This is a genomic window from Mesorhizobium sp., from assembly GCF_041661565.1.
Taxonomy (GTDB): Bacteria; Pseudomonadota; Alphaproteobacteria; order Rhizobiales; family Rhizobiaceae; genus Mesorhizobium.
Genome location: NZ_JBAZUD010000016.1, coordinates 1 through 49,163, shown reverse-complemented (window position 1 = coordinate 49,163; position 49,163 = coordinate 1). Strand labels below are relative to the sequence as shown.

At 62.7% G+C, this 49,163-nt stretch carries 47 protein-coding genes and 1 pseudogene; 30 read left to right on the top strand and 18 right to left on the bottom strand.

Translation table 11 applies throughout. From position 1 onward, the window contains the following. Positions 1–69 precede the first annotated feature (69 nt). The 5 genes from WC739_RS05115 to WC739_RS05095 all read left to right on the top strand — a co-directional run bounded on the left by WC739_RS05115 (position 70) and on the right by WC739_RS05095 (position 5,562). Positions 70–1,143 (top strand): hemolysin family protein, encoded by a 1,074-nt coding sequence (locus WC739_RS05115; protein ID WP_372951933.1) that lies wholly within the window; start codon positions 70–72, stop codon positions 1,141–1,143. Positions 1,144–1,256: 113 nt separating this feature from the next. Next, the gene (gene lnt, locus WC739_RS05110) at positions 1,257–2,846 is read left to right on the top strand and encodes an apolipoprotein N-acyltransferase (RefSeq protein WP_372951932.1); all 1,590 of its coding nucleotides are present in this window, start codon (positions 1,257–1,259) and stop codon (positions 2,844–2,846) included. Between the two features lie 138 nt (positions 2,847–2,984). Continuing rightward, positions 2,985–3,404 carry a helix-turn-helix domain-containing protein gene (locus WC739_RS05105; RefSeq protein ID WP_372951931.1) on the top strand — a complete coding sequence of 140 codons (420 nt, stop codon included), beginning with the start codon at positions 2,985–2,987 and terminating at the stop codon, positions 3,402–3,404. 170 nt (positions 3,405–3,574) lie between these two features. Then, positions 3,575–4,840, top strand: coding sequence for a methionine adenosyltransferase (gene metK / locus WC739_RS05100; RefSeq protein WP_372951930.1), 1,266 nt, complete (start codon positions 3,575–3,577; stop codon positions 4,838–4,840). Positions 4,841–4,860: 20 nt separating this feature from the next. Continuing rightward, a complete protein-coding gene (locus WC739_RS05095) occupies positions 4,861–5,562 on the top strand; it encodes a tRNA (guanosine(46)-N(7))-methyltransferase TrmB (RefSeq protein ID WP_372951929.1) in 702 nt (233 codons plus the stop codon). Between the two features lie 28 nt (positions 5,563–5,590). Here the strand turns inward: WC739_RS05095 and WC739_RS05090 are convergent, their stop codons facing one another. After that, a complete protein-coding gene (locus tag WC739_RS05090) occupies positions 5,591–5,755 on the bottom strand; it encodes a hypothetical protein (protein ID WP_372951928.1) in 165 nt (54 codons plus the stop codon). A gap of 293 nt (positions 5,756–6,048) precedes the next feature. Between WC739_RS05090 and rimP the strand changes: the two genes are divergently transcribed. From rimP to WC739_RS05035, 11 genes are all read left to right on the top strand, one after another. Further along, entirely contained in the window at positions 6,049–6,696 is a 648-nt protein-coding gene (rimP, locus tag WC739_RS05085; RefSeq protein WP_372951927.1) for a ribosome maturation factor RimP, read from the top strand. Between the two features lie 47 nt (positions 6,697–6,743). Beyond that, positions 6,744–8,339 carry a transcription termination factor NusA gene (nusA, locus tag WC739_RS05080; RefSeq protein WP_372951926.1) on the top strand — a complete coding sequence of 532 codons (1,596 nt, stop codon included), beginning with the start codon at positions 6,744–6,746 and terminating at the stop codon, positions 8,337–8,339. A 38-nt stretch (positions 8,340–8,377) separates the two neighbouring features. Beyond that, positions 8,378–9,028: an RNA-binding protein gene (locus WC739_RS05075; protein WP_372951925.1), complete on the top strand. Its 651-nt coding sequence runs from the start codon at positions 8,378–8,380 to the stop codon at positions 9,026–9,028. Next, entirely contained in the window at positions 9,025–11,607 is a 2,583-nt protein-coding gene (gene infB / locus WC739_RS05070) for a translation initiation factor IF-2 (RefSeq protein ID WP_372951924.1), read from the top strand. Before WC739_RS05075 ends, infB begins: the two co-directional genes overlap by 4 nt. A gap of 34 nt (positions 11,608–11,641) precedes the next feature. Next, positions 11,642–12,160 carry a hypothetical protein gene (locus WC739_RS05065; protein WP_372951923.1) on the top strand — a complete coding sequence of 173 codons (519 nt, stop codon included), beginning with the start codon at positions 11,642–11,644 and terminating at the stop codon, positions 12,158–12,160. 81 nt (positions 12,161–12,241) lie between these two features. Beyond that, positions 12,242–12,682 carry a 30S ribosome-binding factor RbfA gene (gene rbfA, locus WC739_RS05060; protein WP_372951922.1) on the top strand — a complete coding sequence of 147 codons (441 nt, stop codon included), beginning with the start codon at positions 12,242–12,244 and terminating at the stop codon, positions 12,680–12,682. Beyond that, on the top strand, positions 12,682–13,659 hold the full coding sequence (gene truB, locus WC739_RS05055; protein WP_372951921.1) for a tRNA pseudouridine(55) synthase TruB: 978 nt from the start codon (positions 12,682–12,684) through the stop codon (positions 13,657–13,659). Before rbfA ends, truB begins: the two co-directional genes overlap by 1 nt. A gap of 44 nt (positions 13,660–13,703) precedes the next feature. Continuing rightward, the gene (gene corA / locus WC739_RS05050; RefSeq protein ID WP_372951920.1) at positions 13,704–14,798 is read left to right on the top strand and encodes a magnesium/cobalt transporter CorA; all 1,095 of its coding nucleotides are present in this window, start codon (positions 13,704–13,706) and stop codon (positions 14,796–14,798) included. An 89-nt stretch (positions 14,799–14,887) separates the two neighbouring features. Continuing rightward, positions 14,888–15,250 (top strand): 30S ribosomal protein S15, encoded by a 363-nt coding sequence (gene rpsO, locus WC739_RS05045; protein ID WP_372951934.1) that lies wholly within the window; start codon positions 14,888–14,890, stop codon positions 15,248–15,250. 279 nt (positions 15,251–15,529) lie between these two features. Beyond that, complete coding sequence (pnp, locus tag WC739_RS05040; protein ID WP_372951919.1) at positions 15,530–17,677, top strand: polyribonucleotide nucleotidyltransferase; 2,148 nt, start codon at positions 15,530–15,532, stop codon at positions 17,675–17,677. A gap of 216 nt (positions 17,678–17,893) precedes the next feature. Beyond that, complete coding sequence (locus WC739_RS05035; protein WP_372951918.1) at positions 17,894–18,910, top strand: class I SAM-dependent methyltransferase; 1,017 nt, start codon at positions 17,894–17,896, stop codon at positions 18,908–18,910. A 39-nt stretch (positions 18,911–18,949) separates the two neighbouring features. Here WC739_RS05035 and WC739_RS05030 read toward each other — a convergent pair whose 3' ends face one another. The 4 genes from WC739_RS05030 to fabA all read right to left on the bottom strand — a co-directional run bounded on the left by WC739_RS05030 (position 18,950) and on the right by fabA (position 23,203). Beyond that, entirely contained in the window at positions 18,950–20,494 is a 1,545-nt protein-coding gene (locus tag WC739_RS05030) for a putative bifunctional diguanylate cyclase/phosphodiesterase (protein ID WP_372951917.1), read from the bottom strand. An 87-nt stretch (positions 20,495–20,581) separates the two neighbouring features. After that, positions 20,582–21,394, bottom strand: coding sequence for an enoyl-ACP reductase FabI (gene fabI, locus WC739_RS05025; RefSeq protein ID WP_372951916.1), 813 nt, complete (start codon positions 21,392–21,394; stop codon positions 20,582–20,584). A 29-nt stretch (positions 21,395–21,423) separates the two neighbouring features. Continuing rightward, positions 21,424–22,644 (bottom strand): beta-ketoacyl-ACP synthase I, encoded by a 1,221-nt coding sequence (gene fabB / locus WC739_RS05020; protein WP_372951915.1) that lies wholly within the window; start codon positions 22,642–22,644, stop codon positions 21,424–21,426. Positions 22,645–22,684: 40 nt separating this feature from the next. Next, positions 22,685–23,203, bottom strand: a complete 519-nt coding sequence (fabA, locus tag WC739_RS05015; protein ID WP_372951914.1) for a 3-hydroxyacyl-[acyl-carrier-protein] dehydratase FabA — start codon at positions 23,201–23,203, stop codon at positions 22,685–22,687. Positions 23,204–23,446: 243 nt separating this feature from the next. Here fabA and irrA point away from each other — a divergent pair, with 243 nt between their 5' ends. Together irrA and WC739_RS05005 are read left to right on the top strand one after the other, a co-directional pair. Further along, positions 23,447–23,878, top strand: a complete 432-nt coding sequence (gene irrA, locus WC739_RS05010; protein ID WP_372951913.1) for an iron response transcriptional regulator IrrA — start codon at positions 23,447–23,449, stop codon at positions 23,876–23,878. A gap of 10 nt (positions 23,879–23,888) precedes the next feature. Further along, positions 23,889–24,248 (top strand): DUF4260 domain-containing protein, encoded by a 360-nt coding sequence (locus WC739_RS05005; RefSeq protein WP_372951912.1) that lies wholly within the window; start codon positions 23,889–23,891, stop codon positions 24,246–24,248. A gap of 55 nt (positions 24,249–24,303) precedes the next feature. On the opposite strand, the gene WC739_RS05000 is transcribed toward WC739_RS05005, so the two are convergent. After that, a complete protein-coding gene (locus WC739_RS05000) occupies positions 24,304–24,864 on the bottom strand; it encodes an SH3 domain-containing protein (protein WP_372951911.1) in 561 nt (186 codons plus the stop codon). A gap of 146 nt (positions 24,865–25,010) precedes the next feature. Here WC739_RS05000 and WC739_RS04995 point away from each other — a divergent pair, with 146 nt between their 5' ends. Further along, positions 25,011–26,012, top strand: coding sequence for a 2-hydroxyacid dehydrogenase (locus tag WC739_RS04995; protein ID WP_372951910.1), 1,002 nt, complete (start codon positions 25,011–25,013; stop codon positions 26,010–26,012). A gap of 67 nt (positions 26,013–26,079) precedes the next feature. On the opposite strand, the gene WC739_RS04990 is transcribed toward WC739_RS04995, so the two are convergent. From WC739_RS04990 to WC739_RS04955, 8 genes are all read right to left on the bottom strand, one after another. Further along, complete coding sequence (locus tag WC739_RS04990) at positions 26,080–26,838, bottom strand: molybdopterin-synthase adenylyltransferase MoeB (RefSeq protein ID WP_372951909.1); 759 nt, start codon at positions 26,836–26,838, stop codon at positions 26,080–26,082. 31 nt (positions 26,839–26,869) lie between these two features. Beyond that, positions 26,870–28,009 (bottom strand): DNA replication/repair protein RecF, encoded by a 1,140-nt coding sequence (recF, locus tag WC739_RS04985; protein ID WP_372951908.1) that lies wholly within the window; start codon positions 28,007–28,009, stop codon positions 26,870–26,872. 76 nt (positions 28,010–28,085) lie between these two features. Then, positions 28,086–29,204 (bottom strand): DNA polymerase III subunit beta, encoded by a 1,119-nt coding sequence (dnaN, locus tag WC739_RS04980; RefSeq protein WP_372951907.1) that lies wholly within the window; start codon positions 29,202–29,204, stop codon positions 28,086–28,088. Between the two features lie 303 nt (positions 29,205–29,507). After that, a complete protein-coding gene (gene dnaA, locus WC739_RS04975) occupies positions 29,508–30,980 on the bottom strand; it encodes a chromosomal replication initiator protein DnaA (RefSeq protein WP_372951906.1) in 1,473 nt (490 codons plus the stop codon). A 919-nt stretch (positions 30,981–31,899) separates the two neighbouring features. Further along, on the bottom strand, positions 31,900–32,166 hold the full coding sequence (rpsT, locus tag WC739_RS04970; protein WP_224665257.1) for a 30S ribosomal protein S20: 267 nt from the start codon (positions 32,164–32,166) through the stop codon (positions 31,900–31,902). A gap of 172 nt (positions 32,167–32,338) precedes the next feature. Continuing rightward, entirely contained in the window at positions 32,339–33,112 is a 774-nt protein-coding gene (locus tag WC739_RS04965; protein ID WP_372951905.1) for an enoyl-CoA hydratase, read from the bottom strand. 32 nt (positions 33,113–33,144) lie between these two features. Then, complete coding sequence (mutM, locus tag WC739_RS04960) at positions 33,145–34,035, bottom strand: bifunctional DNA-formamidopyrimidine glycosylase/DNA-(apurinic or apyrimidinic site) lyase (RefSeq protein WP_372951904.1); 891 nt, start codon at positions 34,033–34,035, stop codon at positions 33,145–33,147. After that, complete coding sequence (locus WC739_RS04955; protein ID WP_372951903.1) at positions 34,028–35,269, bottom strand: phosphopentomutase; 1,242 nt, start codon at positions 35,267–35,269, stop codon at positions 34,028–34,030. The genes mutM and WC739_RS04955 overlap by 8 nt, the downstream gene beginning before the upstream one ends. 640 nt (positions 35,270–35,909) lie before the next feature. Here WC739_RS04955 and WC739_RS04950 point away from each other — a divergent pair. After that, a complete protein-coding gene (locus tag WC739_RS04950) occupies positions 35,910–36,038 on the top strand; it encodes a hypothetical protein (RefSeq protein ID WP_372951902.1) in 129 nt (42 codons plus the stop codon). 6 nt (positions 36,039–36,044) lie between these two features. Here the strand turns inward: WC739_RS04950 and WC739_RS04945 are convergent, their stop codons facing one another. The 3 genes from WC739_RS04945 to WC739_RS04935 form a co-directional block, all read right to left on the bottom strand. Next, the gene (locus WC739_RS04945; protein WP_372951901.1) at positions 36,045–36,656 is read right to left on the bottom strand and encodes a TadE/TadG family type IV pilus assembly protein; all 612 of its coding nucleotides are present in this window, start codon (positions 36,654–36,656) and stop codon (positions 36,045–36,047) included. A gap of 37 nt (positions 36,657–36,693) precedes the next feature. Further along, entirely contained in the window at positions 36,694–37,284 is a 591-nt protein-coding gene (locus tag WC739_RS04940) for a TadE/TadG family type IV pilus assembly protein (protein ID WP_372951900.1), read from the bottom strand. A gap of 138 nt (positions 37,285–37,422) precedes the next feature. Next, positions 37,423–37,845: a pilus assembly protein N-terminal domain-containing protein gene (locus WC739_RS04935; RefSeq protein ID WP_372951899.1), complete on the bottom strand. Its 423-nt coding sequence runs from the start codon at positions 37,843–37,845 to the stop codon at positions 37,423–37,425. Between the two features lie 323 nt (positions 37,846–38,168). On the opposite strand from WC739_RS04935, the gene WC739_RS04930 reads away from it, so the two are divergent. The 9 genes from WC739_RS04930 to WC739_RS04890 all read left to right on the top strand — a co-directional run bounded on the left by WC739_RS04930 (position 38,169) and on the right by WC739_RS04890 (position 47,221). Continuing rightward, complete coding sequence (locus WC739_RS04930) at positions 38,169–38,333, top strand: Flp family type IVb pilin (protein WP_372951898.1); 165 nt, start codon at positions 38,169–38,171, stop codon at positions 38,331–38,333. A 150-nt stretch (positions 38,334–38,483) separates the two neighbouring features. After that, positions 38,484–39,002, top strand: a complete 519-nt coding sequence (locus tag WC739_RS04925; RefSeq protein WP_372951897.1) for a prepilin peptidase — start codon at positions 38,484–38,486, stop codon at positions 39,000–39,002. 214 nt (positions 39,003–39,216) lie between these two features. Next, entirely contained in the window at positions 39,217–40,029 is an 813-nt protein-coding gene (cpaB, locus tag WC739_RS04920) for a Flp pilus assembly protein CpaB (protein WP_372951896.1), read from the top strand. Then, positions 40,026–41,552, top strand: coding sequence for a type II and III secretion system protein family protein (locus WC739_RS04915; protein WP_372951895.1), 1,527 nt, complete (start codon positions 40,026–40,028; stop codon positions 41,550–41,552). Before cpaB ends, WC739_RS04915 begins: the two co-directional genes overlap by 4 nt. Before the next feature lie 14 nt (positions 41,553–41,566). After that, a complete protein-coding gene (locus WC739_RS04910; RefSeq protein ID WP_372951894.1) occupies positions 41,567–42,301 on the top strand; it encodes a CpaD family pilus assembly protein in 735 nt (244 codons plus the stop codon). A gap of 26 nt (positions 42,302–42,327) precedes the next feature. Further along, entirely contained in the window at positions 42,328–43,608 is a 1,281-nt protein-coding gene (locus WC739_RS04905; protein WP_372951893.1) for a CpaE family protein, read from the top strand. A 29-nt stretch (positions 43,609–43,637) separates the two neighbouring features. Beyond that, a complete protein-coding gene (locus WC739_RS04900) occupies positions 43,638–45,143 on the top strand; it encodes an ATPase, T2SS/T4P/T4SS family (protein WP_372951892.1) in 1,506 nt (501 codons plus the stop codon). A gap of 20 nt (positions 45,144–45,163) precedes the next feature. Beyond that, positions 45,164–46,177: a type II secretion system F family protein gene (locus WC739_RS04895; RefSeq protein WP_372951891.1), complete on the top strand. Its 1,014-nt coding sequence runs from the start codon at positions 45,164–45,166 to the stop codon at positions 46,175–46,177. A gap of 18 nt (positions 46,178–46,195) precedes the next feature. Next, positions 46,196–47,221, top strand: coding sequence for a type II secretion system F family protein (locus tag WC739_RS04890; protein ID WP_372951890.1), 1,026 nt, complete (start codon positions 46,196–46,198; stop codon positions 47,219–47,221). An 83-nt stretch (positions 47,222–47,304) separates the two neighbouring features. Here the strand turns inward: WC739_RS04890 and WC739_RS04885 are convergent, their stop codons facing one another. Continuing rightward, positions 47,305–48,126 (bottom strand): tetratricopeptide repeat protein, encoded by an 822-nt coding sequence (locus WC739_RS04885; RefSeq protein WP_372951889.1) that lies wholly within the window; start codon positions 48,124–48,126, stop codon positions 47,305–47,307. 348 nt (positions 48,127–48,474) lie between these two features. On the opposite strand from WC739_RS04885, the pseudogene WC739_RS04880 reads away from it, so the two are divergent. After that, positions 48,475–49,163 (top strand): annotated as a pseudogene (locus WC739_RS04880) (leucyl aminopeptidase family protein); the annotation flags it as partial.

Below are 49,163 nucleotides of genomic sequence, written 5' to 3'. Positions count from 1 at the left end.
GCCGCGCTTGCAAGGCTTGCCATTCCCGATCCCTACGCGTAACTACATCTGACAATTGACCGGACGACGATGAACGACAAACCAGAGACTGCCGCCCGCCCCGACGCCGGCAGTGCGACCAAGGCTTCCGAGACATCGGAAGAGGGATCAAGTCCGAGTACCGTTAACGGCAGCGTTACCAGCGAGCCATCGCCTGCCGGGCCTTCCCTGTTCGACCGCGTGCTCGGCCTGTTCCGGCACCGCAATGGAACCAGCCTTCGCGAGGAAATCGCCGGCGCGCTTGCCGAGACGACGAGCGATGCGGAGTCCTTTTCGCCCGGCGAACGCGCCATGCTCAACAACATCCTGCGCCTGCGCGAGGTGCGCGTCGAGGACGTCATGGTGCCCCGCGCCGACATCGAGGCGGTCGAGATCACGACCACGCTCGGCGACCTGCTGGGTACCTTCGAGCAGTCCGGCCATTCCCGCATGCCGGTTTATGCCGAGACGCTCGACGACCCGCGCGGCATGGTCCACATCCGGGACGTGCTGGCCCACATCACCAAGATCGCGCGCGTCAAGAAGGGCCGCGCATCGAGGAAGATTCCAGTCTCCACTCAACTCGATCTCGCCCAGGTCGACCTCGCGCGCACCATTGGGGACCTCAACCTGATCCGCCCGGTGCTGTTCGTGCCGCCGTCCATGCTTGCCTCCGACCTGATGGGCCGCATGCAGACGACACGCACGCAGATGGCGCTGGTGATCGACGAGTATGGCGGCACAGACGGCCTTGTCTCGCTCGAGGACATCGTCGAGATGGTGGTCGGCGACATCGAGGACGAGCATGATGACGACGAGCCGATGATCACCCAGAGCGGTGACGGCGTCTTCATTGTCGACGGCAAGGCCGAGATCGACGACGTCGCCAAGATGATCGGCGAGGACTTCGCCGCCGGCGAGCATGGCGAATATGTCGATACGATCGGCGGCATGATCTTCAACACGCTCGGTCGCGTGCCGGCCCGGGGCGAGGTCGTGCAGGCCATACCCGGTTTCGAGTTCCATGTGCTCGATGCCGATCCGCGCCGCGTCAAGCGCGTCCGTATCGTGCATAGCCAGAAGGCCGAGCGTCGCCGTCGCGCCGCGCGCACCGAGCAGGCCTAGGCCCCCCGCCACGGCGGCTGCCGGCAGCGTGATGGCCGGCACCCATCCGGCGTTTGGAGCGCGGACCGCGGCCTGTTAAATCTTGCATCCTGATTCGCGACTCGGAAGTATGCATGGAGCGCCTTGCCGGCCGGATAATTCTGCTTTGGGGTTGGCGGCGTGCGCTCGTGGCGTTTCTGGCGGGCGCCCTGGCGGTGCTTGGCCAGGCGCCCTATGACTTCTTCGCCGCCTGTTTCATCTCGTTTCCGGTGCTGGTCTGGCTGATCGACGGCGCGACCGGCGAAGCCTCCGGCAGCCTGTGGCGGCGGCTGCGGCCGGCCTTTGCAGTCGGCTGGTGGTTCGGCTTCGGCTATTTTCTTGCCGGACTCTGGTGGATAGGCTCCGCTCTCCTGGTCGAAGCTGACAGCTTCGCCTGGGCGCTTCCCTTCGCGGTGATCGGCATTCCCTTCGCGCTCGCCTTTTTCTACGGCTTTGCGACGATGGTCGCCCGCACCATGTGGACCAACGACATCGGCCGCATCGCCGCCCTTGCCTTCGGCTTCGCGCTGATGGAATGGCTGCGCGGCTTCCTGTTCACCGGTTTCCCATGGAATGCGATCGGCTACGCGGCGATGCCCGTGCCTCTCTTGATGCAAAGTATATCGGTCACCGGCATGGTCGGCATGAATGCGCTTGCGGTGTTCGTCTTCGCGCTGCCGGCGCTGCTGGCGGCTCGACGGCACCTGCGCCTCGGCGCGGCGCTGTTCGTCGTGCTCATTGCCGCTCATGCCGGCTTCGGCTTCATCAGGCTGTCCGCTCCAGAGACACCGGCGGCGCGCAGCCTGGATGTCCGCATCGTCCAGCCGGCCGTGGACTTGTCGGAAAAGTGGGACGCTTCGGTCCGCGACCGGATCTTCGCCACCTTGATGGGGCTCTCGGCCGACGCCCCCGGGCCAGGCCATCAAAAGCCCCAGCTGATCCTGTGGCCGGAAACCTCGGTGCCGTTTCTGTTCACCGAGCGTCCGGACGCATTGACGGCGCTGGGGGATATGCTGGCGCCCGGCCAGATGCTGATAGCCGGGGTCGTGCGCGAAGAGGGTTCGGGCGCGACGACCGACAGCCGCTACTACAATTCCGTGGTGGCGATCGACGACAAGGGCGAAATCGCCGATGCCGTCGACAAGGTTCATCTGGTTCCGTTCGGCGAATATCTGCCTTTCGCCGATCTGCTCGGCCGTTTCGGCCTCGAGCAACTGGTCGCCGGACCCATGAATTTTACCGCCGGCAATGAGCGTCACGCCATCACGCTGCCCGACGGCGTCCGGGCGCTGCCCTTTATCTGCTACGAGGTGATCTTTCCCGATCTGGTCGGGATGGACGCCAATTCGGCACAGCTCCTCGTGAACGTCACGAACGACGCCTGGTTCGGTGACACGCCCGGTCCGTACCAGCATTTCAGGCAGGCTCAGATCCGCGCGGTGGAGAATGGATTGCCCTTGCTGCGCGCCGCCAACAACGGCATTTCCGCCGTCGTCGACCCGCGCGGCCGCATCGTCGACGCTCTGGCGATCAACGCGCGCGGCGCCATCGATGTCCACGTGCCGATTTCCGCTGCGGCCGTCATGTCGCCCGGCCAGCGGCGCGTTAACGGAATGCTGATCATGTTGCTGTTTGGCATTATGGCGGTGCTGCTGAACGTAAGGCAGAGGCTACGGGTGAATTGACAGTCCACACATTAGAAACTCATACTGTTGCGCCTGAAATTTCTTGAAGCCGGTCGACCATTCTGTTGGGGCAGTTGCCTCCGGCTCCGTTCGGGCAATAAAAAAATATGATAGCCGAAAAAAATCGGCGAGGAAAAAATGACAGAAGACAACAAGAAGAAACCGAATCCGATCGACATCCATGTCGGCAGCCGTATCCGGCTTCGCCGCAACATGCTGGGAATGAGCCAGGAGAAACTGGGAGAGAATCTGGGCATCACCTTTCAGCAGATTCAGAAGTATGAAAAGGGCACCAACCGCGTCGGGGCCAGCCGCCTGCAGGCGATCGCTTCCATACTCGGCGTGCCCGTCGCGTTTTTCTTCGAAGATGCGCCCGGCCAGGAAGCCGTGGCCGGCCGTGGCTTCGCGGAAGATGCGTCGATGGCGTTCGCCGTAGAATTCTGCGGCAGCGCGGAGGGCCTTCAGCTCAACCGCGCCTTTGTCAAGATCGCCGACGCCAAGGTGCGCCGCAGGATCATAGAACTCGTCAAAGCTCTCTCCGCCGACGATTTCGACTGATCCGCGATACCCTTGCCACCGGCGGCGACCTGCCGCCGGTGGTACAAGATAAGTACGGCGATATTCATGCCATTGACCGCGGCGACGCTTGACGAGCGGCGCCCCGCACCGCTAACACGTGGCGCGCCAAAATCGGCAGCCTGCCGATCGTTTTTCAAGAGGGGACACCCGTGACGCGGCAGAACTACTTCTTTACCTCGGAATCCGTTTCCGAGGGCCATCCCGACAAGGTTTGTGACCGGATTTCCGACGAGATCGTCGATCTGGTCTATCGCGAAGCCAAGAAGACCGGCATGGACCCATGGAAGGTCCGCGTCGCCTGCGAAACGCTGGCAACCACCAATCGCGTCGTCATCGCCGGTGAGGTGCGCGTCCCCGAGACGCTGCTGAAGAAGGACAAGGCCGGCAACCTCGTCAAGGATGCCGCCGGGCATCCAATCGTCAATCCGGCCAAGTTCAAGTCTGTCGCCCGCAAGGCGATCCGTGAAATCGGCTACGAGCAAGCCGGCTTCCACTGGAAGACCGCCAAGATCGAGGTCCTGCTGCACGGCCAGTCGCCCGACATCGGCCAGGGCGTCGACAACGCTTCCGACCGCCAGGGCGAGGAAGGTGCCGGCGACCAGGGCATCATGTTCGGTTATGCCTGCCGCGAGACGCCGGACCTGATGCCGGCGCCGATCTACTACAGCCACAAGATCCTCGAGCTTCTTGCCGCCGCGCGCCATGCAGGCAGCGGCGAGGCCGGCAGGCTCGGTCCGGACGCCAAGAGCCAGGTCACCGTTCGCTATGTCGACGGCAAGGCCGCCGAGGCAACGCAGATCGTGCTGTCGACCCAGCATCTCGATGCGAGCTGGGACTCCAAGAAGGTCCGCCAGGTCGTCGAGCCCTACATCCGCGAAGCGCTGGGCGACCTCAAGATCGCCGACAACTGCATGTGGTACATCAACCCTACCGGCAAGTTCGTCATCGGTGGGCCAGATGGCGATGCCGGGCTGACCGGCCGCAAGATCATCGTCGACACCTATGGCGGTGCCGCGCCGCACGGCGGCGGCGCTTTCTCCGGCAAGGACACCACCAAGGTGGATCGTTCGGCCGCCTATGCGGCGCGCTATCTTGCCAAGAACGTGGTGGCGGCCAAGCTCGCCGACCGCTGCACCATCCAGCTGTCCTACGCCATTGGCGTCGCCCAGCCCTTGTCGGTCTATGTCGACCTGCATGGCACCGGCAGCGTTGACGAGGCAAAGCTGGAAGAAGTGCTGCGCACGGTGATGGACCTGTCGCCGTCCGGCATCCGCCGTCATCTCGATCTCAACAAGCCGATCTACGCCAAGACCTCGTCCTACGGCCATTTCGGCCGCAAGGCCGGCCGCGACGGGTCGTTTTCCTGGGAGAAGACGGACCTCGCCAAGGCGCTCAAGGACGCGGTCGCCGCCTGAGTGCGGCGCCGGCGCCCGCCATGGACCCGCAGGACAGACCGAGCCGCGCCACCGAAGCCTTCTTCGGTCGCCGGCGCGGCAAGACCATGCGTCCGCTGCAGGCGGCTGCCCTGGAGAGCGGTTTCGGCCTGTACCGGCTTGACCTGACGGCGGAACCGCCGCTCGACCTGCGCAGTTTGTTCGAGGCCGAAATTTCGGCGGTTCGTCTCGAGATCGGCTTTGGCGGCGGCGAACACCTGCTGCATCGCGCGACCGAGCAGCCCTCGACCGGCTTCATCGGCGTCGAGCCCTTCGTCAACGGCATGGCCAAGATGATGATGGCGGTAAGCAACAGGCCGCTCGCCAATCTGCGGGTCTACGACGATGACGCCACCCGCCTGCTCGACTGGCTGCCGCAGGCATCGCTCGACGGCATCGATCTTCTCTATCCGGATCCCTGGCCGAAAAAGAAGCATTGGAAGCGGCGTTTCGTCAGCCCGGTCAACCTAGACCGCTTCGCGCGCGTGCTGAAGCCGGGGTCAAGCTTCCGCTTTGCCTCCGACATCGATACCTATGTCAACTGGACCCTTCGGCATTGCCGGGCGCACGCAGCGTTTCGCTGGCAGGCTTCGGAGGCGGCGGACTGGCATCGTCCCTATGACGGGTGGCCCGGCACGCGGTATGAGGCTAAGGCCATTCGCGAGGGTCGGCGCCCGGCCTATCTGACCTTTGTCAGGACATAGACGCCTCACGCAGCCTGGCTGCGGATTTTCAGAAACGGCCGATTCTGTTGAAGACGGCCGGATCCATGCCGAGATTGCGCAAATCGTCGGCGCGCGGCTTGCGGCCGGCTTCCACGGCGCGTGACGCGGCGACCGCGCTGCCAAATGTGGTGAAGAGATCGCCCAAGGCGGAAAATAGTCTGCGGTTGCTCATCATCTTGCCCTTTCGCACGCCACCGCGTGCCAGTCCTGTTTTTGTTGTGGCTAATAGATAAGAACGCGCCGCCGGGCCTCACAGGGGGATTGCCGCATGGGGGCCATGCGCCTGCAGCAATGCTTGACGCTGTCAGGGCTTCTGCCGGCCCGCCACAGCGGGCTTGAAACGCAGGCCGTGATCGTCTATATCAGCCTCAAATTCTTGGTCGGTATGACGAAGAGTGGGTCCACCCGGTCCCGCTCTTTTTTATTACCCGCCGCCAGGATTTCGAATCGAGCGACAGGAACAGAATGACCGCAACGGCAAGCGAGGGCGACGACCGCATCATCCGCGAAAGCGGCATCGATGCGCGCATCGCGCAGATCGTCCAGCCGGTCTTGCGCGGTATCGGCTTTCGCCTCGTGCGTGTGCATTTGTCGGGCCAGAATGGCCTGACACTGCAGATCATGGCCGAACGCGAGGACGGCACCATGACCGTCGAGGATTGCGAAGAGGTCAGCCGCGCGGTGTCGCCGGCGCTCGATGTCGATGATCCGATCGAGAAGGCCTATCATCTCGAAGTCTCTTCGCCCGGTATCGACCGGCCGCTGGTCCGCAAGTCCGATTTCGTCACCTGGACCGGCCATCTGGTTAAGATGGAGACATCGATCGTCGTCGCCGACCGCAAGCGGTTCAAGGGCAAGATCGCCGAGGCCGGTGAGGATGATGTGTTGATCGAGCGCGACAAGGCCGCCTATGGCGAGGAGCCGACGGTGCGTGTCCCCTATGACGCGATTTCCGAAACGCGCCTGATCCTGACGGACGACCTTATTCGCGACGCGCTGTCGAAGGACAACAGGGCGCGCAAGGAAGCCAGGAAACGCCGCGGCGAGCCCGATGACGACGCATCCGAGGGCTCGGACGCAGACGCGGAAAACGAAACCGAACAGGAAAGCTGATTGAGCTGCCGGGCCAAGGTCCGGCCAACAGGCTCGGGAGAAAAAACATGGTTGTAAGCGCCAACAGACTCGAACTGCTGCAGATCGCCGACGCGGTCGCGCGTGAAAAGTCGATCGACAAGTCGATCGTCATCGCCGCCATGGCCGATGCGATCCAGAAGGCGGCGCGCTCGCGTTACGGCCAGGAGACCAACATCCGCGCCGACATCAACCCGAACACCGGCGAGATGAAGCTGCAGCGGCTGATGGAAGTGGTCGAGAAGGTTGACGACTACGCCACGCAGATCGCCATCTCCTCGGCCCGCGAGCGCAATCCCGACGCCCAGCTTGGCGACTTCATCGCCGAACAGCTGCCGCCCATGGATTTCGGCCGCATCGCCGCACAGTCGGCCAAGCAGGTGATCGTGCAGAAGGTCCGCGAAGCCGAGCGCGACCGCCAGTATGACGAATACAAGGACCGCATCGGCGAGATTGTCAACGGCACCGTCAAGCGCGTCGAGTACGGCAACGTCATCGTCGACCTCGGCCGTGGCGAGGCAATCATCCGCCGCGACGAGCTGATCCCGCGCGAGAACTACAAGTATGGCGACCGCGTTCGCGCCTATGTCTACGACGTGCGCCGCGAGCAGCGCGGCCCGCAGATCTTCCTGTCGCGTACGCACCCGCAGTTCATGGCCAAGCTGTTCACCATGGAAGTGCCGGAAATCTATGACGGCATCATCGAGATCAAGTCGGTCGCCCGCGACCCGGGCTCGCGCGCCAAGATTGCTGTCATCTCGCGCGACTCCTCGATCGATCCGGTCGGTGCCTGCGTTGGTATGCGCGGCAGCCGCGTCCAGGCCGTTGTCGGCGAATTGCAGGGTGAGAAGATCGACATCATTCCGTGGTCGCCCTCGGCCGCGTCCTTCATCGTCAACGCGCTGCAGCCGGCGGAAGTCGCCAAGGTGGTGCTCGACGAGGATGCCGAGCGCATTGAAGTCGTCGTGCCCGACGACCAGCTGTCGCTGGCCATCGGTCGCCGCGGCCAGAATGTGCGTCTCGCTTCGCAGCTCACCGGCTGGGATATCGACATCCTGACCGAGGCCGAGGAATCCGAACGCCGGCAGAAGGAATTCGTCGAGCGCTCGTCGTTGTTCATGGAAGCCCTCGACGTCGACGAGATGGTCGGCCAGGTGCTGGCCTCCGAAGGCTTCACCAGTGTCGAGGAAGTGGCCTATGTCGATTCCGGCGAAATCGCCTCGATCGATGGTTTCGACGACGATACCGCCTCGGAGATCCAGACCCGTGCCCGCGAATATCTTGAGAAGATAGAGGCCGAGCAGGACGACAAGCGCAAGGCGCTCGGCGTCTCGGACGAATTGCGCGAAATCCCGGGCATCACCACCGCCATGATGGTGACGCTGGGCGAGGACGGCGTGAAGACGATAGAGGATTTCGCCGGCTACGCCGCCGATGACCTCACCGGCTGGAAGGAACGCAAGGACGGCGAGACCAAGGTATTCCCCGGCGTGCTGGCCAATCACGGCGTGACGCGCGCCGACGCCGAACAGATGGTGCTGGCAGCCCGCCTCAAGGCTGGCTGGATCACCGAAGACGAGCTTGCGGCCGAAGAAGAATCGGCTGACGAAGCCGTTGGTGCGTGAGGTGAAACCGCATCGCACCGAACCCGCCCCTGGACGAGATGAACGATCGCACCTGCATTGTCACCCGCAGGCAGGCCGAACCGGATGAACTGATCCGGTTCGTCGTCGGCCCGGATTCGGCCGTCGTTCCCGACATCAAGCGAAATCTGCCCGGCCGTGGTTGCTGGGTGAGCGCCGACCGCCTACATATCGACAAGGCGGCGGCGAAGAACCTTTTTGCCCGCGCCTTCAAGGCACAGGTGGTCGTGCCGCCCGATCTTGGCGGCATGGTCGACGGGCTGCTTTCCAGATCCGCACTGGGCATGCTGGGTCTTGCCCGCAAGGCGGGCATGATCTCGCTGGGCGCCACCAAGGTCGAGAGCGCGGTGCGCGGCGGCCTGGCGCTTTTCGTCCTTCACGCCACGGAGGCGTCGGACGATGGCGTGCGCAAGATCAGCCAGGCGCGACGGGCGACCGTCCACCTCGGCGGGCCTGCTATCCTTGCCTACAAACTTTTCTCCGAGGCCGAGTTGAGCTTGGCATTGGGGGGTACAAATGTGATACATGCTGCCGTTCTCGCGGGAGACGCGGGCAAGGCGGTCCAGAAGCGCATGGTTGCGCTCGACCGATATCGGGGCGGTACCCCGGACGATCTGGCAATGCTTGCGGCCGTTGCTGACGAAGATGATGCCGCAGAGGATATGGAATGAGCGATACGAAATCGGGCGACGACAAGACGTTGAGTGTTACGCCGAAGAAGACCTTGACGCTGAAGCGCCCCGGTATGGAACAGGGCACCGTGCGCCAGAATTTCTCGCATGGCCGCACCAAGTCGGTCGTGGTCGAGACCAAGAAGCGCAAGTTCTCGATGCCCGGCGACAAGCCGGAGCCGGTCGCTGCCGCGCCCGTGCCTGTCTTCACACCGAAGCCGCCGGTCGTGGCCGCGCCTGTCGTGCAGGAAGCGCCGAAGGCGCCGCCTCCGCCTCCGCAGCCGTCCCCGGTCGAGCGCGGCGGTATGGTGCTGAACGAACTGTCGCGCAGTGAAATGGAAGCGCGCCGCAGGGCGCTCGAAGGCTCCAAGGTTCGTGAGGTCGAGGACCGCCAGCGCGCCGTCGAGGATGCCAAGCGACGCGCCGACGACGAAGACCGCCGCAAGCGTGAACGCGAGGAATCCGCGCGCCGCCAGGCCGAGGAAGAGGCGCGGTTGCAGACCGAGGCCGAGTCCCGCCGCCGCGCCGAGGAAGAGGCACGCCGCCGCGCGCCGCAGGCCGCGGAACTGGCGACAGTCGATGACGAGGAAGAGGTCAAGCCGAAGCGGCCAGGCGCCGGCGCGCCGGTGCGCCGTCCGGTCACGCCCGAAGTGGCGCGCCCGGCCAAGCCGACCAAGAGCGAGGAAGACCGTCGTCGCGGCAAGCTGACGCTGAACTCGGCATTGTCCGATGAGGATGCGCGGGCTCGTTCGCTGTCGTCGATGCGTCGCCGCCAGGAAAAATTCAAGCGCGCGATGCATAATGAGCCGCGCGAGAAAGTCATGCGCGAAGTGATCCTGCCCGAGACCATCACCATCCAGGAACTGGCGCAACGCATGTCCGAGCGTGCCGTCGACCTGGTGAAGTACTTCATGAAGCAGGGCCAGATCCTGAAGCCGGGCGACGTCATCGACGCCGACACGGCCGAACTGGTCGCCACCGAATTCGGCCATACGGTCCGCCGCGTCGCCGAGTCCGACATCGAGGAAGGCCTGTTCAACATCGCCGACAATGCCGAGGACCTGGTTTCGCGGCCGCCCGTGGTGACGATCATGGGCCATGTCGATCACGGCAAGACTTCGCTGCTCGATGCCATCCGCAACGCCAATGTCGTGTCCGGCGAGGCCGGCGGCATCACCCAGCACATCGGCGCCTACCAGGTCGAGAAGAACGGTCACAAGATCACCTTCATCGACACGCCCGGCCACGCCGCCTTCACGGCGATGCGTGCCCGCGGCGCGCAGGCGACCGACATCGCCATCCTGGTGGTGGCGGCCGACGACAGCGTGATGCCGCAGACGATCGAATCCATCAGCCACGCCAAGGCGGCCGGTGTTCCGATCATCGTGGCGATCAACAAGATCGACAAGCATGACGCCGATCCGCAGAAGGTGCGTTCGGAACTGCTGCGCCACGAGGTCTTCGTGGAATCCATGGGTGGTGAAGTTCTGGACGTCGAAGTGTCGGCGACCAAGGGCACCAATCTCGACAAACTGCTCGAGGCGATCCTGCTGCAGGCCGAAATCCTCGACCTGAAGGCCAATCCGGACCGTACGGCCGAGGGCGTCGTCATCGAGGCGCAGCTGGACAAGGGCCGTGGCCCCGTCGCCACCGTGCTGGTGCAGACCGGCACGCTGATGCCTGGCGACATTCTCGTCGCCGGCAATGAATGGGGCAGGGTGCGCGCGCTGGTCAACGATCGCGGCGAGCAGATCAAGGAAGCGCCGCCGGCGATGCCCGTCGAGGTGCTTGGCCTGCAAGGCACGCCGCAGGCCGGCGATCGCTTCGCTGTGGTCAACAACGAGGCCCGTGCCCGCGAGATCACCGAATATCGCCAGCGCCTGGCCCGTGAGAAGGCGGTTGCCAAGCATGCCGGCCAGCGCGGCTCGCTCGAACAGATGATGTCGCAGCTGCAGACAAGCGGGTTGAAGGAATTCCCGCTGGTCATCAAGGGCGACGTGCAGGGTTCGATCGAGGCGATCAATGCCGCGCTGGACAAGCTCGGCACCGACGAGGTGCGTGCGCGCATTGTCCATGCCGGCGCCGGCGCCATCACCGAAAGCGACGTGTCGCTGGCGGAGACGTCCGGGGCGGCGATCATCGGCTTCAATGTCCGCGCCAACGTTCAGGCACGGGCCGCGGCCGCGGCCGCGGGCATCGAGATCCGCTATTATTCGATCATCTACAACCTCGTGGATGATGTGAAGGCGGCTCTGTCGGGCTTGCTGTCGCCGGAGCGTCGCGAGACCTTCATCGGCAATGCCGAGATCCTCGAGATCTTCGACATCACCAAGGTCGGCAAGATCGCCGGCTGCCGTGTCACCGAGGGCAAGGTCGAGCGTGGTGCGGGCGTGCGCCTGATCCGCGACAACGTCGTCATCCACGAAGGCACGTTGAAGACGCTGAAGCGTTTCAAGGACGAGGTTTCGGAAGTCCCCGGCGGCCAGGAGTGCGGCATGGCCTTCCAGAACTACGAGGACATGCGTGTCGGCGACGTCATCGAGTGCTTCCGCGTCGAGATGGTGACCCGGACGCTCTGATGTCCCGACGGCCAGGGTTCGGTCGGGAATATTCATGGCGTCCGATCCCCGTCAGCCTCTGAAGGTGAGGCACTACAAACTGGCAAGGGCGGATGTCCTTGCCTATGAGCGGCTTCCGGGCGAGCTTTCCGGCCGGGCCAAGTTCGCCTTGATCGTCTGGCTGGCCTTGCCGGGCGCTGTCTCGGGCTTCCTGGCCGATCAGGTGAGCGCCAGGGTCTGGTGGCTCATTTTGGTGGCAATGGTCGTGTTTGCCCTTGGCGTCGCCATGGTCGTGTCGAAAGTGATCGTCTCACGGCGGGCAGCAAGGCATCCAATTCCAGATGGCGAGGTCACCCTCGAGCAATGGGGCGATCATCTGGCCGAGTTCGCCGATGGGCGTGCCCGGTTTGTCGCCATGGAGACGATCGGCAAGGTAATCGATACCCCGGACCATGTCTTCGTCTGCGCCGAGCGGTTCCCGATCATTGTTCCGCGTGCGGCATTCGAGGACGAGCGGGACATGCGGCTGTTCGCCGGCTGGCTCGATGAGGAAAGCAACAACGCTCAGCCATGAGCGCCAGGAACACGTTGAAGTGCTGTTCGTTCTCCCACAAAGGGCGTAACGGATCATGAAATCAGGACGGTAAGACAAACCATGGCGGCACAATCCGTAAAAGGTCCAACCCAGCGTATGCTGCGCGTCGGCGAACAGGTACGGCATGCCCTGTCCGAAACCTTGCAGCGCGGCGAGATCATCGATCCGCTGATCGAGAACGCGGTGATTTCGGTCTCGGAAGTGCGCATGTCGACCGATCTGCGCGTCGCCACCGCTTTCGTTTCGCCGCTCGGCGCCAAGGATACCGATGCGGTGGTGGAGGCGCTGAACAAGCATGCGAAATTCGTGCGCGGGCGCGTCTCCGGCGCCCTGCGGCAGATGAAGTTCATGCCGGAGTTCCGCTTCAAGCTCGACACGTCGTTCGACAATTTCGCCAGGATCAACGATCTGCTGAATTCGCCCGAAGTGGCGCGTGACCTTGGCCCCGACGATCAAGATAGGGACGAGCAGGATAACGACGGCAAGAAGGACACGGAATAGTGGCGCGTCGCGGCAAGAAGAAGGGCCGGCCGATCTCGGGCTGGCTGGTGCTGGACAAGCCGGTGGGCATGGGTTCCACCGAAGCCGTCTCCAAGATCAAGTGGCTGTTCCAGGCGGAAAAGGCCGGCCATGCCGGTACGCTCGACCCGCTCGCCTCCGGCATGCTGCCGATCGCTCTCGGCGAAGCCACCAAGACCGTGCCCTATGTCCAGGACGGTGCCAAGATCTATCGCTTCACCGTCGCCTGGGGGCAGGAGCGTTCGACCGATGATCTGGAAGGCCCTGTCACCAAGACCTCCGACCGGCGCCCGTCGCGGGCCGAGGTCGAGGCGCTGCTGGCGAAATACACAGGTGTCATCATGCAGACGCCCCCGCAATTCTCGGCCATCAAGATATCAGGCGAACGCGCCTATGACCTGGCTCGTGAGGGGGAAACGGTGGACATTCCCGCGCGCGAGGTCGAGATCGGCCGTCTCGACATTGTCGAACACGATGCCGACCATACGATGTTCGAGGTCGAATGCGGCAAGGGCACCTATGTACGGTCGCTGGCCCGCGACATGGGGCGCGATCTCGACTGTTTCGGCCATGTCAGCGAACTGCGCCGGGTTGAGGTCGAGCCGTTCACACAAGAGGATTTCGTCACCATCGCCGAACTGGAGGCCGCCCGTTTCGGCGCGCCGGATGAAGGCGGTGAGGACGCGGCGAACGCCACCGATGCGATCGAGACTCCGATCGACTTCGATGCAATCGATGCGCTCCTGGTCGATACGGCAGCCGCCCTCGACTGCTTGCCCCAGATCGCCATCAGCGACGATGCGGCGACCAAGATCCGCCTCGGCAACCCGGTCATCATTCGTGGTCGCGACGCGCCGGTGGAAGCGGAAGAAGCCTGCGCGACGGCGCGTGGCAAACTGGTAGCCATCGGTGCGATCGAGCAAGGCATGTTCAAGCCGAAGCGTGTGTTTGCCGGCTGACGTCCGTTATCCAATATCCGCGAGACGTTGCGTCAGAGGACCCCATGGCAAAAGCTGACACCGACAGCAAGCGGACGCCGGTCAGAACAAGGCGGCCGCCGGTCGGCGCCTCGCCCGGCACGCTGATCGCCGATCCAACGGCGCGGCGCTCCGAATTGCGGCTGACGCTGATCTCGCCACAGAAGTTCAAGACCATCGAAAACGCCAGTATCGATGACGTCCACGCCAATTGCGAGAAATGGCCGGTGATCTGGCTCGACTGCACCGGCCTCGCCAACATCCAGCTGATCGAGGAGATCGGACGGATCTTCAATCTGCATCCGCTGGCTCTGGAGGACGTCGTCAACACCGGTCAGCGGCCGAAGGTGGACTTCTTCGAGGATCATGCCTTCGTCGTCGTCAGGATGATCGACGACATAACCTCGCACCGCTACGAGCAGATCGGCGTGTTCTTCGGCAAGAACTTCGTCGTCACCTTCCAGGAGCGTGAAGGCGATCCGTTCGATCCCGTGCGCAAGCGCATCGAGAGTTCGGCGCCCAACCGGTTGCGCGCTCGCGGCGCCGACTATCTCGCCTACGCGCTGATCGACGCCATCGTCGACAGCTATTTCCCGCCGGTCGAGGCGGCGGGCGAGATGGTCGACAGCATCGAGGACCAGATGCTGAACGCCCCGCACAAGCACCAGATGCGCCAGCTGCATGAGCTGCGCCGCGACGCCAATGTGCTCAAGGGCGTGCTCTGGCCGATGCGTGATGCACTGGCCACGTTGATCCGCAACGACGTGCCCTATGTGAAGGCGGAAACCAAGGTCTTTCTCAACGACACGCTCGACCATGCGTTGCGGCTGATCGAGCTGGTCGAAACCCAGCGCGACATGCTGACCGGCCTGATCGAAATGCACCTGTCGCTAAGCCAGGCGCGCACCAATGACGTCATCAGCTATCTCACCATCGTCTCGGTGATCTTCATGCCGCTCACCTTCCTGGTAGGCGTCTGGGGCATGAATTTCGATCCAGCGTCATCTCCCTGGAACATGCCGGAGCTGAAAGCCTATTACGGCTATCCCTTGTCGTTGCTGTTTATGGCGCTTGTCGCACTGGGACTGATCGCTTTCTTCAAATGGAAGAAATGGCTTTAGCGTCAGAAAAACTTGCCGGATCAGCTTGAAAAGCCGGCCTGTAGATTGGGCTGGTGTTTTTGTCCGAATTGCATTATACGCGCCGCAGCATAGCGCCCAGACGCTTTGCCTGCACCGGCCCCTGCTGGACGACATCCCGGCTGAGGGCGACCCGTTTCCTCAAACAGATAAGGAAAAACACGATGTCGATTACCGCCGAGCGCAAGAAGGAATTGATGGGCGAATTCGCCACCGCCAAGGGCGATACCGGGTCTCCGGAAGTCCAGGTGGCCATCCTTTCCGAGCGCATCAAGAACCTGACCGATCACTTCAAGGACCACAAGAAGGATAACCATTCCCGCCGTGGTCTGCTCGCTCTCGTCTCCCAGCGCCGCAGCCTGCTTGACTATCTCAAGCGCAAGGATGACGCGCGCTACCAGACGCTGATCGAGAAGCTCGGTCTGCGCCGCTGACGAATTGACCGGCGGGCTTTCGAAAGAGAGCCCGCCGGTCGCGCATTCTGCCAGTCGCATCGATTGGCCAGACCTGGTTTCGAGCGTGCGGAGGGCCACTCGAAACCGCCCATGGACGGTCATGGGGCAGGATTGCAGGACGCTCGTGCGCTTACCCAGCGCCGAAATTACCCGAGCTTCCCGTTGTCTTGCCCGTGGCTGCCCGAGAAAGGAAGCCAGGGAAAGGGCATCCGCGCACCGTGAAACGGCGCGGCCCTTTCCGCTTATTAAGGACAAGATATGTTCAACTACCACAAAGTGGAAATCGAGTGGGGCGGTCGTCCGCTCATCCTGGAAACCGGCAAGATCGCGCGTCAGGCTGACGGCGCGGTGATGGCGACCTACGGCGAAACCAAGGTTCTCGCCACCGTGGTTTCGATGAAGGAGCCCAAGCCGGGCCTCGATTTCTTCCCGCTGACCGTCAACTACCAGGAAAAGACCTACGCCGCCGGCAAGATCCCGGGCGGCTATTTCAAGCGCGAAGGCCGTCCGAGCGAAAAGGAAACGCTGGTTTCCCGTCTCATCGACCGCCCGATCCGCCCGCTCTTCGCCGCCGGCTACAAGAACGACACGCAGATCGTCTGCACCGTCGTCCAGCATGATCTCGAAAATGATCCCGACATCCTGTCGATCGTTGCCACTTCGGCTGCCCTGACGCTGTCGGGCGTTCCCTTCATGGGCCCGGTCGGCGGCGCCCGCGTCGGCTACATCAACGGCGAATACGTGCTCAACCCGCATGTCGATGAGATGCAGGAATCCAAGCTCGATCTGGTCGTCGCCGGCACCGCCGACGCCGTGCTGATGGTCGAGTCCGAAGCCAAGGAACTTGGCGAAGAGCTGATGCTCGGCGCCGTCATGTTTGGCCACAAGGGCTTCCAGCCGGTCATCGACGCCATCATCAAGCTGGCCGAAGTTGCTGCCAAGGAGCCGCGCGACTTCACCGCGCCGGATTCTTCCGCCCTTGAAGCCGAGATGCTGAAGATCGTCGGTGACGAGCTCAGCACTGCCTACAAGAACGTCGACAAGCAGAAGCGCTACGCCGCCGTCGACGCCGTCAAGGCGAAGGTCAAGGCCGCATTTGCCCCGGCCGAAGGCCAGGACGCCAAGTACACCTCCGAGCAGATCGGCTCGGTGTTTAAGGAACTCCAGGCCAAGGTCGTGCGCTGGAACATCCTCGACACAGGCTCGCGCATCGATGGCCGCGACCTGAAGACGGTCCGCAAGATCGTCTCCGAAGTCGGCGTCCTGCCCCGCACCCACGGTTCGGCACTGTTCACCCGCGGCGAGACCCAGGCGCTGGTCGTTGCCACGCTGGGCACCGGCGAGGACGAGCAGTATGTCGACTCGCTGACCGGCATGTACAAGGAGAAGTTCCTCCTTCACTACAACTTCCCTCCCTACTCCGTCGGTGAGACCGGCCGCATGGGTTCGCCGGGCCGCCGCGAAATCGGCCACGGCAAGCTCGCCTGGCGCGCTATCCGCCCGATGCTGCCGAGCGCCGACCAGTTCCCCTACACGCTGCGCGTCGTCTCGGAGATCACCGAGTCCAACGGCTCGTCGTCGATGGCGACCGTCTGCGGCACCTCGCTGGCGCTGATGGATGCCGGTGTTCCCCTGGCAAAGCCGGTCGCCGGCATCGCCATGGGCCTGATCAAGGAAGGCGAGCGGTTCGCCGTTCTCTCCGACATCCTTGGTGACGAGGATCATCTCGGCGACATGGATTTCAAGGTTGCCGGCACCGAAGGTGGCATCACCTCGCTGCAGATGGACATCAAGATCGATGGCATCACCGAGGAAATCATGAAGATCGCGCTTGGCCAGGCCAAGGACGGTCGTCTGCATATCCTGGGCGAGATGGCCCAAGCCCTGACCGGCGCGCGTTCGGAGCTCGGCGAATTCGCGCCGCGCATCGAGGTCATGCACATCCCGACCGACAAGATCCGCGACGTGATCGGCTCGGGCGGCAAGGTCATCCGCGAGATCGTCGAAAAGACCGGCGCCAAGATCAACATCGAGGATGACGGCACGGTCAAGATCGCTTCGTCCAACGCCAAGGAGATCGAGGCGGCGAAGAAGTGGATCCACACCATCGTCGCCGAGCCGGAAGTCGGCGAAATCTACGAAGGCACGGTCGTCAAGACCGCCGACTTCGGCGCTTTCGTCAACTTCTTCGGTCCGCGTGACGGTCTCGTCCACATCTCGCAGCTTGCCAACGACCGGGTCGCCAAGACCTCGGACGTCGTCAAGGAAGGCGACAAGGTCTGGGTGAAGCTGATGGGCTTCGACGAGCGCGGCAAGGTTCGCCTGTCGATGAAGGTCGTCGACCAGGCCACGGGCAAGGAACTCGCTCGCGACAAGAAGACCGAAGGCGAAGAAAACGCCGCCTGATCGGCCTGACACGGAAATCGAAACGGGCGCGGCGAATGTCGCGCCCGTTTTCGTTTAGAGCAATTCCAGGAAAAGTGTGAACGGTTTTCCGTCCGGAATTGCGTCAAAACAAAGAGTTAGGGCGGTTCGCCGTTTCCGTGAAACGGTGAACTGCTCTAATGCATGTCGCCCTCGATCCTTGGAGACCGGCATGCACGGAGCAGGGGAATTCCAGGAATGTCCGCAGAGGCGCTGAAGACGCTTTTTCACCCGTTCGAGGCGGAGGCTGTCGCCTTGCCGCGAATGGGCGAACGCGTTCTTTTTCTGGGCGCCGAGCCTGGATTTCGCCAGCCGGACGGGTTCGAGGCCACGCTGCATCTGGTGCAAGGCTTCCGGCCGCATTTCCGCGCGCTACAGGCGGCGGGCTTCACTGTCACGCAACGCGCCGAGGGCGATGGCTCTGACGCCGCGCTTGTGCTCGCCGGCCGGCATCGCGGGCTGAATGAGCTGCGCATCGCCGAGGCCATCGAGCGCGTGGCGCCAGACGGCTTGGTCGTCGTCGCCGGCGGCAAGGACGAAGGCATTGCCAGTCTGCGCAGGCGCATCGAGGAGCTGCTGCCGCTTGACGGTCACCTGCCCAAATATCACGGAATCGCTTTTTGGTTTCGTCGCCCGTCCGACCCGGTTGCGGCGGAAACCCTGCGCGCCGCCAATCCCCCCTTGCTGGTCGAAGGCCGTTTCCACACCGCGCCGGGAATGTTTTCTTTCGACCGCATCGACACCGGCTCGAAACTTCTGGTCGACAATCTGCCCGGCGACCTGCGAGGCTCCATCGCCGATTTCTGTGCCGGCTGGGGTTATGTGGCGGCTGAGGTCGCGGAGCGCTTCCCCGGCCTGTCGGGGCTCGACCTCCATGAGGCGGATTTCGACGCGCTGGAGGCGGCAAAGGCCAATATCGGCACCGGCATCACGGCCGAGCCGCGCTTCTTCTGGATCGACCTGCTGAGCGAAGCCGTCGAGCGCCGTTACGACGCGATCGTCATGAACCCGCCATTTCATCGCAGCCGCGCGGCCGAACCCGAGATCGGCGCCGGCATGATCCGCGCGGCGGCCAAGGCCTTGAAGCCCGGTGGCCGTCTGTTCGTGGTGGCCAACCGCCAGCTTCCCTATGAGCGGATCCTGTCGGCTGCCTTCTCCAGCCATGCCGAACTCGCCCGCGACGGCATGTTCAAGGTGCTGTCAGCGCGTCGGTAGAGCATGATCCATCCTGGAAGGGGCGCCGTCGCCCCGCGCTCAACGCGAAGCGGCAAGGCGCAGCATGTTGTCGCCGGGATGCCGGTCGTCAGACCGGATCTGGAGCGGCGCGGGCCGGCCGAACAGATCGCCTTGAACGACTTCGCATCCGGCTGCCCGAAGCAACGTTGCCTGACTGTCCGTCTCGACGCCTTCGGCTATGATGCCGACGCCCAGCGCGCGTGAAAGCCCGACGATGGTCGAGACCACCGCGCTGCAGCTGGAATCGGTATCCAGGCGGCTGACAAAGGACCGGTCGATCTTGAGTTTGCCGAACGGGAAATCGATGAGGTAGCTGAGGTTGGAATAGCCGGTGCCGAAATCGTCGATGACGACGCAGATGCCCATCTCGGAAAGCTCCCGCAGGATGGCCGAGGCGCGTGCATGGTCCTGCATCATTGCCGATTCGGTCACCTCCAGCTCAAGCCTCGACGGCTTAATGCCGGTGGCGATGATCGTGTCTCGCACGATGCCGACGAAGTCCTTGGTCATGAACTGCATGGGGGAAATGTTGACGGCGACGAAGGAGTCGTCGGGTAAATGCCGGGCGTCTTCACAGGCCTTGCGCAGCACCCATTCGCCGATCGGGCCGATCATCCCGGTTTCCTCGGCCATCGGAATGAATTCAACCGGCGGGATCATGCCGCGTTCCGGATGCTGCCAGCGGATCAGCGCCTCATACCCGACCACGAGTCCGGTTCTAAGATCGAATTGCTGCTGGTAGTGAAGATCGAAGTCACCACGCTCCAGGGCAGTCTTCAACTCTGATTCGACCCACTGGCGATGGTCGGCGAGCCTGCCCATTTCGGCTTGGAAGAACGACCAGTTGCCGACGCCGCTGGCCCGGGCACTCTGCAGCGCCAGATTGGAGCGACGCAGGATCAGGACCGGATCAATTCCGTCCTTCGGCATCGCGACGATGCCCACCGATATATTGACCGATTGCAGATGGGTGCTGAGCTCGTAGGGCTCCATCATTTCGTCGATCAGGGTCTCGACGGCATTCTCCAACGAACCGCTGACCTGATTGTCGGGCAGCAGCACCGCGAATTCGCCGGCCCCGATGCGCCCGATCACCGCGCGCGCGGGAACGCACGCCTTCAGCCGGTTGGCGAAAGCGCGGATCAACTCGTCCCCCTGGCTGTAGCCGATCGCATCGTTGATCTGCTTGAACCGGTCGATGTCGATGTCGATAAGGAACATCGGATCGCCGGTCCGGATTGTCGTACGTGCCGCCTCGGCGATCGTGTCGACCATCGCCGGACGCACCAACAGGCCGGTCAGCTTGTCGAAATGGGTCTCGTTGAAGACGAAGTCGGTCGACTCGTCGACGCCGGCGAAGAAAGACATCGCCGCTCCGGATGCGGCCAGCGCGCAGAGCGCGGCCGTGATCGCGAAAGTCGTGCTTATCGATATGCCGGCAAGACCCTCGCCGAGGTTGAGCTTGAGGGCCCACAATCCGAGAACGAAACCGCCGATGCCTGAACTGGCGATGGTAAGCAGTCTGAACGCCGGCGTGCGCTTCGGGTTGCTGACTGCTGGCATTCGAAGGTCCCCAAGGGTAGGGGTGCTTCTAGCGGACACCTCCTTAAAATGGGTTTCCGCCAATACATCCAATTTTACTGGAAGTGTTTATTCCCGGGCGCCGTCCGTCTGCTTCAGTTCGTCCAGCGTCGGCATGGACACGATATGATAGCCGGAATCGACGTAGTGGATTTCGCCGGTCACGCCGGAGGAAAGATCGGAAAGCAGGTAAAGCGCGGAACCGCCGACCTCGTCGATGGTCACGGTGCGGCGTAGCGGGGAGTTGCGCTGCTGGTAGGAGAACATGTGGCGCGCATCCGAAATCCCGGCCCCGGCAAGGGTGCGCACCGGTCCGGCTGACAAGCCATTCACCCTGATGCCGCGCGGACCGTAGTCATTGGCGAGATAGCGCACGCTTGCCTCCAGCCCGGCCTTTGCGACACCCATGACATTGTAGTTGGGCATGACCCGCACGGAGCCCGCATAGGTCAGGGTGATCATCGAGCCGCCATCTTTCATCAGGCCGGCGGCGTGACGGGCGATTTCGGTGAAGGAGAAACAGGAGATCACCATGGTGCGGACGAAATTGTCCCGGCTGGTGTCGGCATAGAGACCCTTCAGCTCGTTCTTGTCGGAAAAGCCGATGGCGTGGACGACGAAATCCAGCCCGCCCCAGGCCGTGCCAAGGGTCTCGAACGTGGCGGCGACCGAAGCACTGTCCTCGACATCGCACGGTACGACCAGCGAGGCGCCGATCTTGTCGGCAAGCGGCTTGACCCGGCGCCCGAAGGCATCGCCCTGATAGGTGAAGGCGAGTTCCGCCCCGTGTTCGGCCAGTTTACGCGCGATCCCCCAGGCGATCGAGTGGTCGTTGGCGACACCCATGACAAGCCCGCGCTTGCCCTTCATCAATCCGTCCATGGTTGGCAATCCTGTTGAAAACGCTGGCCTTATGCGGAGTAGCGCTGGAAAACCAGCGTTGCGTTGGTGCCACCGAAACCGAACGAATTCGACAAGACAGTGTCGATCGTGGCGTTGTCGATGCGCTTGCGCACGATCGGCATGCCCTCGAACTCGGGATCGAGAGTCTCGATATGGGCGCTTTCGCCGATGAAGCCGCCTTGCATCATCAGGATCGAGTAGATGGATTCCTGCACGCCGGCCGCACCCAGCGAATGGCCGGTCAATGATTTTGTCGAGGTGATGAAGGGCATCTTCTCGCCGAACACCTCGCGGATGGCACCCATCTCCTTGGAGTCGCCGACCGGCGTCGAAGTGCCATGGGTGTTGATGTAGTCGATCGGCGCGGAAACCGTGGCCATCGCCTGGCGCATGCAGCGGATCGCGCCTTCGCCCGATGGGGCGACCATGTCGTACCCATCGGAGGTCGCGCCGTAGCCGACGATCTCTGCGTAGATCTTGGCGCCGCGTGCCTTGGCGTGCTCAAGCTCCTCAAGCACCAGCACGCCGGCCCCGCCCGCGATGACAAAGCCGTCGCGATTGGCGTCGTAAGCGCGCGAGGCGGTCGATGCCTTGTCGTTGAACTTGGACGACATGGCGCCCATGGCGTCGAACAGGTCCGACATCGTCCAGTCGAGATCCTCGTGGCCGCCGGCAAAGACCATGTCCTGCTTGCCCCATTGGATCAGTTCATAGCCATTGCCGATGCAATGCGCCGAGGTCGAGCAGGCCGATGAGATAGAATAGTTGACGCCGTGGATCTTGAACCAGGTGGCAAGCGTAGCCGATGCCGTCGACGACATCGCTTTCGGCACCGCGAACGGACCGATGCGCTTGGGGCTGCCGTTCTTCAGCGTGGTTTCGGCAGCCTCGACGATGGTGCGGGTGGAAGGTCCGCCCGATCCCATGACGATGCCCGTCCGCTCATTGGTGATATCGCTCTCGCCGAGGCCGGCATCCGCGATCGCCTGGTCCATCGCGACATGGTTCCAGGCGGCGCCCTGCGACAGGAAGCGCATCGCGCGGCGATCGATCATGCCCGACGGGTCGAGTGTCGGCGCACCCCAGACCTGGCACCGGAAACCATGCTCGGCGAAGGAATCGGAAAAGCTGATGCCGGATTTGGCATCATGCAGCGAGGTCTGCACCTCGTTGGCATTGTTGCCGATCGACGACACGATGCCGAGGCCTGTGACTACGACACGTCTCATTCGCAACTCCTTCCAGGGATGCTGGCCAGAAGGCCCGCGGTCAAGCGACCGCCGACTGCTTGGACAGACCGACCTTCAAATCGGTTGCCGCATATATGGGTTCGCCGTCCGCTTTCAGCCAGCCGTCGGCGATGCCGAGCACGAGCCTGCCGCGCATCACGCGCTTGAAGTCGATGCCATATTCGACCTTCTTCACCGCGGGCGTCACCATGCCCTTGAACTTGACCTCGCCGGTCGACAGCGCCATTCCCTTGCCGGGCTCGCCCAGCCAACCAAGGTAGAACCCGGTCAATTGCCACATGGCGTCCAGGCCAAGGCACCCCGGCATGATCGGATTGCCGATGAAATGGCAGGCGAAGAACCAAAGGTCCGGCTTGATGTCGAATTCCGCGCGGATGAAGCCCTTGTCGAAGGCGCCGCCCGTCTCGCTGATCTCGGTGATCCGGTCGAACATCAGCATGGGCGGGTATGGCAATTGGGCGTTGCCCGGTCCGAACAGTTCGCCGCGGGCGCAGGCCAGCAATTCCTCGTACTCGTAGCTGGATTTCGAACCCGCCATCAATCTCGTCCCCATATCGTCCCGGGCAATCGTGCGCCCTTGTCGTTGGCTTCCTAACACAATCCGTTTCAGGCCGGAAACCGGCGTTTGCGCTTAACCCGCCCGTCTGCCTGGGTCAATGCGCGCTATTGATCGCATTCGGACGACAGAATATATGTCAGCAAGGCTGCGGTTTGCGCGGGCGTCCATTCTTTTGCCATTCTGGGCGCGCCATAAGGCGGAACTGTGGGCTTGGACGAATAGATGGACCTGGGCTGCCGGAAGGAAATTGTCGCTGTGGACAAGCGGGTGCGTGAAGCCGGCCTGAGGCCGACGCGTCAGCGTATCGCGCTGGCTGATCTGCTTTTTGCCAAGGGCGACCGCCATCTGTCGGCCGAGGAACTGCACGAAGAAGCGGTCGCCGCCGGCGTGCCGGTGTCACTGGCTACGGTCTACAATGCCCTTCACCAGTTCACCCAGGCCGGCTTGCTGCGCATCCTCGCCGTCGAAGGCGCGAGGACCTATTTCGACACCAACACATCCGACCATCATCATTTCTATATAGAAGGCGAGAATCGAATATTCGACATCGCCAATGGGCCGGTCACGGTCACCAACCTTCCGGAACCGCCCGCGGGGATGGAGATCGCCAATGTCGACATCGTGGTGAGACTGCGCCCCAAACGTCCTGAATGACCGAAGGGCCATGAAATCCCTCGATCTGACGATCCGTCTCGAATGGGCCGTCGTAGCGGTGGTTGCCGTCGTTTTCTATGGATCGGCCGGCATGTCCTGGTGGCTCTTCGCGGCACTCATCCTGGCACCGGACCTGTCGATGTTGGGCTATCTTGCCGGGGCGCGCGTCGGCGCCATTGCCTACAATGCCTTCCACATCCTGATCGTGCCGGTACCGCTGCTGCTCGTTGGCCACCTGTCGGGGCATGTGGTCGCCGTCGCGGTCGCATTGATATGGATCGCCCACATCGCCATCGACCGCGCGCTGGGCTATGGCCTGAAGCTGCCGAGCGGGTTTAAGGACACTCATCTCGGTCGTATCGGGCGCTGAGCCACGAGCGCGAGCCCTTGGGCTCGACGCGGCCGTGGTTAAACGGCCGGAGGGATCAGTTCTTGACCCGCTCGCCCGGATAGGCGCCCCAAACCGCCGCCTGGGCGAGCCACCCGGTGTGACCGTCGAGCGTCATTTCGCACCATTGGCCGTCGCAGGCCTTTATCGTGCCCATGACGCCGGGCTCGACGATCGCCACCACGCTGGCATCCTTGTCGGGGCTGCGCAGAAGATTGATCTGGGCGCCCTTGCCACGTTGCCATGGGGCGATGATCGCGGTGCGCCGGCCCGAAAGCAGCGACTGGTTGATCCAGCCCTCGGAACCCTCGGCATCGCGAACCCGGCGCCAAGTATCGAATTCCTGGATGATCTCCATGGGCAGGCCGGCCTTCATGTACATCCAGTCGACCGAGTAGTTGGCGCCCGGGCCGACCCGCGAGTTGACGCGGCCGGATTTCAGGCTGACGAATCGGGGCAGTGGCAAGCCGCTCGGCCCCAGGGTGACGACGCTTTGCGCGGGCGCCGCCGCGCTCTGGGCCGCCGTTAGCGGGGAATAGAGGAGAGCGCCGAGAAATGCCGCGCTCAGGGTCAGGCGAAGCGACGCGAAACCAGACACTTTCGTTCCTTTCGGCGCCTGCCTGCCGGCCTCGGCGCCCCTTTTTCTTTGTCTTCGGCGGCACCGCTTGTTACATGGGTAATCGGCACCGCGACCGGCTTTCAGTTTCGCCGGTCTTGGTTAAAGAGGTCTCAACGAGGGAAACAATGCCAGGCAAAAAAAAGCCTCTCGTGGTCATCACGCGAAAGCTTCCCGACCCTGTCGAGACCCGCATGCGCGAGCTGTTCGATGCCCGGCTGAATGTCGAGGACAGGCCGATGACGCAGCCGGAACTGGTCGCGGCGGTCAAGGAAGCCGATGTCCTCGTGCCCACGGTCACCGACCGGATCGACGCCGCGCTCATCGCCCAGGCCGGTGACAACCTCAAGCTGATCGCAAACTTCGGCAATGGCGTCGACAAGATCGACGTCGCAGCGGCGGCCAGGAAGGGCATCACCGTCACCAACACGCCGAATGTGCTGACCGAAGACACCGCCGACATGACCATGGCGCTGCTCCTGGCGGTGCCGCGACGGCTGGCGGAAGGCGCCAACGTACTCACCGGCGACAAGAAATGGGCCGGTTGGTCGCCCACCTGGATGCTGGGGCGCCGCATCTGGGGCAAGCGGCTCGGTATTGTCGGCATGGGCCGCATCGGAACCGCCGTCGCCAGGCGGGCCAAGGCCTTCGGCCTGTCCATCCACTATCACAACCGCCACCGCGTGCTGCCCGCCGTGGAAGACGGGTTGGAGGCGACCTATTGGGAGAGCCTCGATCAGATGCTGGCCCGCATGGACATTATCTCGGTCAATTGCCCGTCGACGCCGGCGACCTTCCATCTGCTCTCGGCTCGGCGGCTGGCCCTGCTGCAACCGACCGCCTATATCGTCAACACGGCGCGCGGCGACATCATCGATGAAGAGGCACTGGTCAAACTGATCCAGGACGGCAAGATCGCCGGGGCCGGACTTGATGTCTATGAACACGAGCCGGCGCTGAATGGCAAACTGCTCAAGCTTGCCGCCAAAAACAAGGTCGTGCTCTTGCCGCATATGGGCTCCGCGACGCTCGAGGGGCGCATCGACATGGGCGAGAAGGTCATCATCAACATTCGCGCGTTCGTCGATGGCCATCGTCCCCCCGATCGCGTGCTTCCGGCCAGGGTTTAGCAAGCAGAGATCAGGCAGCGGCGCACGGTCCGCCTTTTGGCGGTCTCCACGCCCTGATCCCTGTTGCCTACTCCCTGGCCTTGTACCGGATCGTGTCGAAGCGGGCGGCAAGCGCATCATAGAGCAGCAGGCGGCCAACCAGCGGCTCGCCGATCCCGGTGATCAGCTTGATCGCTTCCATGGCCTGCAGGGTGCCTATGACGCCGGTCAGTGCGCCAACCATCCCCGCCTCGGCGCAGGACGGCACCAGGCCGGGTGGCGGCGCTTCCGGAAACAGATCGCGATAGCTCGGGTTGGGCTTGCCGTCCTTGCCCACCTCGAATGGCTTCAGCACCGTCACGGACCCGTCGAAGCGGCCGACCGCGGCGTGCACCAATGGTCTCTTTTCGCGCGCGCAGGCGTCGGCCACCGCATAGCGGGTTTCGAAATTGTCCGAGCCGTCGATGACGATGTCGTAGCGGGCGATCAGGGCGGGAGCGTTATCCTCGGTCAGCCGCAAGCTGTGCGTCTCGACATTGGTGTTCGGATTGATGCGGGCGAGGGCCGCCTTGGCGCTTTCGGTTTTCAGCATCCCCAGATTATTGGTCCCGTGAATGACCTGGCGCTGCAGGTTGGAGAGCGACACGGTGTCGTCGTCAACCACGCCCAGCGTGCCGACGCCGGCGGCGGCCAGATATTCCAGCACCGGTGCGCCCAACCCACCCGCGCCGATGACTAGCACCCGCGCCTGCTTTAGCTTTTGCTGGCCGGCGCCGCCAATCTCCGGCAAGACGATATGGCGGGCATAGCGTTCGATCTCGTCTTGGGTCAGGGCGGCTGGGGTCATTGCCGGATCATATAGTGACTGGAAAACCTTGTCAGGCGTCTTCGGTCGGCTCGACCTTGCCATGGTCGACGGTGAGGAACTGGGCACGCCCCTTGAGACTTGAAAACAGCCCTGCGTCGGTTCCCGTCATGAAAGCCTGGCAGTTCAGGTCCTCGAGGATCGAAAACAATGCCGCACGCCTTCCGCTGTCCAGATGGGCGGCGATTTCGTCGAGCAGCAGGATCGGCGTCATGCCTGACATTTCGCCGGTTAGCCGGGCGTGCGACACGACGATCCCGACCAGCAGGGCCTTCTGTTCGCCTGTCGAGCAAAGCTCGGCCGGCATTGCCTTGGGACGGTGCCGGACAAGCAGGTCGGAGCGGTGCGGGCCTTCGAGCGTGCGCCCGGCGGCACGATCACGATCTCGGCCACCAGCAAGCGCCCTGCGAAACCGCTCCTCGACATCGACCGCCGGCGCGTTGGCAAGCTCGATTTCCAGATCTCCCGCAAGGCTGATATCGGCCTGCGGGAACGGGCCGGTGTCGGGCAGGCGGTCGATCATGGCGGCGAGCAGGCGCACCAGCTCGGCGCGCGCTGCCGCAATGGCGACGCCGGTTTCAGCCATCTGTGTTTCGATGGCATCGAACCAGCGATCGTCCCGCGAGCCTTCGGTAAGCAGGCGGTTACGGCCGCGCATTGCCTTCTCGTAGTCCAACGCGCGCTGGCCGTGGCCTGGATCGATCGCCAGCACCAGCCGGTCGAGAAAGCGTCGGCGATCGGCGGCGGGCCCGGTGAAGAGCGCGTCCATGGCCGGGGTCAGCCACACGACGCGAAGCCATTCCAGCATGTCGTCCGCCGATCGGGCCGGCGCGCCATTGATGCGGACACGTCTGCCGCCGTCGCCCTCTCCAATTGAAATGCCCGTGCCGATCTCGATCTGGCCGTCCGGTCCATCCAGCCGGGCGTGCACCGCAAAGCCGCCGTCGCCGCCTTCTCGGGCGACATCGGCGTAAGGCGCCCGGCGCAGCCCGCGCCCCGGCGTCAGCAAGGAGATCGCCTCCAGAAGGTTCGTCTTGCCGGCACCATTGTCACCGGAAAACACCACTGCGCCCGGGGCGAGATCGACCGCCAGCGTCGCGTAGTTACGAAAGTTCGTAAGTGTAAGCTTACTTATATGGGTTTGTGCCGGCAACCGCTATCCGCCTGTAGAAGTCGCCATTGTTTCTGCTGCAGGTCCCGTCGCCGGGCGATGGACGATGCCGCGCCGGCTAAACCCGCATCGGCATCAGCACGTAAAGCGCTGTCTCATCGGCCATGTCATGGATCAGCGTCGGTGAACCGGCATCGGCCAGCATGAATTTGGCTTCGGTGCCGGTCAGCTGCGCGGCGACATCAAGCAGGTACTTGGCGTTGAAGCCGATCTCGATCGGGTCGGAAGAATAGTCGGCCGCCAACTCCTCGGTGGCGCTGCCCGAATCCGGGTTGTTGACCGCAAGCGTCACTTGGCCCTCGCTGATCGAAAGCTTCACCGCGCGGCCTCGTTCCGAGGAAATGGTGGAAACGCGATCGACGGCGGCGGCAAAACTCTGGCGGTCGATGATCAGCTTCTTGTCATTGCCGGTCGGGATGACCCGCTGATAGTCAGGGAAGGTGCCGTCGATGAGCTTCGAGGTCAGGACCACGCTGCCGATGGTGAAGCGGATCTTGGTGTCGGACAATTCGGTCGTCACGGGGACATCCGGATCGTCGACCAGTTTTTGCAGCTCGCTCACCGTCTTGCGCGGAATGATGATGCCAGGCATGCCCTCGGAACCTGCCGGCGCGTCGATTTCGGCGCGCGCCAGGCGGTGGCCGTCGGTGGCGACCGAGCGCAGCTTGAGCTTGCCGCCGACCTCATGCGTGTGCAGGTAGATGCCGTTGAGGTAATAGCGCGTCTCTTCGGTGGAGATGGCGAACTGGGTCTTCTCGATCAGGCCCTTCAGGGCAACCGAGTCGAGACGGAAGATATGCGAGAAGGACCCGGCCGAGAGCTCGGGGAAGTCCGATTGCGGCAGGCACTGGAGACGGAAGCTGGAGCGGCCGGACGCCACCGTCATGGCGTTGCCGTCCTCGTCGGTCTTCAGCATCACCTCGGCGCCGTCGGCGAGCTTGCGCACGATGTCATAGAGCAGATGCGCGGGAACCGTCGTCGCCCCGCCACGCTCCACCTTGGCCGGCGTCGCTTCCGTCACTTCGAGGTCGAGGTCCGTGGCCTTCATTTCGAGGCTGGCGCCGTCGGCGCTGAGCAGGACATTGGACAGGATCGGTATGGTGTTGCGCCGTTCGACCACGCGGTGGACGTGGTTGAGCGACTTCAGGAGATTTGACCGTTCCAGGATAACACGCATGACGAAACAGGCTCGCTTGAATGAATGACGGGTCTCCGGCGACCGGCGCCCCGCGAAAGGTCTGAACAGGCTCAGAATCTGCGTAAACTGACAGGAAAAAACCAGCGAACGCAAGCCCGCGCCATCGGTTCGGGCCGGCTCCGCGGGCTTTCTGGGGATAAAGGGCACTAAGTCCGCGTGCCCGGCTGATCAATCCGGAATTCGGGCCGCCCGCCAGGGGCGCGGCCGGCCCGTTCGGCCCTCCGAGCCGTACAGGCAACCCGTTGATTTCCAAAAGCCTTCCGGGTCAGCTCTTCGAGGCGATCAGGCCTGGTCGTTGATCAGCCTTCTCAACAGCTCGAGTTCCTGCGCCAGCGTGTTGTCATTGCCGGAAAGGTCCTCGATCTTGCGCACGGCGTGCAGCACCGTGGTGTGATCGCGACCGCCAAAACGCCGTCCGATCTCCGGCAGCGAGCGCGGCGTCATGACCTTCGACAGGTACATGGCGACCTGCCGCGGCTTGACGATGGTGCGTGTGCGCCGGTTGGACAGCAACTCGGTCTTCGACACGTTGTAATGGCGCGCCACGATCCGCTGGATATCCTCGATGCGCACCCGCTTCGGCTCGCCTGTCCGATAGATATGGCCGAGGATTTCGTCGATACGGTCGATGGTGATCTGCGGCTCGAAGGACTGGCGGAAAAGCAGTTGATTGAAAGCGCCTTCGAGCTCGCGACCGCTTCCGGTCACGGTTCGGGCGACGTGATTGAGGATCTCTTCCGAAATGTCCAGCGAGGCGTCATCGACCCTGGCGGTGGCGAGGCGCAGTTTGAGCATGCCAAGGCGCATGACGAAATCGGGCGCCGACATCTCGAGCGCGACGCCGCCATTGAGGCGCGAACGCACCCGCGGCTCGAGCGATTCCAGCTCCGACGGCGGCCGGTCGGCGGCAACGACCACCTGCTTGGCGCTGTCGAGCAGCATGTTGATCAGATGGCAGAATTCGTGCTGAATCGACTTGCCCTGGAGGAATTGCATGTCGTCGATGATCAGCAGGTCGATGTCGCGCAGCTGCTCCTTGAGCGTCAGCGCATTGTTGTCGCGGATCGCGGTGGCGAAGCGCCACATGAAATACTCGGCGGTAAGATAGACGACGCGCGACTTGGGGTTTTGCTTCAGCGATTCCGCCGCGATGGCCTGCAGCAGGTGGGTCTTGCCAAGTCCGACGGTCGCGTGGAGGAAAAGCGGATTGAAGCGCACCGCGCTCGACTGCGATTCCGCCACTGCCTTGGCAGCGGCGAAGGCCACCCTGTTCGACGGACCCTCGATGAAGGAGCCAAATGTGTAGCGCGGGTCGAGCGGTGAGCCGAGCACATTGTGCCGGAACTCGGTCTCTACCGGCGTGCCCGGGCGCGGAGGCGGTGTCCGCTCGGCGCGGCCGGGGCTGACGGTGCCGGCGGCGAGCGCCGTTTGCGTTTGCCGGGTCATCTTGCGTGCAGGGGCCAGGTCAGGCTCGGCCTGGCCGCGCCCCTGGCGGGTCGCGGTGCGAACGACTATCTCGATCTTGAGAAGATTGGCGTCCTCCTGCTTCCACAGCTCCGACATCAGGTCGAGATAGTGACCGTTGATCCATGAGCGCAGGAAAGCTGTGGGCACCGAGATGCGGACGATGCCCTTGGAGGCCTCCGCCACCTTCATGCGGCCAAACCAGCTCGAATAGACCTCGGTCCCCAGACGCGCCTTCAACTGGGCCTTGACCCTGTCGAACTTCTGCTCCGCGTCGCTGGAGACCATCATGTCATTTGCTCCGATCAAGGTTCCAGGAAATGGGAGGTCGCCCGTAAGCTCCCTTTCGATGCCGCTCTGCATGGTTCTTCCTTGCCTTTCCGTACCTGTTTCCCGCCGGGGATGCGCCTCCAGCATCCTTGTTCCGGCACCTTCGTCTTCGCTACGATGTCCTTTGCCGCCGCCGACAAATGCCATCGCCCAATATCCGGGGAACCGGTGCTGGCCATGGAAGCCAGTCCGTGTCGGGTGTGTCACGGCAATACAACGCCATCCGGCGAAAAGCGCCGGCGCGCTGTCTACCTGCCATGTCTTGTTACGCCAGTCCCCTACCGTACCGAAAAAGACAAACCAAGCCCGTTCGCGGACTTGATCCGCGTTGCAAATGCCGCCAATTTAAGCTGGCCAGTTCAGGCTGGGTTGAGGGCCGCAGGCCCGTCCCTTTCGATAGACCGACATTACCGAAATCGCTGTGGATAGGGCAAGGCCACCCCTAACCGATTTTTAAGGAATCTGGTTCTTGAATGAGGGTTGGGATGGCATGTCGCAACGGCACATTCTGACAAAGCCATTGTGATTCAAACCCTTTTCCGGCGAATATGAAAAAGGCGGCGCGCCGCGAAATTTTCTCAAATAATTCGCTTGACAGCTACTTGTCCCCGATCGCCCCGTCCGGATGTGGACAAGCTGTGGATGACCACCGGTAACTATTTGAAAAATATTGATTTTTGCTGGGCAATGAATTTTTCGGGCTAGCCTGGTTCAGGTATGCCGACGATCACCGGGGGCGGTTGTGCCGGCAAAGCATTTCGGATGCTGAAACCCGCGGCCGGAGACGTTTCCGAGCATTCTTTTTAAGTACTTGCCGGCAAACGAAAAAACCCGGCGCGATCGGCCGGGCTTTTAGAAAGTTCAGTCAGGAAGACGTTTATCAGGCCGACAGAACCCTGAGCCGCTGGGCCAGGCGCGACACCTTGCGGGACGCTGTGTTCTTGTGGATCACGCCCTTGGTCGCGGCGCGCATCAATTCCGGCTCGGCGACTTTGAAAGCAGCCTGCGCGGCCGCCTTGTCGCCGGAGGCAAGCGCCTCTTCGACCTGGCGGATGTAGGTGCGGACACGCGAGCGGCGGTTCTTGTTGATCGCCGCACGGCGGACGATCTTGCGCGTTGCCTTTTTGGCCGAGGATGTATTGGCCATGATGCCTCTCTTCTGATCTGGTGGGCGCATGCGGGGTGCCGCAGGGCGCAAAAAACAAACGGGCAGCAACGGGGCCGCCTCGGTTGGTGCGGCTTATAGTTCAGCTTTTCCGGCGCGTCAACGCTGCCCGTCCTTCTTTTTGACCCACCTGGTGAGCGTCGCCTTTCACGCTTCAGCGGTTGGTGAAATTGGGCTTCCGTTTCTCGGCGAAGGCCGCCATGCCCTCCTTCTGGTCTTCGAGCGCGAACAGCGAATGAAACAGCCGCCGTTCGAAGCGCAGGCCCTCGGCGAGCGTCGTCTCATAAGCACGATTGACCGCCTCCTTGGCCATCATCACCGACGGCAGCGAAAAGTCGGCGATCTTGGCTGCAGCCTTGACCGCCTCTTCGACGAGCGCGCCGGCGGGCACCACGCGTGATACCAGGCCCGAGCGCTCGGCTTCGGCCGCATCCATCATTCGCCCGGTCAGGCACATGTCCATCGCTTTCGACTTTCCGACGAAGCGGGCCAGCCGTTGCGATCCGCCCATGCCAGGAATCACACCGAGCGTGATCTCCGGCTGTCCAAACCTCGCGGTGTCGGCGGCAATGATGAAATCGCACATCATCGCCAGTTCGCAACCCCCGCCGAGCGCATATCCGGCCACGGCCGCTATGATCGGCTTTCGTGCCCGCGTAAGCTCTTCCCAGCCGACGAAGAAGTCTTGGGCGTAGGCGTCGACATAGGAGATCGACTGCATCTCCTTGATGTCGGCACCGGCGGCGAAGGCCTTCTCGGAACCGGTGATGACCATGGCGCCGATATTTGCGTCGGCGCCGAAATCCTTCACCGCCGCGACCAGTTCGGTGAGGATGCGAGAGTTCAGCGCGTTGAGCGCCTGCGGCCTGTTCAGCGTGACCAGCCCAACCTTGCCACGTGTCTCGGTGATGATCGTCTCATAGGCCATGGCTGTGTCTCCTCGCTCGATTCTCGTCTAGCTTACCGCTGACACGTCCGGCAATAGAAGGTCGATCGTCCGCTCTGCACGATGCGCTCGACATGGCCGCCGCAGCCGGGCTTGGGGCAGGGCTCGCCTTCTCGATCGTAGACGGCGAAGGAATGCTGGAAATAGCCCAGCGAACCGTCGGTCTGCATATAGTCCCGAAGCGAGGAGCCGCCGGCGGCAATGGCGTCCGATATGACCGAACGGATGGCCTCGGCCAGCCGTTCGCTCTGGGCCTTGGCCTTTTTTCCAGGCTTGGCGATCGTGCCCGCCTCGCGCAATGGCGACAGGCTGGAACGCCACAGGGCTTCCGAGACATAGATATTGCCCAGCCCGGCGATCAGTCTCTGGTCGAGAAGCGCTGCCTTCAGCGGTGATCGCCGCCCCTTCATCAAGGAGGCGATCAGCGTGCCGTCCAATCTGTTGCCGGTCGGCTCTACGCCAAGCCCGGCCAGCATCGGATGGTCCTCAGCCGCGCCTTCGGCAAAGAGCATGAAACCGAAGCGGCGCGGGTCGTTGAAGATGACGCGGGATCGTGCGCCGGCAGGCGAGGCGACATGGAAGACGACATGGTCGTGACTGGAACTCTTCGAGCGATCATGGTGGAAGATGCCGGGCAGGTGGCTGTCGTCCTCCGTCTCGATGCGGAATGATCCCGACATTCCGAGATGGCAGATCAAGACCGGCCCGCCGTCCAGTTCCATTGTCAGGTATTTGGCGCGGCGGCCGAGCGCGGTGATGGTCTTGCCGGTCAGCCGCTGCGAGAATTTTTCGGGGAATGGAAAGCGCAGATCCGGCCGCCGCGCCTCGACGCGCATGATGGTGGCGCCTTCCAGCACCGGCTGCAGTCCACGCCGGACCGTTTCGACCTCCGGCAATTCAGGCATGGCCGCCGATCATCGCAAGGAAAGAAGAGCCGTGGCGGCCGGCCGCTAGCCCGAGATGCTCGGCCACGGTTTCTCCGATGTCGGCAAATGTCGTCCTGAGTCCTATGTCACCGCCCTTGAATCCCGGTCCGGTGCCGATCACCGGAATGCGTTCGCGCGTGTGATCGGTTCCGCGCCAGGTCGGGTCGTTGCCATGGTCGGCCGTCAGGATGAGAAGATCGCCCTGCTTCAGCCTCGCAAACGCCTCCGGGAGCCGCAGGTCGAAAGCCTCGAGCGCCGCAGCGTATCCCGCGACATCGCGGCGGTGGCCGAATTCGGTGTCGAAGTCGACGAAATTGGCGAAAACGAGATCGCCGTCGCCGGCATCGTCTATCGCGCCCAGCGCCTCGTCGAACATGGCCATGTTGCCCGCGGCTTTGCGCACCTGCGAGATGCCGCGATGGGCGAAGATGTCGCCGATCTTGCCAACGGCGATGACGCGGCTTCCCCGCGCCGTCAGCCGGTCGAGCAAGGTCGGCTCCGGCGGCGGCACGGCGTAGTCATGGCGGTTGTACGTACGCTCAAAGGTCGCTGCGGTCTCGCCCACGAACGGCCGCGCGATCACCCGTCCGATCCTCAGCGGGTCAACCAGTCCGCGCACGACCCGGCAGAATTCGTAAAGTCGTTCCAGGTCGAAATGCACCTCATGCGCGGCGATCTGCAGCACGGAATCCACCGAAGTGTAGCAAATCGGCTTGCCGGTACGGATATGTTCCTCGCCGAACCGCTCGATGATCTCGGTGCCCGATGCATGGCAGTTGCCGAGGATGCCCGGCACCTTGCCTTCGCGGATGATCGCCTCGGTCAGCGCCACCGGGAAAGCGGGAACCGTATCCGGGAAATAGCTCCAGTCCACGCGAACCGGCAGGCCCGCGATCTCCCAATGCCCCGATGGCGTGTCCTTGCCGCTGGAAACCTCCTGCGCCGCCCCGTGGAATGCCGTGGCGAGCAGATGCGTCCCGCCGGTATCAAAGCTCAGCCCCGTCGCCGTTTCGACAGCCTTGCCAAGCCCGAGCGAGGCCATGTGGGGGACAAACAGTGGCCCGCTGCGAAGCCCTTCGCGGTCCGCGCGGCCCTCCGCGCAGGCTTCCGCAATATGCGCGAACGTGTTGGCGCCGGCGTCGCCATAGCGCTCGGCATCAGCCGCGCCGCCGATGCCGAAGGAGTCCAGGACGAAGAGGAAAGCGCGCGCCATGAGGTTGTTGTCGCCAGTTTGGACGACCAGACATAGGGTTCCCCGGCCGCAATGGCAATTCGCAAGCCAGGCGGCATTAGCTTTTGCGTGGTCGTGGAAAAGCGGGGCCGCCGCATGGATCCGTTTCCTGTGGCGCGCTTCGATGCCGGACATGGGCAAGAGACAGGGAAAACGGACGGTCCTGCCGTGAGATCCGGCCGGACCGCATATGCGGCTTTCTTGTTGACGCATGGGGCGCTTTGGTCATGCCCGGCGCACGCCGACTGGCGTGACGATATAGGCACGTTTCGCATCGGCATCGTTGCTGAACCCGGCGCCGTCCGACAGCGTCGGCGGTTCCCTCTTGCCATTGGCGGCCTTGACGATGGAAGGCCGCGAGGTCGCCGACGATGCGCCGTTCCTGGTCCACGCGGATTCGGCGTCGGCGGCTGAAATGGATGCTCGTCGACAGCAAGGCGGATGGCTTGTTCGGCTGGATGACGGCCGCCGCCGACGGCCAGCCGGAGGCATTGGTCACGTAAGCCAGGCTTGAAGCGGCGGGACTGTCGGCCTGCTGAGATATGGTCCCCACGCCGTCCGCTCCGATCTCGACCCGGAAGCCAAGCGCCGGCTCAGCGTTTTCCTCACCAACCTGAAATCGATGACGCCGAATGTCTACGATCTCCTGGAATCGAGGCATGCCGGCGGTTTCACCGTCGCGACCGCCAAGGACTACGAAATGGCGCAAGCCATCGTCCGTTTTGTTTCGGACGGCGGCTCGCGGCCATGAGCGCCGTCAGCAATCGCTACAAGGGATTGTCAGGCTTCTGCGTGGACGCAGATAGTAGGTTTCGTTCATAGAAATGTCGTCGAAGGCCGTGATCAAGCCAAGCTTCTGCTGGCTGCCCGCCGCCCAGGTGATGACCGGCTCGTAGCCGAGATAGCTGTCGACCCGGATGAGGAAGGTGCCCGCGACATTGAGCGTCGCCGGGATCGTGGTGCTCGTGGGGCCGGCGCTCGCGACGCCGTTGACCAGCTTGCGCGACCACACCACCTTCGCCACCGGCGTGGCGTCGCTCGTAAGCTGTACTGCCGTGACGGTGATGGTCGGGTCCGAGCGGTTGTAGGGCTGAAGCGTGACGGTGCCGATCCTCATGATGGCGTCGATATCCGCCTTGGTAATGGTTGGCTGCTGGGTGACGAGATCGGCCACCATGCTGCCGATACGGCCGACCTTCTTACTGGTCTCGACGGCTTGCGAAGCCTCCATGGTCACGAAATACATGATCAGAAGGATCGGCACGATCAAGGCGAATTCGACCGCCGCGACACCGCGGAGATCGGACCGGAATCGGGTCACTTTGTGCCAGACTTTCATAATTCCAGGATGTGCCCCCGCACGCATCATGCCATTGCCCTTTTCTTCTTGTGCATCCGCAGTGCATTCAGTTGTCGAACGGCTCGTTCTGCCAGGTGACCGATGCGAAGTGCAGGGTCTTGCCGCCCTCCAGGTTGGCCATCGACTTGGCCATCAGGTCGGTCATGACCGGCCACTTGTAGAAGACGCGCAGCATATTCTTTGTTTCCGCCAGGCCAGGCGCGATCGCGAAGGACTGCGAGTTGGCGCCCTGCATCAGCACGATCTCGCCGTTCCGGATCTGGAAGCTGGCCGAAGCCGCGTCGGCGAAAGTCGCGTATTGGCGAAGATCCACCAGCAGCAGGTTGGGACAATCCTGAGAGACGATGATCTCCAGCCTGTCGCAGATCTTGTCTCTCAGCTTGGTGCCGTCGACGTCGGCGGGCTTCAACTGGCCGGTGCGCAACTGGCGCGCGATATCGTCGGTGATATTGGCCATGACTTCCTGGCCGGCAAATGAGATGCAGCTTTCCAGGATGGCAAAGACAAGAAGCGCGAACGGCAACGCGAGCATCGCGAACTCCAGTGCCGTGCTGCCGCGACGGTCGCGGAAGAAGCGAGTGAGCGCCCTTGGGCGCCGTGCCATGCGATTGTCTGTAAGGTCGAATTTCTTGCCCATTGCCTGGTCCTGCCGATCTCTATGCGGTCTTGCATGGAGCATTAGCGGAAACCAATTTAGGTCCGGTTTGAATGATCGATAAAGTCGGCGCGGGCGCTTTAACCAGATGGTAACCCGGGCAGAACGCTGCCGTGGCGCCTATCGGCTGATGCTCATCTCGGCTTCGGAAGACTTCTCGGCGTCGCTCTTGAAGGCGCTTTCGCAATAAGGGGTGCAGGACATGGTCTGTATTTCGGCGCGACGATAGATGCGCACCGAGGAGGCGTCCTGCCGCACCACGGTAACCTGCTCATCGATGATCGGCTTGCCGTCGGTATCGAGAACGACGAGATTGGTGACTCCAAACCCCTTGCCGGTGAGAACGATGGTCGAGGCATCCTGGACGGAAGCGTCGGCGATTGCCGGATTGCCGACCACGATGGTATCGGCCGGGCGTGACAGTTTCACGATCTTGGCCTGGTTCATTGTCACTTGAATGCCGGTGCCGGCCATGGCGGGCGTGGCGAGTGTCATAACCGCAAGAAGCGCGGCAATCAGAAATGACGATCTCGGTTCGACCATTGGTGCGCTCCACGCAAAGCAGACTTGTTCAACAGAATATGAACGGGATTGGTGAACCAACGGTTAAGCATGCGCTCATGCAATGGCGCTCCCGAAATGGCGGCGCAGGCCACCTGCGCGCGGTTACTGGAGCCCGCTCGGTAACGCCCAGCCGGCCCGCCATTTAGTCCTGAGTTAACCATGCAATATGTTCGATTCGCGAAAGGAATCGGTAAGGCTGTTTCTTAAGCCGATCGAAAGAGCTTCCCCCTAGATTGGCGATATCCGATCAACCAACACAGAAGTTGACGGAGTGCTGTAACACGTGGAGTAGGAGCTCTCAAATGTCTAACCTTATCGCACGCTTTGTGAAGGACGAATCCGGCGCGACCGCCATTGAATATGGCCTGATCGCCGCCCTCATCGCGCTCGCCATCATCACCGGCGCCGGCGCTCTCGGCAATGCCCTGAACGCGAAGTTCACCTCGATCTCGAGCCAGGTTAAGTAATAAAGCAGCTGATTGTCTTATGAACAAGGGCTGCCTAACGGCGGCCCTTGTTGCTTTTAAGAGGCGTTTTTCGTTTCCCGGACTTATCAAGAATTAATCCTGCCAGCCTATGGTCAAGGGGCGGTAGATTTGAACATAGGCGCGGAGCCGATGCTTGAAGCCCTGATCTTTGTCGTTTTCCCGTTTTGCATGCTTTTTGCGGCAATCTCCGACATGCTGTCGATGACCATTGCCAATCGCGTGCCGGTGCTGCTTCTCGTCGTCTTCGCGGTGGTCGCACCGCTGACAGGCATGCCGTGGGCAGCCTTTGGCATGCATTTCGCCGCCGGCGCACTCGTCCTCATCTGCACATTCGGCCTGTTCGCCATGGGTGGCATGGGCGGCGGCGACGCCAAGCTGCTGGCCGCCACCGCAGTATGGATGGGGCTCAACGTGCATCTCGTAGAATATCTCGTGGCGTCGACCTTTATCGGCGGGCTGTTGACGCTTGCTATTCTCATCTATCGGAAATCGCCGCTTGCGACCGTGACGAGTGGAAATGCGTTCCTTCGCCATCTCGCCGACGAGAAGGCCGGCGTTCCCTATGGCATAGCGCTGGGTATTGGCGGTTTGCTGACCTATCCCGATTCGCCATTGATGGTGTGGGCGCTGGCCAGGCTGGCGAGCTGATTTCCATCCACCCTTTGTAACTTTATCCCGCTGCGCCGCCGGCTTTAAAGACAGACCGGTGCTTGATGCCGTGCTAGGCGGCGGGTCGTCTGCTAATTTATGTAAACCTTAAATTAATCACGATCGTAAGCATTGCATTAACCTTGTTTTGACGATTGTCGCTGCAAAGTCCGGCTTGGCTAGGTGGTTTGCCAAGGGCAGAGGGTTCGGACAGATGCCAGCATCCCGATTGATTATTCTGAGCGTGGCGGTGGCCGCGGCGGGTGGCGCCGGCTATGTCGCTAAGAAGATGGTGGTTCCACCCACCCAGATCGTTGTCGATTCTGGTCCCAGGGCTCCTGCAATTGCTCTTCAGGATGTCCTGGTGCTGTCGGGCGACGTTCCGATGGGCATGCCGCTCGAGAACAACATCGCATGGCAATCCTGGCCGGCTGACGGGATAAACGCCAATTTTATTACCCGGGCCGCCGAGCCCGAGGCTCTGGAGAAGCTGAAGGGCTCCGTTGCCCGCATGGCGATGTATACCGGTGAGCCGCTGCGGCGCTCCAAGCTGATCGCCGAAGGACAGACCTTCATGTCGTCGATCCTGCCTTCCGGCATGCGCGCGGTCGCCACCGCCATCTCCGCCGACACCTCGGCCGGCGGCTTCATTCTTCCCAACGATTTTGTCGATGTCATCATGACCCGCAGGGCCGATGCCAGCACCGGCGGCACCGGCTTCAACACAGAAACCATCCTCAAGAACATCCGCGTCCTGGCAATCGACCAGACCATCCAGGAAGACGAGGAAGGCAAGAAGACCAAAGTGGGCCAGACCGCCACGCTGGAGCTGACGCCGCAGCAGGCTGAAATCATCACGGTTGCCCAGCAGATGGCCGATCGCCTGACGCTGTCGCTGCGGGCGATATCGGACACCCAGGAAAAGAACCTGGACCAAGCCGACTACCTCGTTTCCGGCAATGGCCGCGGCGGAACGGTGAGACTGATCAAGTCGGGTGAAGTTTCCGAAGTAGGGGCAAGGAAATGAGGCTAAATGGTAAACTGCCGGCGATCGCGGCCGCGGCATTGGGCCTGCTGCTCGTCGGAACAAACGTGCAGGGCGTTGTCGAGGCAAAGAACGCGCAGGTGACGGCTTCGGCGGCCACCCAGCGCGTCAAGCTTGGGCTCAACAAATCGGTTGTCATCGATCTGCCAAGCGATGCCTACGACATCCTCGTCGCCAACCCGACGGTTGCGGACGCGGTGACGCGCACCGCCAGACGTATCTATCTGTTCGGCAAGGCGGTCGGCGAGACCAACATCTTTGTCTTCGGTCCGAATGGCGAGCAGATCGTCAGCCTCGACCTGGCCGTCGAACGAGACGTTGCCGGCCTCGAGGACTATATCAAGCGCTTCATCCCCACCTCCGATGTGAAGGTCGAACTGCTCAACGACAACGTCGTCCTGACCGGCATGGTCGACACGCCGCTGGACGCGAAACGAGCGGTCGATCTGGCGACGATCTTCGTCTCGGGTGGTGAAGCGACGACTGGGCAGTATTCACAGACCGCTACCGGCGGTTCGGCCCAGAGCGGCGTCGACATCAACAATCCGGACCAGGAACGTCGCACCAGCAGGATCGTCAACCTGCTGCAGATCACTGGCGACGATCAGGTCACGCTGAAGGTGACTGTTGCCGAAGTCAGCCGCTCGGTCATGAAGCAGCTCGGCGTCAACATGTTTGGCAGCGGCGAGAGCAACGGCATCAGCTGGATGTCGACGGGCGACAACCCCATGGGCCTCGGCAAGGCCCTCAGCAATTCGGGATTTAATATCGGCTCATCTTCGCTGCAGGCCTATGTCAACGCCATGGAACAGTCGGGTGTGATGAAGACGCTCGCCGAGCCGACTCTGACGGCGGTTTCAGGCGAGAAGGCGACGTTCAAAGTCGGTGGCGAGTACAACATCGTCTCCAGCCAGGAAATCACCGATCCCGACATTACCAAAGGCATCCCTTCGAAGCTGACCTACCAGCTCGACAAGGTGGAGTACGGCATCGGACTGGAATTCCAGCCGGTGGTGCTGTCTGCCGGCCGCATAAGCCTGAAAGTCAGAACCTCGGTTTCCGAGCCGACGACCGAAGGGTCCGCCGCATTTTCGACGGGTCAAAAGAACGCTCCCGCCGCAAGCATCCTGTCCATTCGCAAGCGTCTCGCTGACACCACCGTCGAGCTTCCCTCCGGCGGCTCGATGATGATTGCGGGTCTTGTCCGCGACGATGTTCGCCAGTCGATCAGCAAGTTCCCCGGGTTGGGCAAGATCCCCGTCCTTGGCACGCTGTTCCGCAGCCGGGATTTCGTGCGCAACGAGAGCGAGCTCGTCATCATCATTACGCCCTATCTGGTGAAGCCGGTGGCGCGCAACGACCTTGCCAAGCCCGATGACAATTTCAACGCCGCGAGCGACGGCGCCGGCATGTTCCTTGGCCGCGTCAATCGGGTCTACGGCACCATGCAGACAGACAAGCCCAACGGCCGCTACCACGGTGTTGTCGGCTTCATCTACAAGTAAGCGGGGAAACGGACATGTCTCAGTCAGCATTGAAGGCAAGGACCATCGCCACCACGATGCTGTCCGGCCGTTCGCGGATCCACCGGCAAGCCGTTCCTATCCTGGCGCTCGGACTCGCCGCTCTGCTCGCTGGCTGCGCCCAGCGTGACAGCATCACCGTCGGCGCCATCCCCGATGACTATCGCACCACGCATCCGATCGTGATCGCGGAAAAGAACCAGAAGATCGACCTGGCGGTCGGCGCCGGTGACCGCGGCATGACGGGCTCCCAGCGGGATACGCTCCTCGGCTTCCTGGACGGATATGACAGGAGTGCCGCCCCGACGCTCACGATCCAGGTTCCGAACGGATCGGCCAACGAGGTCGCCGCGACGGCTGCCGCTCGCGATTTTGCCAGGCTCGCGGTCGCCAGCGGCATCAAGCGGAGCCGGATCGTCGTCACGTCCTATCAGGCGGCATCCAGCGAGATATCGTCGCCAGTTCGTGTCGCCTATATCTCTGTGCAAGCCCAGACCGACAAATGCGGACGCTGGCCGGCCGACCTCGGCGATACCTCTGACAACAAGCACTATGCCGACTTCGGCTGCTCCTACCAGAACAACCTTGCCGCCCAGATGGCCAACCCAGGCGACCTGCTCGGGCCGCGCAAGCAGACCACCATCGATGCCGAGCGGCGGGGGGTGATTATCGATGGGTATCGCAAGGTCCCATTCTATTCACCAGTCCCCCGAACAGAAGTCGACTATTGATCGATCGCAGTCTGGAGCACGCGGACATGAACAATCTGGCCTACGATACTCCTTCAGACGGCGACTCTTCGCAGCAGGACATGGCCGCGATGCAAGCCTTGCGGCCCATTCCGCGCATCTCGATCCAGGCATTCTGCGAGACCGAGGGCGTGGCCAATCCGGTCGAGCGCGCCGGCGAGGATCGCCGCATGGCGAAAGCGCATCTCAAGGTGCATATGGGCGGCGTGCCTACCGCCATTGAATTCTACCAGACGGCCCCGACGCCCAATCTGATCCTGCTGGAATCGCGTAGCGAGCCGAAGCAACTGCTCGAGCAACTCGCGCAACTCTCGGAATATTGCGATCCGAGTTCCAAAGTGGTGGTGATCGGCCACTACAATGATGTCGGTCTCTACCGCGAACTCATCCGCAATGGCATTTCCGAATATGTTATCGCGCCGGTGTCGATGGCCGACATCATCAGCGTGGTTTCGTCGATCTTTGTCGATCCGGAAGCCGAACCGCTCGGCCGTTCCATCGCCTTTATCGGGGCCAAGGGCGGGGTCGGCTCCTCGACGATGGCCCACAACGTCGCCTGGGCGATGTCCACGCTGTTCAAGTCCGAGGTGGTCGTCGCCGACCTCGATCTCGCATTCGGCACGGCCAACATCAATTTCGACCAGGATCCGGCACAGGGCATCGCCGAGGCCGTGTTTTCGCCGGAACGTATCGACGAGGTCTATCTCGATCGGCTGCTGACCCAGTGCGCCGAGCACCTGTCGCTGCTGGCGGCGCCTTCGACGCTGGACCGCGTCTACGATTTCGATGCGGAGGCGTTCACGCAGCTCATCGACACCGCCCAGCGCAGCGTGCCGCTGCTGGTGCTCGATATCCCCCATATCTGGACCGGCTGGGCCAAGAACACCTTGGTCAAGGCGGACGAGATCGTCATCACGGCGACCCCGGAACTGGCCAATCTGCGCAACACCAAGAACCTCCTCGACATGTTGAAGCGGCTTCGCCCCAATGATCCGCCGCCCAAGCTGATCATCAACCAGGCCGGCGTTCCCAAGCGCCCCGAGATTGCACCGTCCGATTTCGCCGAGCCGCTCGGCCTGTCGCCAATGTCGGTCATCGGCTTCGATCCGCTGTTGTTCGGCAACGCCGCCAACAATGGGCGCATGCTCGGCGAAATGGACGCCAAGAACCCGGTTGTCGCCACGATCAACGAAATCGCCCATGTGTTGACCGGACGCAGCGAAATCAAGACGAAGAAGAAACCGGGGCTTGGCAACCTGCTTGGCAAGTTCTCGCGTGGCAAGAAGTGACCCTTCAGCTGTGGAATCGGTAACCGATCATGTTTGGTAAAAGAGGCAGCGACGACGGCAACCGGTTCACGCCGGAATTCCGCCAGCCAACACCAGCCCCCGTGGCGTCGGCGGCGCCAGGTTCCGCGGATACGGCGGTTCTTGCCAGACCGACCGGAGCTCCGTCGGGCGCACCCGTCGCACCGCCGGCTCGCCGCACGGTCGAGGCGCCGCCATTGGCGCCGGAGCCGAAGCGGGCCACGCGTGAAAAAAGCGAAAGTTACTACGACACCAAGAGCCAGGTTTTCTCCGCGCTCATCGATACGATCGATCTGTCGCAACTGGCCAAGCTCGATCCCGACAGTGCACGCGAGGAAATCCGCGACATCGTCAACGACATCATCGCCATCAAGAATTTCGCGATGACGATCGCCGAGCAGGAGGAACTGCTCGACGACATCTGCAACGACGTGCTCGGCTATGGGCCGCTGGAGCCATTGCTCGCACGCGACGACATCGCCGACATCATGGTCAACGGCTCCAAGAACGTCTACATTGAAGTCAACGGCAAGGTCGAACAGACCGGCATCCGCTTTCGCGACAACCAGCAACTCCTCAACATCTGCCAGCGCATCGTCAGCCAGGTTGGCCGACGCGTCGATGAATCCAGCCCGATCTGCGACGCGCGTCTTCCCGACGGCTCACGCGTCAATGTCATCGCACCGCCGCTTTCCATTGACGGCGCCACGCTCACCATCCGAAAATTCAAGAAAGACAAGCTGACGCTGGACCAGTTGGTCAAGTTCGGCGCCATTTCGCCGCAGGGCGCCGAGGTGCTCAAGATCATCAGCCGTGTTCGCTGCAACATCGTCATCTCGGGGGGTACCGGCTCGGGCAAGACGACGCTGCTCAACTGCCTGACCAACTATATCGACCGCGAGGAGCGCGTCATCACCTGCGAGGACTCCGCGGAGTTGCAGCTGCAGCAGCCCCATGTGGTGCGTCTCGAAACCCGCCCGCCCAATCTCGAGGGCGAGGGTGAGGTGACGATGCGCGACCTGGTCAAGAACTGCCTGCGCATGCGGCCGGAGCGCATCATCGTCGGCGAAGTGCGCGGACCCGAGGTTTTCGATCTTCTGCAGGCAATGAACACGGGTCACGACGGTTCGATGGGAACGATCCACTCGAACAGCCCGCGCGAATGCCTGAACCGTATCGAATCCATGATCGCCATGGGCGGCTATTCCCTGCCGCAGAAGACCGTGCGCGAAATCGTGGTCGGCTCCATCGACGTGATCATCCAGGCGGCGCGCCTGCGCGACGGATCGCGCCGCATCACCCACATCACCGAGGTGATCGGCATGGAGGGCGACGTCATCATCACGCAGGATATCGTCCTCTACAACATCAAGGGCGAGGACGCGAACGGCAGGCTCATGGGAGAGCACGTGTCGACCGGCATCGGTCGGCCGCATTTCTGGGATCGGGCCCGTTACTACGGCGAGGAGCAGCGTCTCGCCGTTGCGCTTGAGGCGATGGAGAAACGTGCTGACTGACGGCGCGGGGGTTCTGGCCAATGTTTGGAATTGATGGCACCATATTGGCGTTTGTCGTGCTCGCCGGCTTCAGCGCCGGCGCGGTCGCTTATGCATTCCTGTTCACCCGCATGACCAATGAGAAACAGGTCGGCAAGCGGCTTGAAACCATCAAGTTCGCGGAGACGGACCGGTCCGTCGTCAAGGCCTCGCGCGACCGCGTCGCGGAGGCGGCCAAGCGGCGAAAATCAGTTCAGGACTCGCTGAAGGAGCTTGATGACAAGCAGAAATCCAAGGATGTACTCGTCAAGAAACCGCCGCTGAAGGCGCAACTTCGGCAGGCGGGCATGACGGTCACCGTCGAGCGCTTCTATATCTATTCCGCCGCTTGTGGCCTCGCCCTGACAATCGGCGCCTTTGTGTTGGGCGTGCCACTGATCGTGTTGCCGGGCGTGCTGCTGGCGGGCGGCCTCGGCCTGCCGCGCTGGTTCGTCTCGTTTAAACGCAGCCGAAGGGTCAAGGCATTCCTCAACGAATTTCCGAACGCCCTCGATATCATCGTGCGCGCGGTCAAATCCGGCCTGCCGCTGAACGAGGCCGTGCGGCTGATCGCCAACGAATCTCCCGAGCCGGTGAAGACGGAATTCAGGCGTATCGTCGATTCTCAACAGATGGGATTGTCGATCCCCGACGCGGCCATGCGCCTGTCCGAAACCATGCCCTGCACGGAAGCGAGCTTCTTCGGCATCGTCATCCAGATCCAGGCCCAGGCCGGCGGCAATCTCTCGGAGGCACTCGGCAACCTGTCGCGTGTGCTGCGCGATCGCAAGAAGATGAAGGCCAAGGTCCAGGCCTTGTCGATGGAGGCTAAGGCCTCCGCCGCCATTATCGGCGCGCTGCCCTTCATCGTCGCCTTCCTCGTCTATCTGTCGAGCCCGACCTACCTGATGCCGCTGTTCACCACCAGCGTCGGACATCTTGTCCTTGGTTGCTCGGCCGTCTGGATGTCGATCGGCATCATGGTGATGCGCAAGATGATGAACTTCGATGTCTAGAGAATCCGGGACCTCCCCATGACCGAAAACGTCATCAACTCGCTGACCGATCCGACCTTCTTGATCGCGCTGCTCGTTGGCATAGCGGTGTTCGCGACCGTGTTCACCCTGCTGCCGGCATTTAGCGGAAACCAGCTCAAGTCGCGCATGAAATCCGTCGCTCTGGAACGTGACGAACTGCGCGCCAAGCAGCGCGCGAGGCTTGCCGTCGAGGCCGATCGCCGCCGCAAGGGCCTGCGCGAGGAGCAGTCGATCGGCATGCGCAACATCGTCGAACGGCTGGACCTGCGCCGCGCGCTGGCCGACGAGGGCACATTGCAAAAGCTCAAGGTCGCCGGCTTCCGCGGGCAGAACCCGTTGACGCGGTTCCTCTTCTTTCGCCTGGTCCTGCCCTTCATCAGCTTCGGCCTGGCGCTGGTCTACCTGTTCGTGCTCGGCGGGATGGCCGACAGGCCGCTGGCCATCAAGTTCTTCGTTTGCATCGTTGTGGCTTATGCCGGCTTCTATGCACCGGTCGTGTACGTCAACAACCGTGCCACCAAGCGCAAGCAGTCGATCCAGAAGGCCTGGCCGGACGCGCTCGACCTGATGCTGATCTGCGTTGAATCGGGCATGTCGGTGGAAGCGGCGCTGCGCAAGGTGGCCGACGAAATCGGCGCACAATCGGTGGCGCTGGCGGAAGAATTCATTCTGACCAACGCCGAGCTTTCCTATCTGCAGGAACGCAAGCAGGCCTATGAGAATCTGGCGCTCCGCACCGGCCTGGAATCGGTCAAGTCGGTGACGCAGGCGCTCGTCCAGGCCGAGCGCTACGGCACGCCGGTTGCCCACGCACTGCGCGTGCTCGCCGCGGAGAGCCGCGACATGCGCATGAACGCCGCCGAGAAGAAGGCGGCAGCCTTGCCGCCCAAGCTCACCGTGCCGATGATCCTGTTCTTCCTGCCAGTGCTGTTCGCCATCATCCTTGGACCCGCCGGCATCCAGGTCAGCCAGCGCGGCGGCATCTTCGGCGACAATGGCGGAGGCCCGTCGAACAGTAAGTAACGGCGTGGCGAATCCCGCGTCAACGAACAAGGGCCGTGCTGGCGACAGCACGGCCCTTGTTCGTTGACACCAAGATCGAGGTGTCAGTTGGTCGCCGACTTCGGCTTGTCCTGATCCTTGAGCTGGCTCCAGGCATTCTGCTGGGCCAGCATCTGGCGCAGATAGGCTACGTTGGCCTGCGCCTGATCGGGGGAGAGTTCCTGAGAGGCGATCTTTTCGGCTTCGTCGAAACGGCCTTGCAGCCCGACGACCAGGGCCAGGTTCTGGCGGACCCGGCTGTCCGCGTTCGGCTGTTGCGCGGCGGTGCGCATATAGGTTTCGGCGGTGCGCAGGTCGCCCTCCAGCACATAGGACATGCCGAGATTGGAAAGCACCGAGGGCTCGTTCGGCTTGAGCTCGAGCGCCTTGCGGTAGAGCTGCCGCGCATCGTCCTTCTGGCCGAGTTGATCGAGGATTGCGGCTTCGGCCGATACCAGTCGCCAGTCAGGATATTCAGGCGTCTGCGCGCGGCGCACGGCGTCGAGGGCGGCATCGAACTGGCCGTTGGCGGCCAGGGCCTTGCCATAGGACGCGAGCACGTCGCGATCCTTCGGCAAGGCGATCGCCAGCTTGCGCATCACGGCAAGCGACTGGTCGGCGTCGCCATCCATCTGCAGCGCGGCCGCGTAGTTGGTCGCGATCCGCTTGTCGTTGGGGTTCCTGGAGTAGGACTGGCCAAGTGAGGCGGTGGCGGTGTGCAATTCACCCGCCGACATCGTTTCCAACGGCTTGCCGCTGGTGCGTCCGATGGAGCCGGTGGTGAATTTGCTCGTTCCGCAACCGGCGACGCTTGCGGCAAGCGCCAGCATGAAGGCGGTGGTGACGAGCCGTTTTCCCCTGGCTTTGATCGTGCGGTTGGTCGCCATAAGTACCTAGGCCTCCATTCATGCGTGTGACCATTGCGTGGCCATCTTCCCTCCCGAAGAAATATTCTGTTAACCCTAACGGGAGGTTAAAATTGTTATGCGGGCGCGCCGGCCTTAAGCGGGATGTAAGGGGCATGGCCATGGCGGTGCAGGCCTTCAACGGCATTGATTTCGACAGCCAGTTCGGCGCGATGGAGGGCATCGGTCGGGCGGTGGCTCGCAAGGGCAGCGAAGTCTTGTGATCGTGCGGCCAGGTGCCATCAAGCAAGGATTGCTGTAGCTAAAGCGTGCCCCATCGTGGTGGTACCGTCCACCGGCGCGGTGCTGCCCGCAAACTGGAGACCGTGAATGTCCGTCGAACTCGTCGAAAAGAAATCGAACGCCGCCCTGCCAATTCACCTGGTGACGCAAAATGGCCTGGACACGATGGGCCTACCTGCCGCTGCCCTGGCATGGGCGCGCGCCAACGGCTTTTCCGGCGAGACAGGCAGGACACTGATCATACCGGACGAGAGCGGCGGGCTCGGCGGCGCCTTGTTCGGTATCGGCGACGGCGATGACGAGGTCGCGCTGGCGATCGGCACGCTGGCGAAAACCTTGCCGGAGGGCGAATGGTTTTTCGCCTCGGCGCCGGCCGACCCGGAACTGGCGGCCATCGCTTTGGGGCTCGGCGGCTATGTCTTTACCCGCTACGGCAAGAAACCGGGCAAGGCCCTGCGCTTCCAATTGCCGTCCGGCGTTGATGCAAAACGTGTCGGCCGCATAGTCGAGGGTGTCTTCCTGACGCGCGACCTGGTCAACACGCCGACCAACGACATGGGGCCGGACAACCTCGAGCAGGCGGTGCGGACCTTGGCCGGGGCTCATGGGGCCGAAATCTCCGTCATCAGGGGCGACGAACTGCTCACCCAGAACTTCCCGATGATCCATGCGGTCGGCCGTGCGTCGGCAGAGGCGCCGCGCCTGATCGACATGAGCTGGGGGCCGGAGGGCGCGCCCAAGGTGACGCTGGTCGGCAAGGGTGTCTGTTTCGACAC

Coding starts and splice junctions, on each gene's coding strand:
- WC739_RS05115 (WP_372951933.1), top strand. CDS start 70: ATGAACGACAAACCAGAGACTGCCGCCCGCCCCGACGCCGGCAGTGCG.
- lnt (WP_372951932.1), top strand. CDS start 1,257: ATGGAGCGCCTTGCCGGCCGGATAATTCTGCTTTGGGGTTGGCGGCGT.
- WC739_RS05105 (WP_372951931.1), top strand. CDS start 2,985: ATGACAGAAGACAACAAGAAGAAACCGAATCCGATCGACATCCATGTC.
- WC739_RS05095 (WP_372951929.1), top strand. CDS start 4,861: ATGGACCCGCAGGACAGACCGAGCCGCGCCACCGAAGCCTTCTTCGGT.
- WC739_RS05090 (WP_372951928.1), bottom strand. CDS start 5,755: ATGAGCAACCGCAGACTATTTTCCGCCTTGGGCGATCTCTTCACCACA.
- rimP (WP_372951927.1), top strand. CDS start 6,049: ATGACCGCAACGGCAAGCGAGGGCGACGACCGCATCATCCGCGAAAGC.
- nusA (WP_372951926.1), top strand. CDS start 6,744: ATGGTTGTAAGCGCCAACAGACTCGAACTGCTGCAGATCGCCGACGCG.
- WC739_RS05075 (WP_372951925.1), top strand. CDS start 8,378: ATGAACGATCGCACCTGCATTGTCACCCGCAGGCAGGCCGAACCGGAT.
- infB (WP_372951924.1), top strand. CDS start 9,025: ATGAGCGATACGAAATCGGGCGACGACAAGACGTTGAGTGTTACGCCG.
- WC739_RS05065 (WP_372951923.1), top strand. CDS start 11,642: ATGGCGTCCGATCCCCGTCAGCCTCTGAAGGTGAGGCACTACAAACTG.
- rbfA (WP_372951922.1), top strand. CDS start 12,242: ATGGCGGCACAATCCGTAAAAGGTCCAACCCAGCGTATGCTGCGCGTC.
- corA (WP_372951920.1), top strand. CDS start 13,704: ATGGCAAAAGCTGACACCGACAGCAAGCGGACGCCGGTCAGAACAAGG.
- pnp (WP_372951919.1), top strand. CDS start 15,530: ATGTTCAACTACCACAAAGTGGAAATCGAGTGGGGCGGTCGTCCGCTC.
- WC739_RS05035 (WP_372951918.1), top strand. CDS start 17,894: ATGTCCGCAGAGGCGCTGAAGACGCTTTTTCACCCGTTCGAGGCGGAG.
- WC739_RS05030 (WP_372951917.1), bottom strand. CDS start 20,494: ATGCCAGCAGTCAGCAACCCGAAGCGCACGCCGGCGTTCAGACTGCTT.
- fabI (WP_372951916.1), bottom strand. CDS start 21,394: ATGGACGGATTGATGAAGGGCAAGCGCGGGCTTGTCATGGGTGTCGCC.
- fabB (WP_372951915.1), bottom strand. CDS start 22,644: ATGAGACGTGTCGTAGTCACAGGCCTCGGCATCGTGTCGTCGATCGGC.
- fabA (WP_372951914.1), bottom strand. CDS start 23,203: ATGGCGGGTTCGAAATCCAGCTACGAGTACGAGGAATTGCTGGCCTGC.
- irrA (WP_372951913.1), top strand. CDS start 23,447: ATGGACCTGGGCTGCCGGAAGGAAATTGTCGCTGTGGACAAGCGGGTG.
- WC739_RS05005 (WP_372951912.1), top strand. CDS start 23,889: ATGAAATCCCTCGATCTGACGATCCGTCTCGAATGGGCCGTCGTAGCG.
- WC739_RS04995 (WP_372951910.1), top strand. CDS start 25,011: ATGCCAGGCAAAAAAAAGCCTCTCGTGGTCATCACGCGAAAGCTTCCC.
- WC739_RS04990 (WP_372951909.1), bottom strand. CDS start 26,838: ATGACCCCAGCCGCCCTGACCCAAGACGAGATCGAACGCTATGCCCGC.
- dnaN (WP_372951907.1), bottom strand. CDS start 29,204: ATGCGTGTTATCCTGGAACGGTCAAATCTCCTGAAGTCGCTCAACCAC.
- dnaA (WP_372951906.1), bottom strand. CDS start 30,980: ATGATGGTCTCCAGCGACGCGGAGCAGAAGTTCGACAGGGTCAAGGCC.
- rpsT (WP_224665257.1), bottom strand. CDS start 32,166: ATGGCCAATACATCCTCGGCCAAAAAGGCAACGCGCAAGATCGTCCGC.
- WC739_RS04965 (WP_372951905.1), bottom strand. CDS start 33,112: ATGGCCTATGAGACGATCATCACCGAGACACGTGGCAAGGTTGGGCTG.
- mutM (WP_372951904.1), bottom strand. CDS start 34,035: ATGCCTGAATTGCCGGAGGTCGAAACGGTCCGGCGTGGACTGCAGCCG.
- WC739_RS04955 (WP_372951903.1), bottom strand. CDS start 35,269: ATGGCGCGCGCTTTCCTCTTCGTCCTGGACTCCTTCGGCATCGGCGGC.
- WC739_RS04950 (WP_372951902.1), top strand. CDS start 35,910: ATGACGCCGAATGTCTACGATCTCCTGGAATCGAGGCATGCCGGCGGT.
- WC739_RS04945 (WP_372951901.1), bottom strand. CDS start 36,656: ATGATGCGTGCGGGGGCACATCCTGGAATTATGAAAGTCTGGCACAAA.
- WC739_RS04940 (WP_372951900.1), bottom strand. CDS start 37,284: ATGGGCAAGAAATTCGACCTTACAGACAATCGCATGGCACGGCGCCCA.
- WC739_RS04935 (WP_372951899.1), bottom strand. CDS start 37,845: ATGGTCGAACCGAGATCGTCATTTCTGATTGCCGCGCTTCTTGCGGTT.
- WC739_RS04930 (WP_372951898.1), top strand. CDS start 38,169: ATGTCTAACCTTATCGCACGCTTTGTGAAGGACGAATCCGGCGCGACC.
- WC739_RS04925 (WP_372951897.1), top strand. CDS start 38,484: ATGCTTGAAGCCCTGATCTTTGTCGTTTTCCCGTTTTGCATGCTTTTT.
- cpaB (WP_372951896.1), top strand. CDS start 39,217: ATGCCAGCATCCCGATTGATTATTCTGAGCGTGGCGGTGGCCGCGGCG.
- WC739_RS04915 (WP_372951895.1), top strand. CDS start 40,026: ATGAGGCTAAATGGTAAACTGCCGGCGATCGCGGCCGCGGCATTGGGC.
- WC739_RS04910 (WP_372951894.1), top strand. CDS start 41,567: ATGTCTCAGTCAGCATTGAAGGCAAGGACCATCGCCACCACGATGCTG.
- WC739_RS04905 (WP_372951893.1), top strand. CDS start 42,328: ATGAACAATCTGGCCTACGATACTCCTTCAGACGGCGACTCTTCGCAG.
- WC739_RS04900 (WP_372951892.1), top strand. CDS start 43,638: ATGTTTGGTAAAAGAGGCAGCGACGACGGCAACCGGTTCACGCCGGAA.
- WC739_RS04895 (WP_372951891.1), top strand. CDS start 45,164: ATGTTTGGAATTGATGGCACCATATTGGCGTTTGTCGTGCTCGCCGGC.
- WC739_RS04890 (WP_372951890.1), top strand. CDS start 46,196: ATGACCGAAAACGTCATCAACTCGCTGACCGATCCGACCTTCTTGATC.
- WC739_RS04885 (WP_372951889.1), bottom strand. CDS start 48,126: ATGGCGACCAACCGCACGATCAAAGCCAGGGGAAAACGGCTCGTCACC.